General features: G+C 52.8%; 57 protein-coding genes and 2 pseudogenes (2 of these 59 cut by a window edge). 38 read left to right on the top strand and 21 right to left on the bottom strand.

Annotated elements, in window-relative coordinates:
- Positions 1–665: the 5' end (the start) of a GNAT family N-acetyltransferase gene (locus J2Z70_RS02145; RefSeq protein ID WP_209868823.1), read on the bottom strand. It extends 841 nt beyond the left edge of the window; 665 of the gene's 1506 nt are visible here — the first part of the coding sequence; its start codon is at positions 663–665; its stop codon lies off the left edge, out of view.
- 57 nt (positions 666–722) lie between these two features.
- Entirely contained in the window at positions 723–1520 is a 798-nt protein-coding gene (locus tag J2Z70_RS02140) for an AIM24 family protein (protein WP_036722844.1), read from the bottom strand.
- 224 nt (positions 1521–1744) lie between these two features.
- On the opposite strand from J2Z70_RS02140, the gene J2Z70_RS02135 reads away from it, so the two are divergent.
- The 4 genes from J2Z70_RS02135 to J2Z70_RS02120 all read left to right on the top strand — a co-directional run bounded on the left by J2Z70_RS02135 (position 1745) and on the right by J2Z70_RS02120 (position 6251).
- Positions 1745–2983 (top strand): ATP-binding protein, encoded by a 1239-nt coding sequence (locus J2Z70_RS02135; protein WP_209868821.1) that lies wholly within the window; start codon positions 1745–1747, stop codon positions 2981–2983.
- Between the two features lie 86 nt (positions 2984–3069).
- Positions 3070–3537, top strand: coding sequence for a tetratricopeptide repeat protein (locus J2Z70_RS02130; protein WP_209868819.1), 468 nt, complete (start codon positions 3070–3072; stop codon positions 3535–3537).
- 326 nt (positions 3538–3863) lie between these two features.
- A complete protein-coding gene (locus J2Z70_RS02125; protein ID WP_209868817.1) occupies positions 3864–5570 on the top strand; it encodes an ABC transporter ATP-binding protein in 1707 nt (568 codons plus the stop codon).
- Positions 5571–5651: 81 nt separating this feature from the next.
- Complete coding sequence (locus J2Z70_RS02120; protein ID WP_209868815.1) at positions 5652–6251, top strand: GNAT family N-acetyltransferase; 600 nt, start codon at positions 5652–5654, stop codon at positions 6249–6251.
- 428 nt (positions 6252–6679) lie between these two features.
- Here J2Z70_RS02120 and infC read toward each other — a convergent pair whose 3' ends face one another.
- Complete coding sequence (infC, locus tag J2Z70_RS02115) at positions 6680–7198, bottom strand: translation initiation factor IF-3 (protein ID WP_209868814.1); 519 nt, start codon at positions 7196–7198, stop codon at positions 6680–6682.
- A 202-nt stretch (positions 7199–7400) separates the two neighbouring features.
- On the opposite strand from infC, the gene J2Z70_RS02110 reads away from it, so the two are divergent.
- The 4 genes from J2Z70_RS02110 (at position 7401) to J2Z70_RS02095 (ending at position 11881) form a co-directional block, all read left to right on the top strand.
- Positions 7401–7982 (top strand): RNA polymerase sigma factor, encoded by a 582-nt coding sequence (locus J2Z70_RS02110; RefSeq protein WP_036691711.1) that lies wholly within the window; start codon positions 7401–7403, stop codon positions 7980–7982.
- Positions 7975–8823, top strand: coding sequence for an anti-sigma factor domain-containing protein (locus J2Z70_RS02105; protein ID WP_209869326.1), 849 nt, complete (start codon positions 7975–7977; stop codon positions 8821–8823). The genes J2Z70_RS02110 and J2Z70_RS02105 overlap by 8 nt, the downstream gene beginning before the upstream one ends.
- A 268-nt stretch (positions 8824–9091) precedes the next feature.
- On the top strand, positions 9092–10822 hold the full coding sequence (locus J2Z70_RS02100; protein ID WP_209868811.1) for an Imm51 family immunity protein: 1731 nt from the start codon (positions 9092–9094) through the stop codon (positions 10820–10822).
- A 132-nt stretch (positions 10823–10954) separates the two neighbouring features.
- Complete coding sequence (locus J2Z70_RS02095) at positions 10955–11881, top strand: stalk domain-containing protein (RefSeq protein WP_209868809.1); 927 nt, start codon at positions 10955–10957, stop codon at positions 11879–11881.
- Positions 11882–12345: 464 nt separating this feature from the next.
- Here the strand turns inward: J2Z70_RS02095 and J2Z70_RS02090 are convergent.
- The 4 genes and pseudogenes from J2Z70_RS02090 to J2Z70_RS02075 form a co-directional block, all read right to left on the bottom strand.
- A pseudogene (locus tag J2Z70_RS02090) lies at positions 12346–12478 on the bottom strand (helix-turn-helix domain-containing protein); the annotation flags it as partial.
- A 19-nt stretch (positions 12479–12497) separates the two neighbouring features.
- Positions 12498–12845, bottom strand: a complete 348-nt coding sequence (locus J2Z70_RS02085; protein WP_209868807.1) for a helix-turn-helix domain-containing protein — start codon at positions 12843–12845, stop codon at positions 12498–12500.
- A gap of 12 nt (positions 12846–12857) precedes the next feature.
- Positions 12858–13217 (bottom strand): helix-turn-helix domain-containing protein, encoded by a 360-nt coding sequence (locus tag J2Z70_RS02080; protein WP_209868805.1) that lies wholly within the window; start codon positions 13215–13217, stop codon positions 12858–12860.
- Positions 13218–13248: 31 nt separating this feature from the next.
- Positions 13249–13599 carry a helix-turn-helix domain-containing protein gene (locus J2Z70_RS02075; RefSeq protein ID WP_036722837.1) on the bottom strand — a complete coding sequence of 117 codons (351 nt, stop codon included), beginning with the start codon at positions 13597–13599 and terminating at the stop codon, positions 13249–13251.
- Between the two features lie 165 nt (positions 13600–13764).
- Here J2Z70_RS02075 and J2Z70_RS33820 point away from each other — a divergent pair, with 165 nt between their 5' ends.
- The 3 genes from J2Z70_RS33820 to J2Z70_RS02065 all read left to right on the top strand — a co-directional run bounded on the left by J2Z70_RS33820 (position 13765) and on the right by J2Z70_RS02065 (position 15066).
- Entirely contained in the window at positions 13765–14265 is a 501-nt protein-coding gene (locus tag J2Z70_RS33820; RefSeq protein ID WP_342592976.1) for a hypothetical protein, read from the top strand.
- Between the two features lie 10 nt (positions 14266–14275).
- Positions 14276–14614 (top strand): hypothetical protein, encoded by a 339-nt coding sequence (locus J2Z70_RS33815; RefSeq protein ID WP_342592975.1) that lies wholly within the window; start codon positions 14276–14278, stop codon positions 14612–14614.
- Between the two features lie 80 nt (positions 14615–14694).
- Positions 14695–15066: a RidA family protein gene (locus tag J2Z70_RS02065; RefSeq protein WP_209868804.1), complete on the top strand. Its 372-nt coding sequence runs from the start codon at positions 14695–14697 to the stop codon at positions 15064–15066.
- A gap of 122 nt (positions 15067–15188) precedes the next feature.
- On the opposite strand, the gene J2Z70_RS02060 is transcribed toward J2Z70_RS02065, so the two are convergent.
- Positions 15189–15998, bottom strand: a complete 810-nt coding sequence (locus J2Z70_RS02060) for an SDR family NAD(P)-dependent oxidoreductase (RefSeq protein WP_036722833.1) — start codon at positions 15996–15998, stop codon at positions 15189–15191.
- A gap of 316 nt (positions 15999–16314) precedes the next feature.
- On the opposite strand from J2Z70_RS02060, the gene J2Z70_RS02055 reads away from it, so the two are divergent.
- Both J2Z70_RS02055 and J2Z70_RS02050 read left to right on the top strand, forming a co-directional pair.
- Positions 16315–17010, top strand: coding sequence for a TetR/AcrR family transcriptional regulator (locus J2Z70_RS02055; RefSeq protein WP_209868802.1), 696 nt, complete (start codon positions 16315–16317; stop codon positions 17008–17010).
- Positions 17007–17753, top strand: coding sequence for a nucleotidyltransferase family protein (locus J2Z70_RS02050; RefSeq protein WP_209868800.1), 747 nt, complete (start codon positions 17007–17009; stop codon positions 17751–17753). The genes J2Z70_RS02055 and J2Z70_RS02050 overlap by 4 nt, the downstream gene beginning before the upstream one ends.
- Before the next feature lie 111 nt (positions 17754–17864).
- Here J2Z70_RS02050 and J2Z70_RS02045 read toward each other — a convergent pair whose 3' ends face one another.
- Positions 17865–18974, bottom strand: a complete 1110-nt coding sequence (locus tag J2Z70_RS02045) for an NADH:flavin oxidoreductase (protein WP_209868799.1) — start codon at positions 18972–18974, stop codon at positions 17865–17867.
- Between the two features lie 218 nt (positions 18975–19192).
- Here J2Z70_RS02045 and J2Z70_RS02040 point away from each other — a divergent pair, with 218 nt between their 5' ends.
- Positions 19193–19777: a TetR/AcrR family transcriptional regulator gene (locus tag J2Z70_RS02040; protein WP_209868797.1), complete on the top strand. Its 585-nt coding sequence runs from the start codon at positions 19193–19195 to the stop codon at positions 19775–19777.
- A gap of 138 nt (positions 19778–19915) precedes the next feature.
- Here the strand turns inward: J2Z70_RS02040 and J2Z70_RS02035 are convergent, their stop codons facing one another.
- Positions 19916–21541, bottom strand: a complete 1626-nt coding sequence (locus J2Z70_RS02035; RefSeq protein WP_245367902.1) for a cellulase family glycosylhydrolase — start codon at positions 21539–21541, stop codon at positions 19916–19918.
- Between the two features lie 570 nt (positions 21542–22111).
- On the opposite strand from J2Z70_RS02035, the gene J2Z70_RS02030 reads away from it, so the two are divergent.
- The gene (locus tag J2Z70_RS02030) at positions 22112–23179 is read left to right on the top strand and encodes a polysaccharide deacetylase family protein (protein ID WP_209868793.1); all 1068 of its coding nucleotides are present in this window, start codon (positions 22112–22114) and stop codon (positions 23177–23179) included.
- Positions 23180–23247: 68 nt separating this feature from the next.
- Here J2Z70_RS02030 and J2Z70_RS02025 read toward each other — a convergent pair whose 3' ends face one another.
- The 3 genes from J2Z70_RS02025 to J2Z70_RS02015 all read right to left on the bottom strand — a co-directional run bounded on the left by J2Z70_RS02025 (position 23248) and on the right by J2Z70_RS02015 (position 26062).
- Positions 23248–23895 (bottom strand): Vat family streptogramin A O-acetyltransferase, encoded by a 648-nt coding sequence (locus J2Z70_RS02025; protein ID WP_209868791.1) that lies wholly within the window; start codon positions 23893–23895, stop codon positions 23248–23250.
- Positions 23896–24101: 206 nt separating this feature from the next.
- Positions 24102–25385: a sensor histidine kinase gene (locus tag J2Z70_RS02020; protein ID WP_209868789.1), complete on the bottom strand. Its 1284-nt coding sequence runs from the start codon at positions 25383–25385 to the stop codon at positions 24102–24104.
- A complete protein-coding gene (locus J2Z70_RS02015; RefSeq protein ID WP_036722818.1) occupies positions 25385–26062 on the bottom strand; it encodes a response regulator transcription factor in 678 nt (225 codons plus the stop codon). Before J2Z70_RS02015 ends, J2Z70_RS02020 begins: the two co-directional genes overlap by 1 nt.
- A 165-nt stretch (positions 26063–26227) precedes the next feature.
- Here J2Z70_RS02015 and J2Z70_RS02010 point away from each other — a divergent pair, with 165 nt between their 5' ends.
- Genes J2Z70_RS02010 through J2Z70_RS02000 form a run of 3 tightly spaced genes read left to right on the top strand, consistent with a single transcriptional unit; the run spans position 26228 to position 29888 of the window.
- Positions 26228–26971 (top strand): polyphosphate polymerase domain-containing protein, encoded by a 744-nt coding sequence (locus J2Z70_RS02010; protein WP_209868787.1) that lies wholly within the window; start codon positions 26228–26230, stop codon positions 26969–26971.
- On the top strand, positions 26964–27647 hold the full coding sequence (locus J2Z70_RS02005) for a DUF4956 domain-containing protein (RefSeq protein ID WP_209868785.1): 684 nt from the start codon (positions 26964–26966) through the stop codon (positions 27645–27647). Before J2Z70_RS02010 ends, J2Z70_RS02005 begins: the two co-directional genes overlap by 8 nt.
- Before the next feature lie 27 nt (positions 27648–27674).
- Positions 27675–29888 (top strand): carbohydrate-binding domain-containing protein, encoded by a 2214-nt coding sequence (locus tag J2Z70_RS02000; protein WP_209868783.1) that lies wholly within the window; start codon positions 27675–27677, stop codon positions 29886–29888.
- A 408-nt stretch (positions 29889–30296) separates the two neighbouring features.
- Here the strand turns inward: J2Z70_RS02000 and J2Z70_RS01995 are convergent, their stop codons facing one another.
- Positions 30297–31211: a phosphatidate cytidylyltransferase gene (locus J2Z70_RS01995; protein WP_209868781.1), complete on the bottom strand. Its 915-nt coding sequence runs from the start codon at positions 31209–31211 to the stop codon at positions 30297–30299.
- A 119-nt stretch (positions 31212–31330) separates the two neighbouring features.
- Between J2Z70_RS01995 and J2Z70_RS01990 the strand changes: the two genes are divergently transcribed.
- The 3 genes from J2Z70_RS01990 (at position 31331) to J2Z70_RS01980 (ending at position 33625) form a co-directional block, all read left to right on the top strand.
- Entirely contained in the window at positions 31331–31876 is a 546-nt protein-coding gene (locus tag J2Z70_RS01990) for a hypothetical protein (protein WP_209868779.1), read from the top strand.
- A gap of 76 nt (positions 31877–31952) precedes the next feature.
- A complete protein-coding gene (locus tag J2Z70_RS01985; RefSeq protein ID WP_209868777.1) occupies positions 31953–32435 on the top strand; it encodes a DinB family protein in 483 nt (160 codons plus the stop codon).
- 314 nt (positions 32436–32749) lie between these two features.
- Entirely contained in the window at positions 32750–33625 is an 876-nt protein-coding gene (locus J2Z70_RS01980; protein ID WP_036722806.1) for a phosphotransferase family protein, read from the top strand.
- Positions 33626–33688: 63 nt separating this feature from the next.
- Here J2Z70_RS01980 and J2Z70_RS01975 read toward each other — a convergent pair whose 3' ends face one another.
- From J2Z70_RS01975 to J2Z70_RS01965, 3 genes are all read right to left on the bottom strand, one after another.
- On the bottom strand, positions 33689–34576 hold the full coding sequence (locus tag J2Z70_RS01975; protein WP_209868775.1) for a diacylglycerol/lipid kinase family protein: 888 nt from the start codon (positions 34574–34576) through the stop codon (positions 33689–33691).
- A gap of 131 nt (positions 34577–34707) precedes the next feature.
- Positions 34708–35676, bottom strand: a complete 969-nt coding sequence (locus J2Z70_RS01970) for a catalase family peroxidase (RefSeq protein ID WP_209868774.1) — start codon at positions 35674–35676, stop codon at positions 34708–34710.
- A 72-nt stretch (positions 35677–35748) separates the two neighbouring features.
- Positions 35749–36234: a GNAT family N-acetyltransferase gene (locus J2Z70_RS01965; RefSeq protein ID WP_209868772.1), complete on the bottom strand. Its 486-nt coding sequence runs from the start codon at positions 36232–36234 to the stop codon at positions 35749–35751.
- A 136-nt stretch (positions 36235–36370) separates the two neighbouring features.
- On the opposite strand from J2Z70_RS01965, the gene J2Z70_RS01960 reads away from it, so the two are divergent.
- Positions 36371–36712 carry a zinc ribbon domain-containing protein YjdM gene (locus J2Z70_RS01960; RefSeq protein ID WP_209868770.1) on the top strand — a complete coding sequence of 114 codons (342 nt, stop codon included), beginning with the start codon at positions 36371–36373 and terminating at the stop codon, positions 36710–36712.
- 233 nt (positions 36713–36945) lie between these two features.
- Here J2Z70_RS01960 and J2Z70_RS01955 read toward each other — a convergent pair whose 3' ends face one another.
- Positions 36946–37980: a C40 family peptidase gene (locus J2Z70_RS01955; protein WP_209868768.1), complete on the bottom strand. Its 1035-nt coding sequence runs from the start codon at positions 37978–37980 to the stop codon at positions 36946–36948.
- Between the two features lie 178 nt (positions 37981–38158).
- Between J2Z70_RS01955 and J2Z70_RS33960 the strand changes: the two are divergent.
- The 5 genes and pseudogenes from J2Z70_RS33960 to J2Z70_RS01930 form a co-directional block, all read left to right on the top strand.
- Positions 38159–38350: pseudogene (locus tag J2Z70_RS33960) on the top strand (TetR/AcrR family transcriptional regulator); the annotation flags it as partial.
- A gap of 9 nt (positions 38351–38359) precedes the next feature.
- Positions 38360–38830: a hypothetical protein gene (locus tag J2Z70_RS01945; RefSeq protein WP_209868766.1), complete on the top strand. Its 471-nt coding sequence runs from the start codon at positions 38360–38362 to the stop codon at positions 38828–38830.
- Between the two features lie 65 nt (positions 38831–38895).
- Positions 38896–39822: an ABC transporter ATP-binding protein gene (locus tag J2Z70_RS01940; RefSeq protein ID WP_209868764.1), complete on the top strand. Its 927-nt coding sequence runs from the start codon at positions 38896–38898 to the stop codon at positions 39820–39822.
- Positions 39819–40568, top strand: a complete 750-nt coding sequence (locus J2Z70_RS01935) for an ABC transporter permease (RefSeq protein ID WP_209868762.1) — start codon at positions 39819–39821, stop codon at positions 40566–40568. The genes J2Z70_RS01940 and J2Z70_RS01935 overlap by 4 nt, the downstream gene beginning before the upstream one ends.
- A 58-nt stretch (positions 40569–40626) precedes the next feature.
- Positions 40627–42048 carry a DHA2 family efflux MFS transporter permease subunit gene (locus J2Z70_RS01930; RefSeq protein ID WP_209868760.1) on the top strand — a complete coding sequence of 474 codons (1422 nt, stop codon included), beginning with the start codon at positions 40627–40629 and terminating at the stop codon, positions 42046–42048.
- Positions 42049–42077: 29 nt separating this feature from the next.
- On the opposite strand, the gene J2Z70_RS01925 is transcribed toward J2Z70_RS01930, so the two are convergent.
- Positions 42078–42512 (bottom strand): MarR family winged helix-turn-helix transcriptional regulator, encoded by a 435-nt coding sequence (locus J2Z70_RS01925; protein ID WP_209868759.1) that lies wholly within the window; start codon positions 42510–42512, stop codon positions 42078–42080.
- 121 nt (positions 42513–42633) lie between these two features.
- On the opposite strand from J2Z70_RS01925, the gene J2Z70_RS01920 reads away from it, so the two are divergent.
- The 7 genes from J2Z70_RS01920 to J2Z70_RS01890 all read left to right on the top strand — a co-directional run bounded on the left by J2Z70_RS01920 (position 42634) and on the right by J2Z70_RS01890 (position 50345).
- Positions 42634–43218, top strand: coding sequence for an NAD(P)H-dependent oxidoreductase (locus tag J2Z70_RS01920; RefSeq protein ID WP_036722791.1), 585 nt, complete (start codon positions 42634–42636; stop codon positions 43216–43218).
- A gap of 128 nt (positions 43219–43346) precedes the next feature.
- Positions 43347–44201: an SDR family oxidoreductase gene (locus J2Z70_RS01915; RefSeq protein WP_076081391.1), complete on the top strand. Its 855-nt coding sequence runs from the start codon at positions 43347–43349 to the stop codon at positions 44199–44201.
- A gap of 352 nt (positions 44202–44553) precedes the next feature.
- On the top strand, positions 44554–46182 hold the full coding sequence (locus tag J2Z70_RS01910; protein ID WP_209868757.1) for a copper amine oxidase N-terminal domain-containing protein: 1629 nt from the start codon (positions 44554–44556) through the stop codon (positions 46180–46182).
- 206 nt (positions 46183–46388) lie between these two features.
- Complete coding sequence (locus J2Z70_RS01905) at positions 46389–47480, top strand: iron-siderophore ABC transporter substrate-binding protein (protein ID WP_209868755.1); 1092 nt, start codon at positions 46389–46391, stop codon at positions 47478–47480.
- Positions 47477–48517 carry a FecCD family ABC transporter permease gene (locus J2Z70_RS01900; RefSeq protein WP_209868753.1) on the top strand — a complete coding sequence of 347 codons (1041 nt, stop codon included), beginning with the start codon at positions 47477–47479 and terminating at the stop codon, positions 48515–48517. The genes J2Z70_RS01905 and J2Z70_RS01900 overlap by 4 nt, the downstream gene beginning before the upstream one ends.
- Complete coding sequence (locus J2Z70_RS01895) at positions 48514–49545, top strand: FecCD family ABC transporter permease (RefSeq protein WP_209868751.1); 1032 nt, start codon at positions 48514–48516, stop codon at positions 49543–49545. Before J2Z70_RS01900 ends, J2Z70_RS01895 begins: the two co-directional genes overlap by 4 nt.
- A complete protein-coding gene (locus tag J2Z70_RS01890) occupies positions 49545–50345 on the top strand; it encodes an ABC transporter ATP-binding protein (protein WP_209868750.1) in 801 nt (266 codons plus the stop codon). The genes J2Z70_RS01895 and J2Z70_RS01890 overlap by 1 nt, the downstream gene beginning before the upstream one ends.
- Before the next feature lie 779 nt (positions 50346–51124).
- Here J2Z70_RS01890 and J2Z70_RS01885 read toward each other — a convergent pair.
- Positions 51125–51556 carry a hypothetical protein gene (locus J2Z70_RS01885; RefSeq protein ID WP_209868748.1) on the bottom strand — a complete coding sequence of 144 codons (432 nt, stop codon included), beginning with the start codon at positions 51554–51556 and terminating at the stop codon, positions 51125–51127.
- 403 nt (positions 51557–51959) lie between these two features.
- Here J2Z70_RS01885 and J2Z70_RS01880 point away from each other — a divergent pair, with 403 nt between their 5' ends.
- From J2Z70_RS01880 to J2Z70_RS01870, 3 genes are all read left to right on the top strand, one after another.
- Positions 51960–52280, top strand: a complete 321-nt coding sequence (locus J2Z70_RS01880; protein WP_342592974.1) for a LytTR family DNA-binding domain-containing protein — start codon at positions 51960–51962, stop codon at positions 52278–52280.
- Between the two features lie 16 nt (positions 52281–52296).
- A complete protein-coding gene (locus tag J2Z70_RS01875; protein ID WP_209868746.1) occupies positions 52297–52731 on the top strand; it encodes a DUF3021 family protein in 435 nt (144 codons plus the stop codon).
- Positions 52732–52863: 132 nt separating this feature from the next.
- On the top strand, positions 52864–54099 hold the full coding sequence (locus J2Z70_RS01870; RefSeq protein WP_245367901.1) for an alpha/beta hydrolase family protein: 1236 nt from the start codon (positions 52864–52866) through the stop codon (positions 54097–54099).
- A 20-nt stretch (positions 54100–54119) separates the two neighbouring features.
- Here the strand turns inward: J2Z70_RS01870 and J2Z70_RS01865 are convergent, their stop codons facing one another.
- On the bottom strand, positions 54120–55223 hold the full coding sequence (locus J2Z70_RS01865) for a UvrB/UvrC motif-containing protein (protein WP_209868743.1): 1104 nt from the start codon (positions 55221–55223) through the stop codon (positions 54120–54122).
- 205 nt (positions 55224–55428) lie between these two features.
- Here J2Z70_RS01865 and J2Z70_RS01860 point away from each other — a divergent pair, with 205 nt between their 5' ends.
- A protein-coding gene (locus J2Z70_RS01860) for a MerR family transcriptional regulator (RefSeq protein ID WP_209868741.1) crosses the window boundary here: on the top strand, positions 55429–55657 show its beginning. 593 nt of this gene lie beyond the right edge of the window; 229 of the gene's 822 nt are visible here — the first part of the coding sequence; the start codon lies at positions 55429–55431; its stop codon lies off the right edge, out of view.

Genomic DNA, 55657 nt, shown 5'->3' with positions numbered 1-55657 from the left:
TAGGTCATTGGTATAATGTTATTCAATTGGAGAAGCCGCTGGAACTCCGCAACATTCTCCAGAATGCCGTCCGGCGCAAGATCATAAGCCTGACTTTGGAAGGTGGGTAGCCAGCGGACAGCGTAGGTCTTCATTCCGGCAGCCTTGCCTGCGAGAATATCCGCATTGCTGTCCCCTACGAATATGGCCTGGGATGGTTCAATGCCCAGTGTTCGCAATGCCGAATGTATACCTTCGGGATCAGGTTTTGGCTTTGCCACATCATCGCCGGTAATCGAGATATCGAAGAAACGCTCCAGATCCAGCGCTCCGGCCGATATGTGATAGGCCCGTCTGCTTTTACCGGTAATGACTCCAAGCTTCATTCCCTGAGCCTTCAAGGCTTGAAGTAATCCAAGGATGTGCTCATTATTCTGGAATTCTTCGAAATGCCCCTGCTTATATATTGAATAATAATCCTCTATTGCTTGTGGAACCGAAGCCGGATCTGTGAAATTTCCGCCGATGATGCCTTCCTCGGTGGGACCGAACATCGCGACAAGCTCATCGCGGGTGACCTCTCTCTGGTCGTATTGCTTAAATACAGCCTGGAAGGCACGAAAGGATAACGGCAGGGTGTCTGCCAGAGTTCCATCGAAATCAAACAGCACAGCTTGAATGGACATAAAGACAGGGCCTCCTTTCGATTGGGTTCATGCGGGTGGGACGGTACCCCAGCATTATTAAGAAGTAGGCGTGCCCTGAAGCAAACTGTTTCTGTAATTCATGAGCGGGGCCAGCCAGACCATGCCGGTTCCCCGGTACACGTTGACCAGGCCTTCGCCTGAGGCGGCGGAGCCCAGACGGGTCTTGCCTGATTTCTCGACCGTGAAGTCCAGAGAGTTGGACCACATGAGAGCGAAGTTCCCGTCCACCTTCAGCACATCATTCTGCAGCTCGACCACGACAGCTTCCTCGGAAGGAATGGGAGCTTCGAGGGCAAGAATCCCTTTGCCGCGCGCGCTAAGGTTGAACAGCCCTTCACCGCCGAGGACGGCAGAGGAGATGTTTTTGCGTGCCGCAACGGAGATGTCGAGCGTAGTCTCACAAGCCAGGAACATGCCGTCATCGATTACGATATGGTCGTTGTCCACATCAATCAGCCAGAGGTATTTGTAGGTGGTCTCCAGCAGGATGGTTCCGGTTCCCTTGTAGAGCGGTTTGACTGCACTGGTTCCGGTTGCCGCCCCGGACAGCATATTACGCATTAGTCCTCCTACGCCTTTGATGCCGGAGGTCATCTCGATATTGCCGATCATATACTGCATGGCTCCGGCGCTCAGCATCACCTCATTGTTATTCAGCTCAATCATCAGCTGCTTGTTGCGCATATTGCTCTTGCTCATGAAGAAGTTGGTCTCTGCTTCATACCGGGTAGTGGTGCTGAGATCCTCTTTGTATTCGATGATGCTGAAGCCGCCTAGCTGCTCTTTAATGATTACGTTGGAATTGTCCTTCAGATTATTAATGGTAAAAGCCATCGATACCCGCTCCTTCGGTTGCTGTAGTTATGCAATGCTGTGCATCATGCCTTCAAAGCATACGTATTCGACACTTCTCGCGGGGTTCCTTGAATTCCGGGAGAAAAAACGCATACAATAATTCCTTTACTTCTAATATCAGGTTAGCGTAATGTTCTAAGTATAGTGCTCAGAATACAAACGTATCTCTTGACACCAGCATTAGAACCGAAAGGAAGTTAGCCTTGTTTGAGACGCTGCTGCTCAATTTTTTGTTTATGCTGTTTCCGGTGCTGATATTTCTGATTTTCTTCGAGAACAGGCCCCACGCCTACAATCATAAGATTCTTGTACTGCTCATCGCCGCCACCATGATCCTGTGTATCGCCAAGCCGATCCGGCTGGAGACCGGGTTCATCTTTGACTTGCGGTATGTTCCGTTTGTGATTGCGGCCTTGTATGGAGGGTACAAACATACCCTGCCCTTATATGTGATTCTGAATGTGTACCGTTTCTACATAGGCGGTGAGGGAACCGTCCAATCTTTACTTTTTTCGACAGCAGTCCTCATTCTGGTTCCTTCCATAAGCGCCAGATTTCTCCGTTCTAAGCCCAAGGGACGGATCTTGTGGGCTACCTCTATCGCGGTCCTGACGATGGGCTGTTATCTGATCATTCTGGGCCAGATCATGAATAAGCTGGATACCCAGTTCTGGACGCTTGCCTTCTATGCCTTAACTACGCACGCGGTGGTCATGGCGATCCTAATGATCCTGCTGGAGCAGATCCTGGCGAATCTCAGGAACCGTGAGCGGATTATGCAGTCGGAGCGGCTGAATGTGGTCAGTGAGCTGGCGGCCAGTGTCTCCCATGAGATGCGCAATCCGTTAACCGTGACCAGCGGCTTCCTGCAGCTGCTGAATCTCTCCAAGAACCTCTCCCCGGAGGAGAAGGGGTATGTTGAGCTGTCACTGCTGGAGCTGAACCGGGCGGAGAAGATTATCAGCGATTATCTGTCTTTTGCCAAGCCGCAGTCGGAGAGCCGGGTCTACTCCAACCTGATGGCTGAATGTGAATACACCAAGAATGTGATCCTGCCGTATGCCACGATCCACAAGGTTGCGGTTGAATTCAGCTTCAACAACCCGCTTAGCACCCATTATGACAGTAATGAGATGCAGCAATGCCTGATTAATCTGTACAAGAATGCGATTGAAGCGATGGATGGGGTGGACGATGCGGTCCTGTCTATTGCTGTCTTCGCGAGCGGACAGAATATTATCATTACCATCCGCGACACCGGTGTCGGAATGACCAAGGATGAGATCTCGCGGCTGGGCAAGCCGTATTACTCCACCAAGGCAGACGGGACAGGGCTCGGAATGGTCATGGCCTATAACACGATTAACAAGCTCAAGGGGCGTATTGAGGTCACCAGCGAGAAGGGCAAGGGAACTGTCTTCCGGATCATTATCCCGGCCTAGCGCACGGCAACAGTGGGAAACTTGGTGTGAAAATGATAAAGTATCTCTAAGAGAACTTGGAACTATTAACCGGGAGGCTATGGGCAATGAGAGAAGAATTAATCGCGCAATTGAACGCTTGGCATGAGGCGGACGAATATGAAGAAATCGTATCCCGCATCAAAGAGGTGCCGACACCGCTGATCGATGAAGAGCTGGCGGTACATCTGGGCCGGGCGCTCAACAATCTGGGCCGCTACCGGGAAGCGCTTAAATGGTTCAACAAAGCGGCAGATCAGGGTAAAAAAGACCCGCTGTGGCATTTCCGTGTCGGCTACGCCCACTATTATCTGGACGAGTACGATCAGGCGATCAAGGCGTTCAAGAAGGCGAACAAGCTGGACCCTGAGGATCAGGATACCCTCGAATTCCTGGAATGGAGCCGCAGTGAGAAGGCGGCGCTGGCCGCTGCGGACGAGGAGAGCGAGGATGCAGAAGAAGCTGCCGAAGCGGATTCCGCTTCAGATGCCAGTCCCGATGCGGATTCGGATGCGGCAAAAGAAACGAAGCACTAGGGCTTGACGGCCGGTCTGGCCGAGGCATACAATGAAAGTCAATCTTATCAAAGAGGTGAAATGGATGCCATTCCGTACCGTCGCAAGGAACTAGTTATCGGGCTGGGTAGAACGCGTACCAGCCACCAAGGGGGAGGTCTGTCCTCTTGGTCACAGCTAACTGGATTCTTGAACGGTGCCTGGAAGGTCATTCTTTGTGAGCCGGGACACTGAGTTATTCCGCTTGAAGACTACACTGCTGAGGCAGGAGTCTTTGGCGCGGAGTGGCGAGGAGAGTTCCCGGCTTTTTTGCCATACTCTTATGAATAAGATTGGAGATTGTGATCATGTTAAAAAAATGTCTTGTCCACCTCAGAGGGTGGGCCGCTCTGTATATAGGTCTCGGCTTCGCCATTCAGCTCTTAAGCAGTCTGGGCATTGTTGTCTTTCAGCGGATTCTGGATCAGGCGGTGGCGGGAACGGGCTACCGTGAAATCCTATATGGGGTTATCTTCTACGGGATACTGCTCGGCCTGAATGTCCTGCTGAATTATGCGGATGAATATCCCAGCGCCTATCTATCGAACAGCATCACGGAAAGACTGAAGATTATGGCCTTATCCAAAATTTCCAGAATGGATTATTCCGCCTATCAGAACATGGGCACAGGCCAGATGATCAAGGTGATTGAGAACGGCGCGGCGGCCGGGAACAGCATTCTGTTCTCTTTTATCCTGAAGACGCTGCATGAGCTGCTGCCCACCATCCTCTTCAGCCTGCTCTTCATCAGCTACTATGACCTCAGAATTATGCTGGTGATTGCGGGCGGGTACGTGGTCATCTTCCTGTTAACGAATGTTCTGCTCAAAGTTCTCTACCGGATCAAGGAATCGGTGCTTATGCAGCAGGAGGCTATGTCCCGGTATGGGGTCCGCGGCTTCATGGAGCTGGTCGTCTTCCGCACCAACAAGAAGTACGCGCAGGAGATCGGCAGACTGAACAAGGCGGCACAGCAGATTATCAGGCAGAGCGCGAAGCTGCAGATGATTCATGAATCCTTCTTCGCCTTATTCGAATTATTCATTACGGTCATTAAGGTGATTGTGTTGTTGTACGGCGTGAAGAATGTGGTCTCCGGGCAGGCTTCTGTCGGGGTCATGGTCGCGCTGTTCATGTTCATTGAGAAAATCTATACGCCAATCGCCATCTTCAACGTATTATTCGTCGGCTATAAGCTGAACAGGGTGACCTATCAGCGGTTCGAGGCATTCCTGAATGCCCCCGAGGACCGGAATCTGGAGCAGGGCAAGGCGCTTGCGCAGCTACAGGGCAGCATCGAATTCAAGGAGGTATCGTTCAGCTATGGAGAGGTGCAGGTGCTGGACCGGCTGTCTTTCTCAGTCGCGCCCGGAACCTCGGTTGCCCTGGTGGGCTTAAGCGGCAGCGGTAAGTCAACAGTCATTAAGCTGATTACAGGCCTGCTCAAAAAAAGCGGCGGACAGTTGCTGGTAGACGGCACGGATATTGATGAGCTGAGTCTGGACAGCTACTATGATCACATCTCATATCTGTCGCAGGACAGTCCGATCTTCGACACCACTATCCGGGGCAACATGGTGTTTGAGCAGCAGGTCCCGGATGAGGAGCTGTATGCAGTGCTGGACAAGGTTCATCTGAAGGAGAAGGTACTGGAGCTGCCGGAGAAGCTGGAGACGCGGGTTGGGGAGCGCGGGCTGAAGCTGTCGGGCGGAGAGCGGCAGCGGTTGGCTTTTGCCCGGGCGATCCTGCAAAAGCGGAATCTGATCATCCTCGATGAGCCGGTATCGGCCCTGGATAATATTACGGAGCGCAGCCTGATGGAGACGGTGTTCGCGGAGTTCAGGCATAAGACGGTCATTATTATCGCGCACCGGCTGAATTTCATCAGCGGCGTGGACCAGATTCTGGTCATGGAGCAAGGCAGACTGGCGGGGGAAGGGGATTTCGATTCCCTGATCCGGGACTGCCCGTCCTTCCGTACGCTGTGGAATAACGGCAGGGGGCAAACGGATTAAACTATCTTTTACCTTGTGGACGATCCTGTGCCTGAACTATGCTGGGGGCAGATAGAACTTGAAGGTGAGGGTATGCGTATTATGAATCCGGTACTGTCCAGGATGAGGCTCGAAACGGAGCGGTTAATCATCCGTCCCTATATGGAAAGTGATCTTATGGCTTCGTTCGGGCTGATGCAGAACCCGGAGGTGCTGGCCTTCATGCATATGGAGGTCATGTCCATGCATGAGTATGAGGGGATGTTCCGCTGGCTGATGTTCAGCTATCATACGCCGTTCGAGCTGCCGTTCAAATATTCGTTCGCCGTCTGCGATAAGGCTACCGGCCGGCTGATCGGCTGGTGCGGGACCGGCGTGCTGGAGTTCATGGCGCCGGATGCGGAGCTGTATTATCTGATCGGGCGCGAACACTGGGGCCGGGGTTATGCTACCGAAGCTGCTGCGGCGATGGCGGACTACACCTTCGGTGTGATCGGACTGGAGCAATTATATGCCAAGGCAGATCCGCGCAACACCGCGTCGCTCGGGGTGCTCCGGAAGCTGGGCTTCCGGGTGGAGCAGGAGCTGGCCGGATTGACCGGCGATTATGAGGATTGCAATGGGGAACTGCTGCATGTGCTGAGGAAGGAGTGGTTTGTGGAGCGGCTTAAAGGTGACTTGGAGGAACTGGAACAAATTTAGCTGGAACAAATAACGGGTGCCGTCCCTGAGGGGGATGGCACCCGTTTATGCGTGATGGATGCAGCTGTATAGAATGCAGTAGTTTTGATTGATCGGCGGAATCTGGCACGTTCGAATTGAACATTCAGAGATAGTTGTATTCCGTGCATTTAAAAACCCCGATAAGGATGATTTTCCTCTTCTAACTGTAGTTTGTACAACTAAATCTGCTCGAATGGGGGAGATCCGGGTAAATTGGGCGATTTAGTTGTAGGAAATACAGCTAACTGTACATTTGGCGGTACATCTGATGATTTAGCTGTACGAAGTACAATTAAAGCATACCGCTTGCACCTAATCAGGGCATGGCATACGCTTAGCAAGCGGTTGGTTAAAGTAGCTATCACAAATGTTACTCTGGTGCTCTACTATGCTTCTAATGGATGCAGCTAATTCGCCCGTGGATTAACTCTAACCTGTGCGCCTTTGCCGCTGGTCTGCAGCCCGGAGGCCTTGGTTCCGGCCTCCTTCAGATCGGCCACGAGCCGCTCCAGCACAGCCTTCGCAGCGGCGGCCTCCTTGGCGCCGGAGGACTTTACAACGAGCTGCACCGGCTTGCCGGAGCGCAGATGCTTGTCCGCCTGACGCAGCTTCGTGTCGTAGTCATGCTCTTCAATATGGGCGGTGAAGCGCAGCTCCTTCACCTTCTCCCGGCTGCTTCCGCCGCCTTGTTGCGGGCGGCTGGTATCGCTCTTGCGGGCCGCTTGCGCAGCCGCCTTGCCTTTGCCTTTGGCGACCAGGCTGCAGGGCGGCGGGCTGCTCATCAGCGAGGTGCAGACCAGGTCGGCCCCTGCGGCTCTGGCCTTGGACAGCGCCTCGCTTCTGGATACGGTGCCGAGCTTCTCGCCCTTCAGCCCGGTCAGCTCGACCTCGGCTGCCTTAATCTGTTCATTCATCAGTACGGCCACGGTAATGATCCTCCCTTTGTGGATATGATATAGCTATCATATATGGAAGCGGGCAAGGCTTCAATAACGGCTGCCGGATGCTCGCAGCCGTCAGGCCGGCAGGTTGAGACGGTTGTGCAAAGCGGTTATACTCAGTGGACGCAGGTTTGTCAGCATGGAATCACTGGCAGTACTATATTTTCTGTTGAATGGGGGATGGCAATTGAATGATACAGCTGACGATAAGCAGTTAATTCTGCTTATTGCACAGAAAGACTCGAATGCCCTCGAACTGCTCTATGACCGGTATGAACGGGTCATTTATAGCTTTGCTTACCAGATCGTGAAGGATTCGATGGCTGCCGAGGAGGTTATGCAGGAGCTGTTCCTGCGCCTGTGGAAGAATGCGGGGCAGATTGACTTCGGCAAAGGCAAGCTGCTCACCTGGATGTTCGCGGTGACCCGCAATCTGGCGATCGATTATCTCCGTAAGCGGGACGCCAGGCTGCCGCGGCAATCCGCCGATTCCGGGAATTTGGAGCAGGTTCAGGACCACAGCGCGCTCACCGAGGATCTCGTTGAGCTGCAGATGGCGGGGGAACAGATCAGAGAGGCGCTGCTGGGATTAAGCCGCGACCAGCAACAGGTAATGGATATGATCTATTACCAGGGCTACACCCAGCAGGAGGTAGCACAGCTTGCGGCAATCCCGCTGGGCACGGTCAAGGGAAGAGTCCGGCTGGCGATGAAGCAGCTTCACAAATCGTTACGGCACTGGGGAAGGAGGGATCATGCGCATGAGTGAACACAATGAGGAACTCTGTGAATTGGCCGAATTATATACGCTGGGCGCATTGACGGCGGAGGAAATGCAGCAATTCGCTGCTCATGCGGCAGAATGCGCGGAATGCAGAGAGCTGGTAGAGGAATACCGGCAGGTACTGGACCATCTTCCGCTTGCCTCTGAGCCGGTAGACCCGCCCTCCGGCATGAAGGAGCGCATCCTGTCACGGGTGCTGGAGTCCGGGAATGCGGGCGCACCGGCAGCCCGGCCGGAGTCCCGCCTGCTGAATATTCAGCCTGATGCAGAGCGGGCTGCGGAGCAAGAGCCAGCGAGGACTCCTCCAGCAGAGCAGGGCTTGCCCCAATTAAACATCCCGGAGCCCAAGAGAACCCGCTTCTGGGGGTACCTGAGCCTTGGACTGGCTGTGGCTGTACTGCTCCTGGTCGTCTACACCGGCCAGCTGCGCGGAAATGTGTCTGAGCTGAAGCAGCAGCTGGCCTCCGGCACCGGACCGCTCCAGGGGCTTAAGGTGAATGAGGCAGTAGCACTTAGTCCGGCGGGAGAAGGGATTACCGCCAAGGGTACAGCAACAATTGTCGCAGACCCTACCGGCACCCATCTTGTACTTCAGGCAGAAGAGCTACCCGAGCTTACTGGCACGGAGGTCTATCAGGTATGGCTGATCAAGGGGGACAAGCCGGTGAATGCGGGCACCTTCATCTCACAGGACGGAAACGGGGCACTGTATTATTCCTTTGACCCGAAGGCCTATGATACCATAGCCGTTACACTGGAGCCGGATGGTGCGGGCGTTACCCCGCGCGGGAAGATGATTCTCGCAGCGCCGATTAAGCAGGGTTAGCGGGCAGGCGAGCGGAAATGAATAGACTTGAAGCTGAACAGCCGGGAGGATGATTCCCGGCTGTTTGTTCGAAGTTAAGAATTTCTATGCTTTGCGCAATGCTGGGCAGCCTCTTTTTTGAGCTGGGGGGTCAGTCTTCGTAGCCGGAGACCTGTTTAATCTCCTGATTTTCCGGTGAATGGGTAATAGCGAATATACTGACAAGAAGCAGTCCTTCGGAATAGGGGACAGGCTTGTTTTGCAGTGTCCAATTAGGGAGGCTAAAGGCATGGATGAGGCGTTGCTGGAACAGGTGAAGCGTTGGCATGAAGAAGATGAATATCAGCAGATTGTAGACCGTATTCTTGAGATTCCGCCGGATGCAAGAGATTATGAGTGTATCGGCCAATTAGGCAGAGCCTACAATAACCTGGGTGAATATGGGCAGGCGCTGGAGCAGCTGCTCAGCATCTCCAAGGAAGGCGGGGAGGATCCGCTGTGGCAATTCCGCATAGGGTATTCCTACTATCACCTGAAGCAGTATGAGCAGGCTGTGCATGCCTTTGAACGTGCGGAGGAGCTGGAGCCGGGAGACGGGGATACCGCAAGAATGCTGGAGTGGAGCCGGGAAGGCGCCCAGCGTGAGACAAGAGAGCAGGCAAGACGCGCCGAAGCGCTGGAGGCCTTGAAGGTGAATAGAGAGGGTGGCGGTAGAGACCTTGGTGCATTCCTCGACTATTGCGCGGATTTCTGGGAGGACAGTGACTATGCCTTGAAGGAGTATGTGTCCCCGCTGCCCAGTGACGAGCTGATTGCCTCTGTGGAGCAGGAAGTGGGTTATAAGCTGCCGGCCTCTTACATCGCCATGATGAAGCAGCATAACGGCGGGATTCCCCGCAATACGTGTTTTCCGGTGAATGAACCCACTTCCTGGTCAGAAAATCATGTCGCCATTTCGGGAATTGCCGGGATCGGCCGCGACAAACTCTATTCCCTCTGCGGGGAGTTGGGCAGCCGCTTCATGATTGAGGAGTGGGGTTACCCCGATATCGGCGTGGTCTTCGGCGACTGTCCTTCCGCTGGACATGATGTGATCATGCTGGATTACCGTCACTGCGGCCCGGAAGGGGAACCTGAGGTGATTCATGTGGACCAGGAGAGCAACTATGAGATTACGTTCCTGGCCCCGGATTTTGAGACTTTCATTCGCGGGCTGGTGAATGAGGAGGTCTACGATACTTCGGAGGAGGATAAGCAGGAGGATTTAGAGAAGGTAGCGTCCGCTCCATTCTCTCCGCTGCTTCAGGAGCTGTGCGACAAGGTTACGGAAGTGGACGATATAGAGGGCGTTATCCGCAAGATATGCACCCGCATTGTAGAGAAGAAGGGCCATTTCTCACTTCATGTGGACGAAGAATCCACCCTGATGTATGATCTCCAGTTCTGGCTCTATACCAGCGCTTACCCGAATACGGGCCGTGACCAGTATCTTGAGATTTATTCCAAAATGATCGCGTTCGGCGGTGAATTCAGCACAGGCGGATATGCCCCGGGCTTCATCTCGGACTGGCTGGATGACCGGGTTAAGCAGGAAATGATCGTGGAGACTGAGGGGACGCTCCGGTTCACGGATACAGCGAAGGATCAATTGCTTGAGAAGCTGAAGGAAGCAGAAATAGGGGGAGCTGTAGATCTGAAGCCTTTTATAATCGTGGAGCAGGATAACGGCGGCAAGTCGGTCATTCTGAGCGTTGGCAATTATAAGACAGAGGTATTCGCTGCACGTGAGGAGGAGGGCTTCGAGGGCAATGGATATGATTGGGGCTCGCTGGCAGCGGTATTCCTGGAGGAAAAGATGCCCGAGCTGGCCGGTATTATCCACTTCGACCCGGAGGCAGGTATGTACTGCGCCTATTCCTCCGACGGTGAGGCGCTGGTTGCCTTCGCCACTGCCTTCAAGCTGGCTTGCGAGGATGATGTGCTCATCCGCGATCTGTTCTCGCGTGCTGAGCTGGACTAGATTGGATAAGACAATAACGGGACTGCCTGTATTATAGGGCGGTCCCGTATTGTTATAAGGGTATTTTCGAGGAACTTTTTGGATTTTTTTGCGTCTCTCATATATAGAATGTAAAATTCAGGAGGTTGTATGATGAGGAAGTTGATCCTATGTTCATCTATTGTTCTATGTGCTGCGCTTCTGGCACCGGTAGCACATAAGGCGTCTGCAGCAGGCAAGAGTCCCAAAGGAACACAAGTAGTTGTGAATAATAACGATTTAGAGGCCAAAGACATTCTTAACAAGAAGAATCAGGTATTTTTTAGCCTGACTTCACTCCAAAGCTTAGGCGGGTTAACGTTTGCCTGGAATAATGCGACGAAGCAAGTGACCGTGAAGGGGAGCGGCACAAGTCTGCAGTTGACCATAAATAATACAACAGCACTGAAAAATGGAGCCTCCGTTTCCTTAAGCGCTGCTCCATTTATTCATAATGGCAAAACCATGATCCCTTTACGTTTTGTTGCCGAAGCGTTGGACGGTTCAGTAATTTGGAATCCAGACACCCAAACGGCATTTGTGTCAAAACCAAGCGCGAAATTGTTGGCTGATGTGAAGAGCAGCGAGTTAAGCACGGCAAGAAATGCTGCGATTAATCTTCCCAGAGTTTCACAGCTCAAGGAGGACTTTGAACCCTCTCTGGAAACCGCCAGTCTCCAATATTATTTTCCGGCAACTACAAAGGACCGGTTCATCGAGGTCAACAATAATGTAATCCGTTATTATCAGTTGACGAAGAACACAGCTTACCTTAAGTGGCAGGCTTTCACTGGCGACAAGGCCGGCAAGCAAGAGAACCTTTATTTCATAGGCCGCTCTTTTACGCAGCAGGATGGTTCCTTACCGGATTTTACAGCTACGACCTTCGCAAGCTTTCGCTGGATGCCTCATATTACTTCCACGGGGTATGGTTTGATTAATAAGGAGAATTGGAATGAGGTTATTTATAAAGAAGCCGAGGTTCCTCAGCCTAAGCTGAAGGAAAACTATATTATTGTGGATATTCCAGAGGAACAATGATGTGTAACCCTAAGCTGACCTTAACAAAGAATGAACTGACTGGACACGACGTATTTGAACTGATGCAAGGTCGCTTGATTAAGTCTCACTGGTTGGATAGCTCAATATTTATAACAGAAGAATGTTTAGGGGAGACAGGGCTGGTTGAGGTCTTAATTCATTCATTAGGGGATTTTAACTATTATGGCCCAACAGAAGTAAGCAGCTCCGATTGGCAGATCATCAGACAAATTGTGTATTCTTCAAAATCAGCATTGACTCAGCAATTAGTGTCAGAGATTGATAATTGGACTAAGGATTGTTTTGAGAATTCAACTTGTTTCACCATTTGCGGACCTTAAACTAAATACTTGTTAATTAGATTCTATTTAAAAGTTTTCAGTTCTGGGATTGTCGTTACTCCGGAGAATGTAAGATATACACTCTCCGGTTCTTTTACAAGCGTAATTGGGACTCATCTGTTTACGGTCTCCTCGTTCAACCCCACCTAATATAGCTATAGTGAAGTGATGCAGCTTCCGCCAGCTGTTCCTGGGTCCATCCTTTTGCTTTTCTAAGCTCGCGTATCCGAGCTCCTACACTTTCTGGTAGATTCATGGGATCACCTCAGGAATCCTTATGCCTCAAAAGCTCCTTTTACCTCGCCAACAATCCTCTGCAAAGTGCTGATTTGCTTCACGCTCAACCCGCTGACAATAACCGCATATTCATCAAGGGCTTTCCGCTGCGCAGCTTCAGTCTCGTTAAGACCCTGAGAATGGAGAAATAACTCGCCGGGTTGAATTTGTAATGCGGTTACGATCTTCTCCAGTGTATCAATAGAAAAATTACGTTCTCCACGCTCAACTGCTCCTATGTACGCATCGTCCAAGTTGGATAGCTCGGCTAATTGCTGTTGTGTTAATCCTTGGGCCTTCCTTATAGCGCGCATTCGGTCTCCGACCGTATTTCGTAAGTCTGTCATAGCGTAGCGTTCTCAAAGGTCATTTTTCTTCTCTTCCCACTCTAAAACCGATTTTAGTATACTAAGTGCCATTTTATGATCTTCTGAGGGGCGCTCAACCAGCAACTCTATAATCTGACTAAGAGCATCCTTTTGCTCCATGGGTCCAATATAGCGGAACAGTTCCTCTAGCGATATGTTTAACCCAGTAACGACCTTCTCCAAAGTTTCAAGCGTGAGGTTCTTTTCTCCGCGTTCAATTTGACCCACATAATTGGTATGTAGACCTGACCGTTCTGCAAGTTGCTCTTGCGAGAGGTTCATTTCTTTGCGTAATCTTCGAATGCGTTCTCCGATTCTTTTTACAAGCTCTGTTTTGGACTCGTCTGGCATCTTGGCTCACCTCTTAGAAGTAAGGCTTAATTTAGTTAGTATCCTTTCTTCCAGAGATATCTAGTGTAACAATCACTTCCCGATTTATTTTAGTGAGGGCAACTATTTCTTCAATACTCCTATCACTAATCAAAATCATATGTTCATCTAACACCTTGCGGCGGTCACTTTCATCCTCAAAGCGAAAAATTTCTATTGCTGGAACTTGGAAGGCAGCTATTATTTTCTCCAGTGTCTCCAAAGAAATGTTACGGTCTCCCCGTTCAACACCACCTATGTAACTGTAGTGCAGTGACGCTGCCTCAGCTAGTTGCTCTTGTGTCCATCCTTTGGCCTTTCTGAGTTCACGTATCCGATTTCCTACACTTTCTGGTAAATTCATGGTATCACCTCCACTTAAGGTTAGAAGAGGCGCGCTAACCATTACAGATAACTAAACTCAAACTTAATGAATATTAAATTGTACTTAAAAGTACTAATTGTATTGACCAAATGTACATTCAGCTATACAATTAACTTAAAATGGATAATAAAGGAGGCCCCACCCATGCGCCCTTCTATCCTGAAATTACTTCATCCGGACATTATCGTTGAAATGCTGGACATGGCGTATCGCTTAGAGGATTGGGACAAGATGCTGAATACGTCAGGTATTCTGTACAGCTATGCGCAGTGTATCTATGAGGAACGGCAGTATCACAAGGCTAAAGGGCTTCCGGTACCACTTGTGGACACGCAGCGTCCGCTTGTGTATTACTTCGGGTTCAGTCACCTGATGCAGGGCATTGCCTATCAGAAGCAGCGGAAGTATGACGAGGCTAGAGAGACGATATACCGCTATGCCGAGCTTGGCTGGATGGAGGACTTGGGGGTAGAAGGGGAGGCAATTGCCGAGGAGTTCAGAGGTTTGGCATGTGTTAACCTGTATATCGTGGAGATTTTGTCTGGCAGGACGGAGTTTCTGGAGGGGTATACTCAGTTCTTGCAGGATAATCCTGAAGAGTTGTTGCCGGGGTTAGGAACTATTGTGCAGGCTGCGGTGCAGTAATAGGTTAGATGTGGACGATCTGCTGCATACATTCGCGGAGCAGAGCGCCGGATTTGGGGACTACGAGGATGCAGGCAATCTCTCGCATTATTTCAACTATTGTTATTATTTGGCTCTCTATCATAAACGGGCGGTCAGACTCCCCGAGGCGCTGGACTGGACGATGCAATCTTTAAGGCTGGCCCACCAGTCCGGACATGATGGGAATTTCAAGCGCTGTCTTGCACTATTCGAATTGCTGCGTGGGAAAGTGACGGTAGAAGAGGAACGGCGGTACCGTGAGGTACTGGCAGAGTGTCTGGAGCAGGCTGCTTTGGAGCTTCCTGAAACTACGCGTTTTGGAGTCTAAGGTCAAATTATGTCATACAGATGTATATTTTTTCCTGCTATACTGGGTTTATCTCAGGTAAAAAGGAGACAAGAACCAGAATGGGCGAGATCGTTAGACATGATGTGAATGAGGAATATGCATACTCCGGTTTTGTAGAGGCGGGGGACTTCATTTTCCTGAGCTTCTGTGTAGGTAATGTTGGCGGGACAGTGGAGGAGCAGGTGGACGGTGCGCTGAATGATATGAGCGGTCGTCTGGGTCAGGTAGGTCTTACCCTAACTGATGTGGTGAAGGTGGACATTCTGCTGCGGGATGTGTGGGATATTCCGGTTATGGAAGAGGTGTTCAAGCGCAGATTCGAAGGCAAGTACCCTGCCCGCAAAACGATCTCCACCGAGTTCGCGCATGTGGGCGGCCCGGATGGACTGAAGGTCCAGATCGACGGTGTAGCGTACCGTCCACGTACGTAGCGGTAATTCCAACCCCAAGAGCAGCCCTCCTGCCGGGATGAGCTGCTGTTTGGGTTGCCTAAAAGTTGCGGCTGGATACATGACTTAGGGCAGCGGTGATACCATACAATGTTCCTTCAGGATTATGACGGCTGTCCATTATGCTCCTTCGGGGCAGGGCGAAGCATGCTGCCGACCAGCCGCAGGCTTTGTCTGCGGGTCATGAAGCGGGAGATCTGGGCGCCCAGGTAATTGCGGAATCCGGGGACAATGTACTGTTTTCCTCGGGCCATAGCGCGCAGTGTAATTGCCACTACCCGCTCAGGCGAGTCCTTCGCGCCGCCGACGGAAGCATCCTCCGTACCCACTACGTTGAAGAAATCCGTCTCTGTTGAGCCTGGGCACAGGGCGAAGAATTGCACACCGCGATCACGATTCTCCCAGTAGAGGGCATCGGTAAAGGACAAGACAAAAGCTTTGGTCGCCCCATAGACGGCCATATAAGGCAGCGGCTGAAAGCCTGCCGTAGACGAGACATTGATAACGGCGCCTGACCCATTGTGGAGCATTGCGGGAAGGAATAAATGAGTCATATCCACTACAGCGGCGACGTTCAGCATCACCTCATCATGCTGGCGCTCCCCAGAGACCTGCTCGAACAGTCCGTGGGTGGCGAAGCCCGCATTGTTAATTAGGAGATCGATGCTCAGGCCTAGCTGCTGGCAGGTCTGATACAGCTCTCCGGCAGCACCTTGAAGCGATAGATCCTGGGGAATTACCCGACACTGTATTCCATGGCTTCGGGTCAATTCGGCTGCGAGCGCATCCAGTTTGCCTTTGGATCTGGCTACAAGCACCAGATGGCTGCCTTTCTTGGCGAGTTGTCTGGCGAACTGTTCGCCGATTCCCGAAGAGGCTCCGGTGATTAACGACCATTTTCCTTTAATATTCATAGTTTTTGCTCCTTCTACAACGGTGTTTTATAATGGAAACAACGTTACCGAATTGCGAAAAAAATATGACCGATCCTAGAGGGCATAAGTTCGTTCGTAGTGGCATAAGTTCTTTCTCAGCCGTATACGTCCGTGTTCGGCGGCGTTAACACAATTGGTAACACTGTTTCTTATATGAATCATAGTAACCAAAAGAATACTGCTGTGTCAATCTGTTTTTTTCGCATGAGGGTTCAATTGACAACCTATGTTCAAATGTTTAGAATTCCTGTTAGAACCCGGCAACTCTGTTGCTGGTTAATAACATGATAACCGAATGAAGGTGATTCTTATCCGTAGCGAAGACAAACCTGCACCCTCCACGGGGCGGGTATTAAAAACATATCAGGAAGCCCGTCTGCAAAATACGGAGAATCTCCGTAAGCTTGTGGTGGATGCGGCCGCTGCCATTCTCCAGGAAGAGGGGCCGGAGGCCGTTACTGTCCGTAAAGTATCGCAAAGGATGGGCTGTTCCACCAAAATCATCTATAGTTTGTTCGTCAATAAAGAGGGTTTGGCCCAGCAATTATATCTGGAGGGCTGCAAAATACTGGCCCAGCGGTTTGAAGAAGTGCCGGTTTCATCTGATCTCTTGCAGCATTTGCTGGATCTAGGCGAAGCCTTCTGGCAGTTCGGACAAGAGCACAGCAGCTACTACAAGCTGATGTTTGGAGGAGCTTTTGCCGAGTTCAAGCCGGATGCGGAGAGTATGCAGGGAACACTGACCGCCATACGCCAATTACAAGTTCTAATCATTACCGCCCAGCAGCAGGGACTGATTTCGGACCAGGAAGAGACCGGGGCTCTTGTCGCCGCCATATGGTCATCGCTGCACGGTGTAATTCACCTGTATATGGGCGGGTTCCTTGGCGATGCCGATGCCGCCCATACCGTATACAAACAAACCATGGTTCTGCTGTCCAGAGCCTTATTCGCAGCATCTACACCGGACAGAGGAGCGGATCGAAGATGATCGCATTAATCTTAGCTGCGGGGTATGCGACCCGCCTGTATCCGTTAACGCTAGACACGCCCAAGCCGCTGCTGCCGGTGCAAGGGAACAAGACAATTCTGGATCTGCTGGCCGCCCGTCTGGAGGTGCTGGAGGAGATCTCGGAGATTCTCATTGTGACGAATGACCGCTTTTTTCATGCTTTTGAACAGTGGCAGCAGCAGTATCAGGGCTTGAAGCCGGTTCGGGTGCTGAACGATGGCACTTCTTCTCCTGAGGGCCGGTTAGGCGCGATTGGCGATATCCAGTTTGTGCTGGAGCGGGAGCAGCCGCAGGAGGATCTGCTGGTGCTGGCAGGCGATAATGTGCTGGGCTTTGGCCTTGCGGGGTATTTGGATTATTTTCACAAGGTGAATACCGACTGTATTCTGGTGCGGACGGTAGATGATCCGGCAGAGCTGCGCAGTATCGGTGTGGCTGAGCTGGATTCGCAGAATCGGGTCTTGTCGCTTGAGGAAAAGCCGCAGGCGCCGCGTTCGAACATTGGCGTATTCGCGCTGTACATCTACAAACGGTCTACGCTGCCGCTGTTCTCCCGTTATCTGGCTGAGGGGGGCAACCCGGATGCGCCGAGTTATTTTCCCGAATGGCTGCATTCCCGTCAGGAGCTGCGGGCCTACTATACGGAGGGTACGATAGAGGATGTCGGCACCCCGGAGGCCTATGCGGAGATGCGGGCCAGGCTGGGGGAACAGGCAGAGTGACCTGGGTTAAAAATCAAAAAAACGCACGGATACAGAGAGAATTTCTCATTCCCGTGCGTTTTATTTGGCAGAGAAAGGGTAGTAGAGCGGTTCTTGGAGATTATCTATGATTCAGTACAACTGGGCCGCCGCCTCTGGAGTAAAGGCTTGAATTTCCTCCAACCTGCCCTCACGGATTTTCTTCGCCCATGCCGGATCACCCAGAAGTGCGCGTCCAACCGCTACCAGATCGAACTCCTGGTGGTCCAGCCGCTTCAGCAGCTCCTCCATCCCTTGATGGTCTGCATCCCCGCCTTCAGCGGGATCATTGTCCATGCCTACGGAACCAACGGCAATCGTCGGCTTCCCGGTAAGCTTCTTCACCCATCCGGCGAGACCCAGCTTCGAGCCCGCGAATTCCGGGTCCCAGAACCTGCGGGTCGAGATGTGGAAAATATCCACCCCTGCCTGTACCAGCACATCCAGGAATTGCTCCAGCTGCTCCGGTGTATCCACCAGCTTCGCCGTGTAATCCGCCATCTTCCACTGGGACAACCGGATGGAAATCGGATAATCCGGTCCGACTACAGCGCGGACGGCCTGGATAACTTCGGCTGCAAACCGGGTACGCTTCAGGAAATCGCCGCCATAGCGGTCCGTCCGCTGATTGGTTATTTCCCAGAAGAACTGGTCAATCAACAAGCCGTGACCGCCGGAGAGCTCTATTCCGTCGAAGCCAGCTTGCTGTACATTCACTGCCGCATCGGCATAGGCCTGAATGACCCCGGCAATTTCTTCTTCTGTCATCGGCTCGCTTATCTTGTTCCCCTGCATGTCGAGTCCTGATGGTCCGATTGATGGTGCATCCGGGTGAGGCTGGGAACCCATGGGCCGAATCATTCCCATATGTGCCAACTGCGGAAAAATGATACCGCCGGCCTCATGAACCTGTCTAACGACTTCACGCCAGCCGTTCAGAGCGGCCTCACCAAAGAGATTAGCCAGTCCCGGATCACTGCTTGCTGCCGGATGGTCAATCATACCAACGGTGATGATTAGCCCCACCCCATTCTCAGCACGGCGGCGGTAATACGCTGCCATATCCTCACCCGGTACTCCCTCCGGTGAAAAAGCACGCGCCATCGGTGACATTACAATCCGGTTGGGTATAGTTAATTGTTGAACCGTGTACGGTTCAAATAAGGTCTCCAGTGAATGGATTTGCTCCTGTTGTTTAGCCATGGTTAACGCCTCCTGTAGTTGAATGATTATTCTCAAAGCGGGGTATGAATGCAATAGTAACAAGCTCCAATCCTCCCTTCAACCAACAAACTGCCCAAGTTGTTGCTTAAGCTAAAAGCCGGAAAAACTGTGGTATTGGCAGATCCTATTTGTTGTGTACAGAGCACATGTTTATAATTAAGAGGATTATAATCTCTTCTGAAAGGGGCGCTCTTTGGATGGCTGGCATACATCCCCCCAATCCGAACGACCCGCGGGTGATTCGGACCCGTCAATTAATTCTGGATGCCTTCGTCCGGCAATTGAATATCATGGACTTCAACTCGATAACCGTCGGCGACATTACCAAAGCAGCTACGATTAACAGGACCACCTTTTATGCACATTTCCAGGATAAATATGCGCTGTTCGAAGCCTTTTTGTTAGATGCCTTTACGAATATGGTCCTCCATAAAGTCGATGCAAAAGGACCGTTGACTGAGAAAACCCTTCAAGAGCTGATAGTAGCATTATGTAATTATCATGAAAACAGCCACCGCTGTTTCAAAAGATATGATTCTGTAGCTCTCTTGCTTGAGGAGAATATTAAGCTGCATCTCGAGAAACTTATCCTGCAGCTGATCTCCGGATCAGCTGCGGCTACAGATTCGAAGCCGCTTGCAACTGCCGCCACCCTGCTAAGCTGGTCCTTATATGGCGTAACCTACCGCTGGAATCTGGAGGGAAGATCAGAGTCTTCCTCCGAACTGGCGGAGCGGGTAATGCCGCTGATCACGGGCGGGTTTCCCATGAGCCCCCAATGACCAAACACGCAGAGCAGCGATCCTCCGAATGGGGGAATCGCTGCTCTGCTCACTTTTTGTGGTTTTAAGAATGAAGAGAAATGTCTTCCGCCGTAGAAAACCTGCTTTTGGGACAGCCTCGTAGCCGTTTCCGCTTGTTTACGGCTCTACGCCATAGATCAGCGTTCCATTATGGTATACAGTGATCCGGTCATTGGCCGTGAAGCTGGTCAGCAGCGGCCGGAAGGAGTAATCGTTGGCCTGGCTATAATTCGCATAGTTATCCTTGTGAATACGGAACTGGATCTCTCCGGTCGAGCCGGAAGCTGCCAGGCTGCCTGCCCCGTCCTTGAAGGAGATTTCAGCGTAGGCATCAGCGTTCGGGACCGGAACCGTGAGCGGGACGATGGTGGTCTGGATATTATTTTTGCCGACGACGGCATAGTCAATCTCCATGGTATGCGCGGAGCTGCCGTCCTGGGTGAACCAGTAACGGATTGTGAATTGGCTGAGCGGGACAGGGACGGTGGAAGTACTCTTCAGCTGAAGACTTGCCCGGATGGAGCCCACGTTGTTGCCGGTCTCATCACTGCGGTAGAGCGGAGTGGCGGTTACAGGTCCTGTCCCGGGGCCTCCAGGTTGTTCAATAGGAGGGAAGGTGACCGTCTTCATAATCCGGTTCAGCATGAGCTGCTTCGGCCGGTTCCAGGTTGCCCAGTCATCCTGCAGCAGACCGCCGGTATCCCCGCTGTTGGGGTTCAGTGTCCAGTAGGTCCAGTAGAGATCATTCGTGCCGATGTAATCGACTAGTTTATTCTGCCACTTCCCTTCAACCGAGAGGGTGTCCACGCTGCGGCCTCCGAATTCACCCATGATTAGAGGGGCAATGTTCTCTTTGCTGATATAACCCCAGGTCTGATCCCATATAGCAGGCAGGTTCGCCGGAAAAGCCGGATCGCTGAACCACGGTTGCTCCGCCACCCCGGGACCGTAATCATGCGGAGAATACACCACTTGATTCGGCACGGTAAGCGTTACCGGATAATTCCGCACCCCAGTAAGGTTGCCGCCCCACCAGTACTTGCTTGTGTTACCCTGCACATTCTGCTCGATCCCTTCGACGATGATCAGCCAGTGCGGATTCACCGCAAGGATGGCATTCCCAGCCCGCTGGGCCGCGAGCCGCCAGTCTGTGCTGAGATCACCGGTCCCCCAGCTTGCCGGGCCATGAGGCTCATTATGCAGGTCGGCACCGATTACCGTAGGATTATTCGCATACCGTGCAGCCAGCATCACCCAGTCACTGATCCAGCGGGATTCAGGATATGCAGCGGTATACCAGAGCGTCGACTGCCCGCCGGAATCGGGACGGTGCCGGTCCAGGAAGATTTGAATGCCGCGCTGGCCGGCTTTTTCGATTAAGGTATCCATAATTTCGATGGGAGTCAGACCGGCCAGGTCCGGGTTTTTGGCATAATCAATGCTGTTGGCCTGGGAAGCCGGATCGAACATTTGACTGCTGAACGGCAGGCGAATCAAGTTGTACCCTTCTGCGCGGACCTGATCGAGCACATCATCCATGGAACGCGACCATAATCCGTGCGGGGAATAGTTCGGCGTCTCGAATCCAAACCAGTTGAGTCCGTTGAACACGGCCGGGTTCCCCTGCGAATCTACAATCCGGCTGCCCGAGGTGTGATAAAAAAGCTTCGCTGCCCCCTCAGCCTTCACCGGCTGTCCGGCAATAGCGGCTGTACCTGCAAGCAGTGTTAAAGCTAAAAGCATTGTCCCCAGTGTCCTGAAACCAAAGGTCATTCATCTTCCTCCTCGTAATATGATTCATGATAAAGTCGAACTTTATATCATACGGGTAAAATGAAAACCTATTCATCCCGGACGGGTCTAAATTATGGAAATTTTTTTGAATAAAGTAGGATAGACCTGCCGCTGGAGTCACTCTATATGCACCAATGCACTTATGATATAAACTTGGTGGCTATGGGGATCGAGATAGCAGTTGGATTAAGTACACTTGCTGGTCAGCGAATCCCCTCTGTGACAATAGCAGTTGGATAAACAGCACTTAAATCTTCCCGATTAACCCAAAGCAGCAAAAAGAGTAAGCGATAGGTGTTGTAAATCCACTTATTACCGTACATCTCTCCCAAACCGCTAATTTAAGATACATTTTTCCAATTGTTTAGCACAAATTACAAGAATCACATCTAGCTTAAAAAGGGAATAATTGTTATAATTACTAATGTAAGCGTTTGACTTCATCGGAGCGTATACATACAGTTACAGCCTTAACGGGTACAGTCAGGAAAATATTCAAGCCGAGAGGAGATTAAAAGAATGTTTAGAAGCAAAGCAATACAATGGGCAGCTATCGGGTCGCTTGTCGTGTCTTTATTTATGGGGTCTCTTGCAGCGGGCGGGGAGAAGGTGTTTGCCGCCGATTGCACGGCCGGCTATGTAGCTCTAACGTATGATGACGGGCCGAATCCAAGCAACACGACGAACCTGCTGAATGCCTTGCAGCAGAATGGCCTGCGCGCCACGTTCTTCAATGTCGGGCAGAATGCGCAGAACAATCCTTCGCTCGTCCTGGCCCAGAAGAACGCAGGGATGTGGATTGGCAACCATTCCTGGTCGCATGCGAATCTGACCCAGGTGGGTACCTCCCAGATTACATCGGAGATTACGAACACCCAGCAGACGCTGCAATCCATTACCGGCACAGCTCCGAAGCTGTTCCGTCCGCCGTACGGGGCGACTAACGCGACTCTCAAGTCCATCGAGGCCCAGAACGGCCTTACCGAAATACTCTGGAACGTGGACTCCCAAGACTGGAACGGAGCGGGAACCGCCCAGATCGTGGCCGCTGTGGGCACGATGAAGAATGGGGATGTCATCCTGATGCATGACCAATACCAGACCACACTCCAGGCAGTACCGCAGATTGCACAGAATCTCAAGAACCGCGGCCTATGCTCAGGCATGATCTCGCCAAGCACGGGCAGGGCGGTTGCGCCTGACGGCGGCAATGGTCCTGGTCCCGCTGTAACAAAGGTAGAGGCGGAGAACATGACCAAGGCCGGTCAATACACCTCGAATATCAGTTCCCCGTTCACCGGAGTCGCTCTGTATGCAAACAATGATTCCGTGAAGTACACCCAGAATTTCACCAGCGGCACCCATAATTTCTCCCTGCGCGGGGCCTCCAATAACGCCAATATGGCCAGGGTGGACCTCAAGATCGGCGGGGTGACGAAGGGGACCTTCTACTATGGCGGAAGCAGCCCTGCGGTCTATACGATCAGCAATGTCAGCCATGGAACCGGCAATCAGGTGATTGAGCTGGTGGTTACCGCCGATGACGGGACTTGGGATGCTTATCTTGATTATCTGGAAATCAATTAAAGCTACAACATTGAAGGGGGTGCCTCAGCCAGCTATCGCATGGCTGACGGGCACCCCCTTATTCTGGTTCAGCTTCGGCCTGCCAGAGCCCGGATCTGCTCCAGATCACTGCTGCACAGCGCCTCCAGATGGGCGGTGATCTTCTCTGGACTCCAGTCCCACCACTTCAGCTCCAGCAGCAGGGCGATGAGCTCGTCATCGAAGCGCTGCCGCAGAATCCGGGCAGGATTGCCCCCGGCAATATGGTATGCAGGAACATCCTTGGTGACGGTAGCATTGGCGGCGATGATCGCGCCGTCACCAATCGTCACGCCCGGCATAATGGTGGCATTCTGGCCGATCCAGACATCGTTTCCGATGACAGTATCGCCTTTGTAGGGCAGGTCCGCCAGCTCAGGCGTTGCCAGCTCCCAGCCGCCGCCCATAATGTTGAAGGGATAGGTGGTCACCGAGCCCATCCGGTGGTTGGCACCGTTCATAATGAATTCGGTGCCGCGGGCGATGGCGCAGAACTTGCCGATCATCAGCTTGTCCCCGATGAACTCATAGTGATGGGTAACACGGCTCTCGAAGGATACCGACTCGTCAGGATCATCATAGTAGGAGAAGTCTCCGGCGATGATGTTGGAGCGGGTCAGCGTATTTTTGATGAAACGGACTTGCTTGATCTGTGGATTCGGATGGATGTCATTGGGATTTGGTCCTGTAGCATGCAATAGGATCACACCTTTCTCACATGAAGTGGTAGATTGCTGAAGACAGACGACAGTGCCGCTGAAGACCCGGCCCGCACCAGCGGGGCGGAGGCAGAAGAGTGCACAATGCCGGCAGCGGGGTTAACAAGGAACCCCTACCTTTAAGGATAGTCCATAAATCAACACGCTTCCCGTAAGGAAGTGGCTGGTTTATGGACTTATAGACTTTACGCCATTCTGGGCAGTTGTACATAGAACGTCGTGGACGCTCCAACCACACTTTTTACGTAAATCCTTCCTTGATGCTGGTCCACAATGGACCTGGCAATAGCCAGACCCAGCCCGTAGCCGCCCTGCTTGCGTGCTCTGGAGGTATCCGTACGGTAAAAGCGGTCAAAAATCCGCGCCAGATGCTCCGCAGCGATGCCTTCCCCTGTATTCGAGACGGAGAGAAGGACATCGCTGTTCTGCTTATGAAGGGAGATATGGACAGCGCCCTTAGGATTCGTATATTTCACAGCGTTATCCAGCAGAATCATTACCACCTGCTTGATCTGCTCGCTGTTGCCCGGCACGGTAAGCTCCGGCTGGATGTCATAGTCGAAGGAGATATTCTTCTCGAAGAGAACGGCCTCCATGGTCAGAATAATATTCTCTACCGCTTCGCTCATGTTGAACCTGCTGTGGAGCTTCGCGGTCCGGGCGTCATCCATCTCCGTCAGGTACAGCAAATCGCCCACCAGCCGGTTCATCCGCTCGGTTTCGGACTTGATATACTGCAGCCATTTTGCCTGATTGCGGATCGTATCCTCACTGTTCGCCAGCAGTACATCCGCGTTGGTGTTAATAATCGTCAGCGGCGTCTTCAGCTCATGGGAGGCGTCGGCAATGAACTGCTTCTGCTTGTCAAAAGCCTCCCGCACCGGCGCAATCGAGCGCCCCGCAAAGTAGCGGCTGGTGAAGTAGAGGATGACCAGCGTCAGCAGGCCGACAGCCGCGAAGGTATAGATCAGGTTCGTCAGGATCTGCTGCTGGGCCGTGATGTCCATGAAGACAAACTGCTTCCCGCTGCTTGCCGGCTTGACCATGAAGATCCAGCGGCTGCCGTCCATCGTGAACCGGCCGGTGTCCTTGCCCAGGCTAAGAGCCTCCTTCAACGCGGCGCTATAGAGGTCATCGTCCATCGTGAACTTCGATTCTTTGCCGGTCATCGTGCCGCTGGCATCGGTCTGCACCGTGAAGGAGACGGAGCGCTCCGGCTGGTAAGGGTCGATCGGCCCCTTATCCATGGGCATTGTCCCTCTGCCCCCGCCGCCTCCTGCCCCAGGCGGACTTTGTCCATCTCCCGGACCCCGCTGCTGCATGTCCGCAATCCGGTGGAGCGCCATATAGATGTCTCCCTGCACATTGCGGTACGTGAAGATGTAGATGGCGGCGAAGGCCACCAGCATGATGATGGAGATGGTGACCAGATTGACAATCAGGAACCGGGTTCGGAGTTTATTGAACATCAGGCACTCCCCTCCAGCACGTACCCTACGCCCCTAATCGTGCTGATGCGCACCTCCGAGTTCAGGAAGGCCAGCTTTTTACGCAAAAAAGAAATATAGACCTCCACGTTGTTATGCTCCGCATCAGAATCGAACCCCCACAGCTTCTCAATGATCTGCTCCTTCGAGGTGACCGCCTGCTTCCTTAGGATCAGCAGCTCCAGCAGCTCCGTCTCCTTGAGATTTAGCTTCATCTCCCGTCCCTTCACCGTCAGCTTCGGGTTGGCGGTATTCAGCTCCAGATCCCCGAACTTCAGGGCATCGTCAGGAATCACCTCGCCCTTACGCCGCAGCGCAGCCCGGATACGGGCCAGCAGCTCCTCCGAAGCGAACGGCTTGGCGATATAATCGTCTGCACCATGATCGAGTCCGGTCACCATATCGGTGATCTCCCCTTTTGCGGTAAGCATAATGACCGGTGTGGAGACTCCGTCCCTGCGCAGCTCCTTCAGCACGCTGATTCCATCCAGCTCCGGCATCATAATATCCAGCAGCAGCAGGTCATAGATCCCGCTCTGCGCATAATCGAGACCGGCTCTGCCGTCATGCACCGCGTCTACCGAATAATTGTGTTTTTTGAGGATTTGGGTTAGGGCCTCCGCCAGATGGACCTCGTCTTCTACAATTAATATTCTCATGGGATGGCTCATCCTCTTCCTAAGTAATGTACTTGCTGCTGGTGCCATTATATCAAGGGTACCTTTAATCAACCTTAATCCATTTAAGATTCATTAAAGGTTCGGGGGCTAAGATACATTCATAAGCAAGCGCACCCAATACTCACCCGAAAGGATCTGAACCCTATGGCGATCGAGGTCTTCAACCGCTACGAGAACAAGTATCTGTTCGACCACGAATCTTATCTGAAGCTCTATTACGAACTGCTGGAATATATGGAGCCCGATGCTTACAACAAGCAGCACGAATTTTATTCTATCACCAATCTGTACTACGACACCCCTCAGAATTCACTGATCCGCAGCAGCCTGGCGAAGCCGAAATACAAGGAGAAGCTCCGCATCAGAGCCTACGGCATTCCTGAAGGCGACACCAGAGTCTATCTGGAGATCAAGAAGAAGGTGCTGGGTCTGGTCAACAAGAGGAGAACCTCACTGACGCTGAAAGAGGCCTATGCGTTCATCGAGAGCGGCAGACAGCCTGAATTCGAGAGCTATATGAACAAGCAGGTGATCGGGGAGATCAAGTACTTGCTGACCCGCTATGAGCTGGAGCCGAAGCTGTATTTGTCCTATGACCGCAAAGCCATGTTCTGTAAAAATAACAGGGACCTGCGCATCACCTTCGACACCAACATCCGCTGCCGCCGGTATGATCTGAAGATGGAGCACGGCGTCTATGGCGAGGAGCTGCTGGAGCCGGAGCAATGGCTGATGGAAGTGAAGGCCGAGAAGACCATACCGGTCTGGCTGGCCAGGATGCTGTCGGAGCATCAGATGTACCGCACCAGCTTCTCCAAATACGGCAACGAATATAAAAAGATGCTGCGAAACAGCCAATCAGAAAGAGAGAGTGTTCTATATGCTTGATTCGATTTTTGCCGTAGCGGAGTCTACTTCGGAACTAACGTTCACGAATGCTGCCTTAACCATCGTCATCGCCATTATCCTCGGCGGGCTGATCAGCTTCACCTACATGAAGACGAGCCCCGCCGGATACTCGCAGAGCTTCACACTGACCATGGTTCTGCTGCCGGTGATTGTTGCTATCATTATTCTGCTCATTGGCAGCAATGTGGCCCGGGCCTTCAGCCTGGCGGGCGCCTTCTCGATCATCCGGTTCCGCAGCGCCCCCGGCGATCCGAAGGATATCACTTTTGTCCTGTTCACCATGGCCTCCGGGCTGGCCTGCGGGGTAGGGGCCTTTGGTTACGCGGTCTTTTTCACCCTTATCCTCTGCGCTCTGATGGTCGTGCTTAACCGTACAGGCTTTGGACTTAAGAAGTCGATGCACAAGACACTGAAGGTAACGATCCCTGAGAACCTGGGCTATGAGGAGGCCTTCGCGGAGGTCTTCAATACCTTCAATGTCGCCTACGAGCTGAAGAAGATCAGAACCACGGAGCTGGGCAGCCTGTATGAGCTGGTCTACGCAGTAACGATTGATGAGCAGACGAGCCAGAAGGAGCTGCTGGACGCCATCCGCACACGTAACGGGAACCTCGATCTCTCACTAACCATGGCACCTGTCATGAATGAATACTAATCCGCTACAGGAAGGGAATGATGACTGATGAAGAACAGATTAACAGCTGGTAAAATAGGACTGGTGCTGCTATGCGCCGCAGTCATGTCGGCATGCAGTGCAAAAGCTGCTACGCCATCAGATACAAGTAACAACGCGGGTATATCAGTTGCGGCTGTGCAGAACAGTTCCTCTGCCGCTGTGCAGCTGGCAAGTGTGAAGGCGGCGGATCTTGTGACTTGGGAGGAAGAGGATGCTGTAACCGCCTGGACGGCAGCAGATTCGACTGCTATAACTCTGGCTGGCACTGCTGCTGTGGTAGACGGTGCAGGCGCCACAGCGCAAGAAGGCACAGTAACCATTACGGAAGCAGGCACTTATGTGCTTAGCGGCACACTGAGTGACGGCCAGATTATCGTAGATGAGCAGGCCAAAGGGACCGTAAGGCTGGTGCTGAATGGCGCTCATCTGACGGACAGCGATAATGCTCCGGTCTACATCAAGGAAGCCGGCAAAGTGGTCATCACCTTGCAGGAAGGGACGGATAACAGTGTGACGGATGGAGCCGCCTATGTATTCGGAGACGGGGCTGAGGATGAGCCAAGCGCGGCGGTCTTCAGCAAAGCAGACCTGACGGTTAACGGCACCGGCAAGCTGACGGTAACCGGCAACTATAACGACGGCATCACCGGCAAGGATGATCTGAAAATCATGTCCGGCACCATCGAAGTGCAGGCAGCAGATGACGGTATTGTCGGTAAGGACCTGGTAGCTATACAGGACGGTAGTATTACAATTCATGCAGAAGGCGACGGCATCAAATCAACGAATGACAAGGATGCCGCCAAGGGCTTCATCGCTATTGCCGCCGGAACCTTCGACATTACGGCCGGTAATGACGGGATTCAGGCGGAGACCGCTGCTGTCATCGACGGCGGGACGTATACACTGGTGACTGGCGGCGGCTATGCGAATGCCGAAGTGAAGACCGGCGATCAGGGAGGCCCGGGAATGGGCGGCGGCTTCGGCCAGCGTCCGGAGGGTGGAGCCTTCCCTGCTCCCGGGGAAGAAGGGGGTACGCTGCCTGCGATGGATGCTGCGCCGGCTGCTGACCAGCCCCAAGCAGCGGAGAGCGGCACCGCAGCAGCGGCGGAGACGGACACCACAGCAGCGGAGGAGACAGAATCCGTCAGCGCCAAAGGGATTAAGGCAGGCGGCGACCTGACGGTGAACGGCGGAAGCTTCACAGTGGATGCCGCAGATGATGCGCTGCACAGCAACAGCAGCCTCTCTGTAACGGATGGGGAATTCCAGATCGCTACAGGGGATGACGGGATTCACGCCGATGCTCTGGTCTCGATATCGGGCGGCACCGTCAATATTACGCGGAGCTATGAAGGGATAGAAGGGGCGGACATCACCATATCCGGCGGTGAGATCCATGTGACAGCTACAGACGATGGCGTAAATGTGGCCGGAGGTAACGATACTAATACGGCAGCAGGAACGCAGGCTCAGGATTCGTTCAGCAGCACCGGCAGCAACCTGCTGACCATCAGCGGCGGCACCTTGATTGTAGATGCCGCAGGCGATGGCCTGGACTCCAACGGCTCGGTGACTATGACCGGAGGCACCGTTATTGTGAATGGCCCCGAGAACTCGGGCAACGGCGCCTTGGATTATGACGGAGCCTTCAACATCACAGGCGGATTCCTGGTAGCCGCAGGCGCTTCCGGCATGGCACAGGCTCCGGGAGAGGACTCCGGCCAGTATTCGGTAAGCGTGGAGTTCGCAGCTACTCAACAGGCCGGAACGATGGTTCACCTGGAAGACGCTGAAGGGAAGGCCATTCTGACCTTCGCTCCGGCGAAGAGCTTCCAGACCGTAGTGGTCAGCGCTCCAGAGCTTACGGACGGCTCTTATACCGTCTATACCGGAGGCAGCTCAACTGGAACAGCTGCGGATGGACTGTATACCGGCGGGACGTACAGCGGGGGCAGCAAATTCGTTGCTTTTGACATCACCAGTACGGTGACTTGGGTGAATGCATCGGGTGTAACCACAGGCGGAAGCGGGATGGGCGGGCCGGGAGGCGGAGGCTTCGGCGGCGGCAGAGGCAACAGAGCCGGAGGCGGACCAGGCGGAACAGGAGGAACGCCGCCTACGGACGCTGGTACTACGAAGCCAGCCGATGCAGGCACCACGAAGCCAGCCGATGCAGGCACTACAGTTCCAGACAGTGCAGGTACAAGCACGAATTAAGCGGTCCAGCAGAGCAGAGACTATCCATTAGCGGATAGTCTCTGTTTTTGTACTTGTCTAGGATATTATCATTTACTTCTGTTGTGATAAGTGCTCTTTAATTGTGGCCTCAATGTATGCGAAAAACAGCATACATTGGGCTACTACGCAGGTGCATGGACCAAATGTATGTGAAAAACAGCATACATTGGCCTACCACGCAGGCGCATGGACCAAATGTATGTGAAAAACAGCATACATTGGGCTACCACGCAGGTGCATGGGCTCAATGTATGCGAAAAACAGCATACATTTTGGCTACTACGCAGGTGCATGGACCAAATGTATGTGAAAAACAGCATACATTGTGCTGGCGCGCAGGTAATCCCATACTACTTGTCTGGAGGCGATAACGATTGCGATCAGCGGCTACATGAAGTCGAAATAGTAGCGGATGACATGGAAGAATACCGGTGCGGTGTAGGCAAGACTGTCTACGCGGCTCAGATAGCTTTGCTTAAGGGCAGCGAATTTGTCATCGTCCCCGATCAGCAGATCCCGCTTCAGGACGGAGACTGTCAGGCTGCCGAAGAAGCCGCTGAGACTGATCAGCATACCGGAGAGATAGCCAAAGGCCGGATTCAGCGGTGTAAGATGAGAATAGATCAGGTAAGAGACGGCTGTCGTCACCGCGAAAGCGCAGATGAAGCCCTCCCAGGTCAGATGGGGATTCGCGGTCGGGACGATCCGGTGCTTGCCGATGTAGAGCGAGGCCAGATAATGCACGGCATCATTGAGCTGGGTCAGCACCACCAGGAAGAGAACCAGCCCTGCGCCGTATTCCGGCGTGGCGAACTGGAAATAGGCCAGATGGCTAAGCCCGAAGACCATCAGCATCAGTCCCCACTGCACCGCGCTGACACCGCGCAGGAAGCCGAGTGTTCCCTTGTTAATCAGCCGGGGAATCGGCAGCAGCAGGAACACATAGACTGGAATGAAGATAATGAACATCCCGTACCATTCGATGTAGATCCAGTAGAATTGCAGCGGAATGGACAGATAAGCCCAGAGGAACAGCCTGCGGTCTGCTTTTCGGGTGCGGATCATGGAGAAGTATTCCTTGAGGGCGAAGAAGCTCAGGACCATCAGGGACAGCAGGGACACGACAGAATTGGACAGGGTAGCCAGGCAGAAGATGAACAGCATGCCCCACCAAGTTTTGATACGGAAGCCTATTCCGGTATAATCTTTGTCCTTCTGTAATTTGCTGACTACAAGATACAGCACATGGATCACCGATAGAGCTGCAAAGATCAGAACTAGTGTGAATAAAGAACGGTTCATTACAATCACCAACTTGTCTCGGGGTATCATTTCAATATAGGAATTTTATGCTAAAATAGACAGAGCGTCCAGCTTATTATGAAGCAAAACAACCGACTTGATAAGGGGAAATATTGTAAATGTCAGCAGATCCATCGGTGTACATCATGCTCACCAATACGGGAACGCTGTTCACGAAGCTCATTCAGGGCTATACCAAAGCGCCGTATAACCATGCGTCGATCTCGTTTAACCGGGAGCTCTCAGAGCTATATAGCTTTGGAAGGAAGCATCCGGCCAATCCGCTGAACGGCGGGTTCGTGAAGGAGGATATCCGCACAGGCACCTACAGCAAATACCCGGAGACGACCTGCGTCATCTACGAGCTTCAGGTCACGGACCGTGAGGTTGAGAAAATGAAGCGGGTGCTCCAGGTCTTCATCCGCAGCCGCCAGAAGTATCTTTACAACATCCTCGGTGTCATCGGCATTGCACTGAAGGAGCCGGTGGAGTTCAGCAACTCGTATTTCTGCTCGCAGTTCGTTGCCGAGATTCTGGAGCGCTCCGGCATTAAGCTGTGGAACAAGCTGCCTGCGCTCGTCACCCCGGATGACTTCCGGCAGAGCGACCGGCTGCATCTGGTCTATTACGGCAAGCTGAGCGAATACAAGCCCTCCAGCAGGTAGAGAAGTCCTCGTTCCCGGTAGGGAAGGGGACTTCACTTCAAATATAAATGAATGCGAAGAAGAGGAGAGTGAGGCAATGGTTCATGCCAAGGATGTGCTTGCCAATCAATTGCTGGCCGGGGCCAACGACCCCAGCTGGCATCTTCCCTATATGCAGGCTGTGGAGAACGTGACCGAGGAGGAAGCGTTCTGGAAGCCCGGTGAAGGAGTCAGCAGCATAGCTGAGCTTACCCAGCATTTGCTGTACTGGAATGAAGCCTGGCAGAGCCGGTACCGCAAGGGGCATATGGACGCTGTGCCTCCGGTTAAGGATAATAACCTCAGCTTCAGGCTTCCGGCAGATATTGCGTTTAGTGAGCTGAGCGGAAGGCTGCTGCAGGCGCTCTTGAACTGGCAGAGCCTGCTGTCTGAGGAAGGGCTGGAGGAGCAGGTGAACGGGTTCCCGGTACCGGCTGCATGGTGGGAGATCATCAGCAATGCGGCAACTCATAATGCCTATCATATAGGTCAAATGGTGTTGATCCACAAGCTGTACGTCCCGTCCAGGCCACAAGCATAAGCCCCTTCCAGGGCAGGCATTGGCTGTGCAGGAGACCGCTATGAGGCATGGCTCAAGCAGACTGGCCGGGATTCTCCCGCCGGTCTCTTTGTCATACGTACAGTGAGGGCCGCAGCATAGATCTGCTTGTGCAGAATAGCTTAATCTGTAATGAAATGGAGCATGTGATATTCTTGAAATATAAGGATTTATATGTTGCACACGATAACTTATCCTTCTATTTCTCGCTGAAACGGTGCCGTCCCTAAAGGGATGGCAAAGTCGTTTCCACTTGGCATAGGGTCTACTGAAGGGAAAAGAGAGGGATTCATATCATGATTGAGAACATCATCAGAGGTCTGGAAGCAAGATATGCCTGCCGGCTGGAACGGCTGACAGGGGGATATACGAATCTAACCTATCTGATGGCGGGGGCCGAGCCGCCGCTTGTAGCCAAAATAACAAATCTGTCCAATAAAGATACGCTCAATGAGGTTCATGTAATGCGGCTGGTGCAGGGAAGCTGTGATACCCCGGTGGTGCATGAGGTGACAGAGATGGACGGGAAGCGCATCATCATCATGGACTGCATGCAGGGCGGGAACGCCCAGTCCGTTCTGGATGCCAGGGACTGGACAAGAGCCGAGCGGATCTACAGCAGAATGGGGCAGCTGCTGGCTGCCCAGATTCATTCCCGCCCTTATCAGCCGCAAGAGACAGAGATCCGGCTCAGCAACAGGTCTGCACTGAGTCAGGTGGTTCAGAAGCTGGAATTCGTTCCCGCCGCTCTCGGCAGACAGTCGCTTCACTTTCTGTCTGCGGCGGAGGCCGGGGAGCTTCCGTGGGTCCTGACCCATGGCGATTACGGAGTACATAATCTGCTCTGTGAAGCCGATGATCTGCTGCATGTGCTGGACTGGGAATGGGCGGAATGGGGCAGCCCGCTGAATGATGTAGCCTGGGTCTGCTGGTTCACGAAGCACCATTATCCCGTACAATCCGTGCTGCTCAATACTGCCTTCATGCAGGGCTATCTGTCTGTTAACCCGTTATCCTTCACGCCGCAGCAGATGAAGGCGGCGAGTCTGTACAGGGTATGGAATATCCTGCACCGCCTGCAGATCGCGCCCAAGGAGGTGCAGCGTGAATGGGTCAGACGTCTGGAATGGACACTCGGTGAGGACTTCGCAGAGCTGCACGGAATCAGCTAAGGAAGAGGCTTCTCCCGGATGACTGTATTCTGTAGCCTGGAGCACCTGAGGCGCCCGAGCTGCTCAGTCCTCCGGCACCACGACCTGAATGTGGCGCGGAATTGTGCTTAAGCGGATCGGCAGCGGCGGACCTTGCTCGCCGTCCACATTCGTCTGTACCGGCTCGGTGGAGCGGACGGAGACCTCCTTGGCTGTAAAGTAGATGACATCCTTATGATTCCGCAGATTGCCGAGCAGCAGGGAGATGCTGACAGTAACGGAATTCAGCAGGTGCAAGTCCTTGACGATGAAGCAATGGAGCAGGCCGTCATCTACGGCGGCAGCAGGGGCAAGCTTCTCGAAGCCGCCCACGGAATTCGTCAGTGCAGCAATGAACAGCGGGGAGGAGCCTTCCCAGATCTCACCGTCGTGAGTAATCGTCAGGGTATGTGCAGTATTGCTGGCCAGCTCCTTAATGCCCTCTTTTAGATAAGCAAGGAACCCGAGCCGGCTCTTGTCTTCGGAGCTAACCGAGGAGAGGGAGCCTGCCAGAGAGCCTGCGGCCACCACATTGACGAACAGCCGGTCATTCAGCCGGCCCATATCGACTCTTCGGGTCCGGGGCGAAGCCAGGCTCTGAATTGCCTCTTCAGGGACAAGCGGAATCTGTAGCGCGCGGGCAAAATCATTGACGGTGCCCATTGGCACAATGCCAAGTGTAGGGCGGTGCTGCTGATCTGTGAGGCCGTTCATCGTCTCGTGGAGCGTTCCGTCTCCTCCAATGGCAACCACCAGATCATAGCACTCGGCGCAGGCCTGGAGGCAGAAGGCGGTTGCATCTCCTTCCCCTGCGGTCTCCTGGATGGTAACCTGATACCCTGCGCCTTGCAGTACCTCTTCCGCTGCTCTAATATAATCCCGCGCCTCTGCCTTGCCGGACGACGGGTTCATGATGACCATGGCCTGCTGCATACTGCACTCCTCTCTCTTGTAACCGGATTAATATCCATTAACCAACTAAGTATAGCGTTTGAATCAAAAGCGCCAAAGGGCGCAGTGTCCCTTTGGCGCTGGGCCGGTGTATAGCTGCCACAGGGCAGAAGCTATCTTCCTTCGATCCGCCGCCCATAAGATTCGGCGTAGGCCGCACTGCGGAACTTAAGAATCGGATCATCCGAGAGGAGCATACCGGTTGTAAGGATCGTAGGGTCCATGAGCAGATATGTCGGATCGGGGTAGATCTCTGAAATATGCAGCCGCCCGAGATCGATTCTGCGGCGGTCCTCCGGCCAGGCACGGGTAGGATCATCCGTAGCATCGCCTTCCTCTCCAAGAACAGCGACCAGTTGGAAGATAGCTGGTTCATCCTTGAAGCGCAGCTCCAGCTCATCCTCCAGATAGCGGTCCGGCTGCTGCGCAGCCTCTTCCAGCGTCAGTGTGCGCACGCCCGTCTCGGGAACCCATTCGAACCGGACAGGCTGCTGCCTGCCTTCTGCATTGACCAGCACATAAGCATGTATGCAGTGGTAATGACATTCGGCGTAGCTGGCAGGCGGCTTGAGCCGCCGTACCGCGAGCAGAGCGTCTTTGCTCTCGCTGAAGTGGCTGACAATTTCCTTCATCAGCTCAATCGGTCCAAGTGTCCCGGTCCGCAGCCGGTGGGCCGTCTGTATAATGTCGATGAAGGACTCCGGGGTCCGCGCAAAAAAGACAGGTACGGTCACTCCAACCAGATTCGTAACCCCGCCATCCGGGAGGATGAACTGGACAGCCATCCCCTTGGCAGGGGATAGCAGGTCCGCAAGTGCCGGATCAGTCGAGCTGCCCGAGAAGCGGATGATGGCATTCACCTGCTGCTCCTGAAGGTGCTCCGCCTCCGTGAACTCCTTCCCCAGTCCGCTCGGCCGGAAGAAGCCGCGGCAGCAGACTCCCGCCGCATGGGCGCGGCGGTATCCGGGATGGACACCGGACAGGTTCTCGATCGCGTCTACTGCCTCGGCGGCAAGCGCTGGATGCTCCCTGGTGTCTGCGGCAGACTGGCTGCTGCTGTGCTCCGATTCCGATTCATTCATGTCCTCATTCACTCCTCCACGATAATTTATAACATATACAAGCTATTTTCTAATTATTACCACTTTCACTGTTCATCCAAACCGCTTCTCGTAGACATCCACCTGGTTACCATGGTTATCGGTAGCACTTCTGATCCGGCCATATCCGTTCAGAGTCCAGAACATCTCCCCGGCCTTATTCTCGAGCTGGACAGCCAGTCTGACGGCTTGTGTACCCTGTTGCTGGAATTTTCTCTCCAGTTCATGCACAGCAGCATTCCCTAACCCTTGCCGACTATATTGCCGGTGAATCACAAGGAGGCCAATCCAGGGATAGTGATCCGGGCCGTAGTCTGGGAGATAAGTGAGTAGGCCGGCGACGCGATCACGGAACTTGATGTACAGCATTTTCTCACCCATGGCGAGGTTCTTACGGTTCTCTTCTTGCAGCTCCAGCGGTTCGAGGTATGACTTATGCTCCACCATCAGATTGAATTCAGGCTGTGAGTTCAGGATGGAGGCTTGTATCTCAAGACTCTCCTGAGACAGCGGGTCGGTAACAGCTTCTAACTGAATCATAATAATCCCTCCTTATTATTAAATAATAATCTAATTAGATATTAATTTAATAACTGAGTTTAATCAAGTTATATGTTAAACTTAGACAGACTTATCCCTATAACACATGCTTAAGCAGGAATGGAGAAATGAAATCATGAATAAATTGCCTAATTGCCCGCAGTGCAGCTCTGTGTACACCTATGAGGACGGAGCGCTTCTGGTCTGTCCGGAATGCGGACATGAATGGTCTTTGGATGCTGGAAGTGCAGGCGGCGAGGAAGAGAAGGTTATTAAGGATGCTAACGGAAATGTACTGGCTGACGGGGACACTGTAACGGTGATTAAGGATCTCAAGGTCAAAGGCAGCTCGTCCGTTCTGAAGATAGGCACCAAGGTGAAGAACATCCGGTTGGTGGAAGGCGACCATGATATCGATTGCAAAATCGACGGGTTCGGCGCAATGAAGCTGAAATCGGAGTTTGTGCGCAAGGCATAGCATGAAGCAGGACCGGAAGAGATGGAAATAAGGCACTTATTTCTGACGGAATGGGATCACATGAGGGAGTAGTTGGAAAAAGTACACCTAATTCACCGAATCGTACGGAATCAGCTACGTTTGGTAAGATTAAGTGCCTTTTTTCCAACCGTTGCTCTTGAAGGGGGTATCTGCTTATCAGCAAGTGTAGAAAATCCAACTCTTACAGGGGATGGCCGAATTCTCTCTCCCCGTTATAGAATCCGCCGCGCGGTAACAAACCGCTGCTTCCACTTACTGCTGAAATCTTCCATATGTACACCCTGCTCTTTGGAGTAGGTATGCAGGATCCGGTTATTTCCGGCATAGATGGCTACATGTCCGATGTCGAGACCCCTGGCGGTGAAGAACAGCAGATCTCCGGTGCGCAGCTCGCCCACGCCAACCTTCCGGCCTTCCTGTGCCTGATCATAAGAGACGCGGGGAAGCTCAATCCCAAGCGTATCCCCGAATACACGCTTCACAAAAGAAGAACAGTCGAACGTATCTGTCTGGTCAGGAGAAGCGCCGAATTCATAAGGGGTATTCAGGTATTTTTTACCTGAGGCAATCAGGGCTTCCCCTTGCTTCTGCAGCAGGGAGGGGCTTCTGTAATCGGTGAATTTCGGCTTGGAAGATACATATCCTCTCACATGATCTGCGGTCCGCACCTCCAGCCAGAGGGCATCAACCTCACGGATGACATGAACCTTGCTGCCGGCGGGCAGCAGGCCCAGGCTAGTGGTGCTGCTCCCGGCATCCGGGGTGCTGCGCAGGTTGACTCCCCAGGTGACCGAGGTCTCATAGGCGGATGCCGAGGAGATAAGGACGGAGCCCGAAGCCGGCTCCCAGGTTACTTGGCTGCCCAGTGCTTCACTAACGAAGCGCAGAGGAATCATACTGTAGCCTTGCGACAGTTGTCCCGGTACTGCCAGCTGAGCGGTCTTCCCGTTCAGCAGAGCTGTGGACGAGCCTAAGGTATAGGTGAGTGCAGTGCCGCCTTTGACGGCAGTTACCGTCTTGCTTGCATTGTCCCAGGAGAGCTCGGCCCCTTGGGCTTCGAACAGCCCACGCATAGGAACCAGTACAGTCCCGCTGATGTTCAGCGGCTGGGTCTCCGGCTGGAGCTGCTGCCCGTCCAGGTAGATGGAGATGGGCTGGGGTGAGGGGGCTGCATCTGCATGGACGCGGTCTGGTAATAACAGGGCCAGTCCAAGCAGAGACAGCAGCATAGTCGTTCTTGTTGTCATGGATTCATCACCTTATGGATAGATTTAACTCTCTCCAGTTAGACGCGATTGGTGTGAATTGGTTTTGTGCCAATTGTTGGTAACGAGTATCAGACAAGGCTGCAGGAGTTGCGCTTGACGTCCGCCAGAATACAGATTATAATCCAACCAGTTAGTTAGAAATAAGGAGGCGGAAACCATAACCACAACAGGGGGCAAACGCAGCACCAAAATATACGACGCCGCCCGCACCCGGGCGATTATTCTGGATGCAGCGGAGGAGATTTTTGCCGAATCCGGTTACTCCGCAGCACGGATCGATGCCATTGCGAAAGCATCCGGGTATAACAAAAGCCTGATCTATCAGTATTATGGCGATAAGCTAGGGCTATATACGGAAGTGGTTAAGCGGGCGGATCAGATTGGCGAACAGATCACAGGCTCGTTCATCAGCGAATTGCTGAAGGATGAGCAGGTACTACAGGACGCGTCAGCATTCAAGACTTTCTTGGAGTACTGGACCCGTCAGACCGTCTCCTTCCTGCTGGAGCACCGGAGTTACCTGAGAATCCTCTTCTGGGAAGCTGCGGAGGGCTGGAAGACCTGGAATCAGATTACCTATCGTCCGGAAGATGATCCTCAGATGCATGAAATTGCCCTGGCCGCCCAGAGGAACGGTATCCTTCGTCAGGATCTGGACCCCGCGCTCTTTCCGCTGCTGATCATGAACGTGATTGCTATGACACTGCAGTCGTCTTCAAGGTATGAGCACTTGTTCGGCAGCCCGGACTCTCCGCAGATTAGAGAACAGACCACACAGCAGATTGTGCAATTTATTATCCATGGCGTCATGGAGCCGTCTTTATTGTAAGGGCGGCTGTTTTTTGGACTAAATATAAACAACTAGTTAGTTTTAAAAGTATAGGAGTGAGGTTGATGGCCGCAATTATTCAGACAGAAGGATTAACCAAGCATTTCGGCAGTCATCATGCTGTGGATCGGCTGTCGATCGAGGTGAACCCGGGCGAAATCTACGGATTCCTTGGGCTGAACGGAGCAGGCAAGACTACAACCATCCGTATGCTCCTGGGCATGATCCGCCCCAATTCCGGGTCGGCCTACCTGTTCGGACGGCGGGTCGATGCGGGCAGCCATAAGCTGTGGGCGGAGGTAGGGTACATGGTCGAAACTCCCTACTCCTATCCTGAGCTTACGGTCCGTGAGAACCTGGAGATTATCCGCAGGCTGCGGGGTATCCCGGACCGCTCTGCCATTGACAGTATTATCGACAGGCTCCAGCTTACCGCTTACCGGGACCGCAAAGCCGGGACGCTCTCCCTCGGTAACGGGCAGCGGCTGGGCCTCGCCAAGGCCATGCTGCATCATCCGCAGGTGCTGATTCTGGATGAGCCGACGAACGGGCTGGACCCGGCGGGGATTGTGGAGGTGCGGGAACTGCTCCGGGAGCTTGCGGCAGATCAGGGAGTGACGATTTTTATCTCCAGCCATATTCTTGGCGAAGTCTCCAGGCTGACGAGCAGAATTGGCATCGTGCATCAAGGGAAGCTGCTGCAAGAGACGGATGTGAAGGATCTTCATCCCTTGCTCCGCAGGAGTCTGCGGGTGGAGACCCGCGATCCGGCAAGTGCCCGCAGCAGACTTACTCAGGCAGGCTATGTGGTGCAGCAGAATGCAGAGGGCACACTGCGGCTTCAGGAGGAACGTGCCGTAACGAACCCGGATTACATCTCCAAGCTGCTGGTGTATGCGGATATGCCGCCTACGCTGATTCAGGTGGAGGAAGAGGATTTGGAGCATTATTTTCTAAGAGTCATTGGATCTGAAGGAGGAGTAAGACCATGAATCAATGGCTATCGGCCCTGTGGGTGGAGGTCTTGAAGCTTCGCCGTTCCAGGCTGTTCGTGATCTCGCTTGTGGTCAGCCTCCTGGTGCCGGTAATGATCGGGCTGGTGTTCTCCGGGACCATTGGCTCCCAGAGCGCCTTTGAGGGTGAGATCAATGTGGCAGGGTTTCTGAAGGAGCTGGGCATTGTCGTCTCCATGGGAGGCCTGATCGGCTTCGGGTTCGTGTACAGCTGGAGCTTCGGCCGGGAATACTCCGACCGCACGGTGAAGGATCTGCTGGCCCTGCCGCTATCCCGGTATGGGGTGGCCGCTGCGAAGATTGTTGTTTCTACGTTATTATGTGAAGTTCTATCCTTGTTCATGTTCATAGCTGGGTGCATCACGGCATGGCTTACCGGCTTGGACGGATGGAGTCTGGAGGTCATTGTTCAGGGCTTCAGCGGGTACGCACAGATCTGTCTCATGGTGGTTGTTCTGAGCATCCCTGTAGCGTGGATGGCTTGTATCGGGCGCGGTTTCCTGTATCCCCTGGGCATCGTCCTGCTTACCATTGTGATCGCTCAGTTCGGCGGGGCGCTGGGCATTGTAGAGTATATTCCGTGGGCCATTCCCGGATTGCTCAGCGGTGCCTCAGGAGAGGAGAGCGCACATTTGGAGCTGGTTAGCCGTTTGCTTCCGTTTCTCACCGGCACTGTTGGCCTCATAGGCACGCTTGTCTGGTGGAGGTATGCCGACCAGACCTAAGTCGGGTGGAATTGCAGAGTTTTATTATTGCAGATTTTAATTAGTGGAGGGAACAGAAATGGAGAAGGCACCAAAAGGCACTATTCTTATCATGGCTATTCTAATTATCGGGACAATGGCAGGGCTATTGAATCAATCCTCGCTGAATACGGCGCTGCCGAACATTATGGGTGAGTTCCGGTTGTCTGCGAGCACTGTGCAGTGGTTAACGACCGCTTTTGCACTGGTTACGGGAATTGTAGTTCCGATTACAGCTTATCTTATTCAGCGCTTCACCACCAAGCAGGTATTCGTCTTTGCGATGGGGATGCTGACTGCGGGGACGCTTCTGTGTGCGGTCTCCCCCGGCTTCGGTCTGTTGCTTACGGGACGGATCATCCAGGCGGTCGGAGTGGGCATTATGCTTCCCCTGGTGCAGACCCTGACGTTCATTCTGATCCCGGTTGCCCGGCGCGGGTTCACGATGGGGCTGATCGGGCTGGCAATTAACTTCGCTCCGGCGATCGGACCTGTACTGAACGGCTGGCTCGTGGAGAGTCATTCCTGGCGCTTGCTGTTCTATATTCTGGCCCCTTGCTCGCTGCTGCTCACGATGCTTGGACTGTTTCTGGTGAAGAACGTCACCCCGCAGGTGAAAAGCAAGGTGGATGCACTCTCCATGACATTATCCTCGCTCGGCTTCGGCGGTGTGCTGTACGGATTCAGTGTCTCCGGCAGCAAAGGTTGGGGGAGTACGGAGGTGCTGATCTCCCTCGCGGTCGGGTTCATCGCGCTCTGCCTGTTCGTGTGGCGGCAGTTGACGATGGAGAACCCGCTGCTGGAGCTGCGGGTGTTCACCAGTCCCTCTTTTACCCTGGCTACTGTAATCAGTATGATCCTGATGATTATCATGCTGAGCGCACAGCTCCTGCTGCCGCTCTATATGCAGACCATGCTTGGCTATTCCGCGCTGAAGTCAGGTCTGATGCTGCTTCCCGGTGCGATTCTGATCTGTATTATGTCCCCTATCGCGGGGAAGATTTTTGACAAAATAGGTGCCAGAACGATGGTAATCACCGGAATCAGCCTGACGGTCATCTCTGCACTGTTGTTCTCCAATCTGACGGAGCATACGTCCTATACGTTCCTGATGGTGGGCTACTCCCTGCGGATGGTCGGTGTCAGCCTGACCCTGCTGCCCGTCGTCACCAGTGGAATGAATTCCCTGCCGCCGGCTCTGATCCGCCACGGCATTCCCGTGAACACTACGCTGCGGACGGTCGCCGGTTCCATCGGGACAGCGCTGCTTGTGACGATCATGACCTACAGCGGCGGCGGCCTGAAACAGACGGGCGATGTCCATAGCTTAATTCATGGAATGAATGTCGCTTCTATGGTCACCACAGGAGCCGCAGTGGTTGCACTGATTCTGTCCTTCTTCATCCCGCGAAAGGAAGAGATCCCTGCGGAGATTCCCGCGAAGGGCGTTGCTGTGAAATAACCGTTCGTATATGGAGATAGGATGTATCCTCAGCTCAAATAAAATACCTTCTGCTGCAAGAGATCGAGGGCCCGCTCGGTCTCTTTGCGTTCTTCAGCGCTCAGGGCCGCAATACGCTGCTCGAACCGGACAGCGATCTGTCCAAAGGCCTCACTCATCAACGCCTCGCCTGCGGCGGAGAGCGTAATTCCCTGCTTGCGGCGGTCAGCGGGGTCGGTGATGCGGGTACATAGCCCTTTTGCGCTGAGCTTCTTCAGCTCCCGGCTCGTATTGGGCATCGACATGTTCATGCAGTCGCTGATCTCGCTGAGCGTAACGGGCTGGCTGACGGCGATGTATTCAACAATCTTATATTGCAGCGGCGTTAAGCCGTCCGAATTGACATCTTTGGAAATATCGTTCGTTATTTGATGGACGGCGGCAGTGAAGGCTATGAATTTCTGGAATAGATGGTTGTTGTCCATAAGATCACCTCAGAGGTCACGATACCAGAATGATTATCAAAAAACAATTATCATTTGACAAGTAATTTGCGGCTGTGCTATGTTTTTGTTATCAAATGACAACTAAAGGGGAATACCACTGATGAATACACTTGTGATCTACACCCATCCGAACCATAAGAGCCTGAGCTACGCCTTCCTGGAGGAAGTGCTGCGCGGCAGCAAGGAGAATGCGAAGATTACGGAAGTCAAGGTGCTTGATCTGTATGAGGCCGGATTCGATCCGGTCCTGGTGTTCAATGAGAATCGGCGCAGACGGGATATGTACCGGGAACCGGAGCTGGCAGAGTACAGGGAGCAGCTGCTGTGGGCCGATCAGATCGTCCTGGTCTATCCGATCTGGTGGGGACGCCCGCCAGCGATGCTGATGGGCTACATCGACCGGATGTTTGCATCGGGCTTCGCCTACCGGGATAAGGGCGGACTTTTGCCGGAGGGGCTGCTCAAGGGGAAGAGCGTGATCTGCATCTCCAGCATGAAGGGGCCGACCCACTACCCGCTGCTGTGGCTGGGGAACTCGCATAAGATACTGATGCGCAAAGCCCTGTTCAACTACGTGGGCATCCGTAAGGTGAAGTTCTTCGAATTCGGTAACATGGAGAGCAAGAAGGGGAAGCATAGCAAGAAGCTGGAGCAGATCTACCGCTATTTCAAGACGGTGGGGTGAATCTTGAACAATCTATTTGACATCCGGCCAACTTGTAACTACAATGGTTACATGAGTGATGATTACCGATGTCAACGAGAGCTTATAGCTGAGATTGAAATACAAGAACCCAAATGGAGGAATATGAGATGACAATCGCATTAACAGGAGCAACAGGCAAATTTGGTTCCATCGTAGCAGAGACTCTGCTGAAGACCGTACCCGCTGGGAATATTGTAGCCAGTGTCAGAAACCCGGAGAAGGCAGAAGCCCTGAAGGCGCGCGGGGTCGATGTCCGTCATGGTGATTTCGATCAGCCGGAGACGCTGGACACCGCCTTTGCCGGAGTGGAGCGCCTGCTGATCGTCTCGGCTGACGGCGACAATGACACCCGTATCCGCCAGCATAAGGCAGCTGTAGACGCAGCTGTCCGTGCAGGTGTAGGCTTCATCGTCTACACCAGTGTAGGCGATGCCGATAACAGCTCCCTGTTCCTGGCACCGGTACACCGTGCCACAGAAGAGTTCATCCGTGAATCCGGCATTCCGTATGCTTTCCTGCGCAACAACTGGTACCTGGAGAACGAAGTCGGCTCCATTCAGGCCGTGAAGGCCGGCGCTCCATGGCTGACCTCTGCCGAAGATGGCAAGGTAGGCTGGGCTACGCGCAGTGATTATGCTGAAGCGGCGGCTGCTGTTCTGGCTGGAGAGAGCCGTGAGAGTGTCATCTACGAATTGTCCGGTACTCCGCTTACCCAGGCAGAGCTGGCAGCAGTGGTCGGCGAGGTTCTAGGCCAGGAGGTTGCTGTGCAGCAGGTGGATGACACCGCCTATGCGAAGATTATGGCAGGTGCAGGCGTGCCGGAAGCGGCACTGCCGATCGTGGTTGCCATTCAGGCAGCCATCCGTGATGGCGCGCTGAATATCGAGAGCGGCGACCTTGCGAAGCTGCTGAACCGTCCGCTTACCCCGCTGAGCGAAGGCGTACGCGCGTTGCTGGGTTAATCACTGTTGGTTGAACAAGCCCGCCAGTTATACTCTGGCAGGGCCTGCTATGAGAAGAGGCTGTCCTATACCGGTTGTTCGGCAACCGGCAGGCAGCCTTTTTTGCGTTTGCATGATCTGAGCGGGAGACGCGCGGGCCGGATGTAGATCAGAGGGAGCAAAATGCGGTGTAAGCCGCGCCGCGGCTAGAGATACAAGCGGGTTGGGGGACGAAGGTTGGGGGTGGTGTTTATTTTTTTGCCGGGATTGTGATCCAAATCTGAATCCCCTGCGTTTCAGTGTATGTACAGACAAACAGGCAGACAGGCAACGTGAACACCACATATTACCCCAACCTAAGGAGTGAATTGAGATGAAGATGAAGAAATTAGTCGTTCCGATGTTAAGCTTGACCCTGATGATACCTGCGCTGGCAGGTGCGGAGGCAGCCCCGGCAGCCACAATGATAAAGGCTTCGGTGAATACACCGGCAGCCGAGCTGAGAGCGGGCCTGGATTATTTGCTCTCCGAGCATTTCACCCTTGCCGTAACCGCAATGACAAAGGCTTATGACGGTACTAAGGATGCGGCAGCGGCCTACCAGGCGCTTGATCAGAACGCGCTCGATATGCAGCCCGCCATTGCTTCACTGTACGGTGATGCAGGTGCAGCTGAATTTGAACGGATTTTCCGCGCTCATAACAAGTACACCGACGATCTGGTGAAGGCGACGAAGAACAAGGACACCGCAGCCGTCCAATCTGCAGAAGATAAAGTAAGCGGCTTTGTAGACGAGTTCGGGAACTTCCTCGGTACGGCAACAGAGGGCAAGCTTCCGGCAGCGGCAGCTAAGCAGGTTATTCGTAGTCATGAGAACCATGTCCAGGAAGTGTTCGAGGATTATGCAGCCGGTGATTACAAAGGCGCGTATGAAGCTTACCGTAAGGGTTATGCAGAAATGTTCAGTATCAGCAAGGCCTTGTCCAGTGCGATTACTACGCAAATGCCTGCTAAATTCGAGAATACCAAGGCAGATACCAAAGCTGCTGATCTGAGATCCGCACTCAACCAGTTAGCGGGTGAACACTTTGCTCTGTCCGTCCTGCAAATGCAGGAGCAATATGACGGAAGAGCGGCTTCCAGTGCGCTGCTTGCAGCTGAAGCCATGAATACAGCAGACTTCAAGGCAGCAATTGCTTCTATCTATGGTGCAGACGGGGCAGCGGCCTTCGAGAAGATCTGGGTCACGAATCATGTGAATGCCCAGGCTGATTTCACAGCGGCAGTGAAGAACAATGATGCAGCGGCAAAAGCGGCAGTCGAAGCGCGTATCGCAGGCTTCACCACTGAATTCGCAGCCTTCCTTGATTCGGCTACAGCAGGCAACCTGCCGAAGTCAGCGGGACAATCCGCATTGACCACCCACGAGAATCAAGTGCAGCAGGTGCTTACGCAATATGCAGCGGGCAACTATGACGCATCGTACAAGACGAACCGCGAGGGCTACAAGACGATGTTCGGGGTAGGCCAAGCGCTGGGCAATGCAATTGTTACTCAGTTCAACGACAAGTTCCAGGATGCAGCAGCACCAGTACCTTCAACGCCAGCAGATCCTGCTTCCATGGTGAAGGTCTGGATGAAGGTGGGCAGCGGTGTCCTGAACATTAACGGACAAGTAACTCAAATGGATACTAAGCCATTCATCTGGAGCGGAATGACCTATATCCCGCTTCGTTATCTGAGTGAAGGCATCGGGGCAGAGGTGAAATGGGACAAGCAGGCGCAGCAGGTTACCATTACAGCAGGCAGCGACACCCTGGTATTCTGGATGAACAAAGACTTCATGGAAGTCAACGGCATGAGAAAATCCGTCGGCGCCAAGGTCTTTGTGAACGACGACAACAGAACCGTAGTTCCCCTTCGTTTCATCACCGAATTACTGGGCTGGAACGTACAATGGGGCAACGCCGATCAGTCTATTACGTTGACTAAGAGCATGTGATTTTGTGAACGGAAGTTAACCTTCTATATGAGGCCAGGATTAGACCAAGCCCGCAAGCGGCTCACTGTAACTAGTGCCGCTTGCGGGCTTTTGTTGAGCGCGGAATCCAGATTTTACATTGACAACCTGTCCAAACACCTATATATTTATCGATAATGATTCTCATTATCGTAAAAAAACCTATTCAGATAAGGAAGGGTCCACACATGAACCGTACCAAAAAGTTCTCTTTCAAGACATTATTTATTCCATTAGCGCTAACTATAGTGCTGGCAGGCTGTTCCTCCAACCAGTCGAATTCAGCTGCTTCACCTTCCCCGGCACCGACAGCAGCTGCAACTAGCGAAGCGGCAAGCACAGAAGCACCAGCGGCGCAGGATGCTGTGACCTATCCGATTACCATCAAGCATGCGCTTGGTGAAGCTGTAATTAAAAGCAAGCCGGAACGCGTAGTTACTGTGCAGTGGGCTAACCATGATGTGGCTCTGGCTCTGGGCGTTGTCCCTGTAGGCTTCTCGGCTGCGAACTTCGGTGTGCAGGATGGCAGCGGGCTGCTGCCTTGGACCGCTGATAAGCTCAAGGAGCTGAATGTAACCGATCCGAATGTGTTCCAGGATACCGATGGTCTTGATTTCGAGGCAATCTCTGACGCCAACCCGGATGTTATTCTGGCCGCGTACTCGGGCCTAACGAAGGAAGATTATGAGACCCTGAGCCAGATCGCTCCAGTGGTAGCTTACCCGACGGCTGCTTGGGCTACGACATGGCGTGAGCAGGTGCTCCTGAACGCAGAAGGCATGGGTATGAAGCCTGAAGGCGAGCAGCTCATCAAGGACACCGAAGCCCTGGTTAAGGACAAGCTGAGCAAATATCCGCAGATTGCCGGCAAAAAAGTAGTCTGGGTCAATTTCTCCGCTGAGGATTTGTCGAAACTGCATATTTATACACCTGTGGATTCCCGGGTCGCATTTCTGTATGAGCTGGGGATGATATATCCCGAGAGCATTACCAAACAGATTACAGACCCTACCAGCTACTCGCTCAGCTTAAGCTCCGAGAATGTGGAAGCCCTGTATGATGCAGATCTGATCGTAGGTTATGGCAATGACGAATTGCTTAAGACGCTTCAGGCAGATTCACTGATCGGCAAAATCCCGGCCATTGAACGGGGATCGGTAGCTTTTATCGACAGTGATACTCCGCTGGTTGCTGCCGGAACACCGAACCCACTGTCCATTGCGTATACGATTGATGAATACCTTGCCTTAATTGGGGGAGCTATTGATAAAATAAAATGATGAGTTCACCGGTCTCGGACGATAACAAGCTAAAATTGCATATGCCGAAGAATTTCATCCTGGTGCTGGTGAGCTGCATGGTCCTGCTGGTCCTGTGCATCATTGCCTCACTGGTACTGGGAGCCCGTCATGTAGGCTGGAATGAGCTGATGGACGGGCTTTTCCGTCCAGAAGTGGACAGCTATGGGGCAAACGTGGTGCGCAAGCGGATCTCCCGGACGGTGTTCAGCCTGATGTGCGGCGGGGCGCTGGGTGTATCGGGAGCATTGATGCAGGAGGTGACCCGCAACCCGATTGCCGACCCCAGCATCCTCGGGGTGAATACGGGGGCCTCTTTGTTCGTGGTCTGCGGAATTGCCTTCCTGAACATAAGCACTGCGGGCCAATATATATGGTTAGCCTTAGCCGGAGCTGCAATTACAGCGGTGTTCGTATTCGGAATCGGCTCAATGGGGCGTGGCGGAGCCACGCCCATTAAGCTCGTTCTGGCGGGTGCTGCCATCAGCGCGGCTCTGTCCTCTCTGGTCACCGCTATCATGATCCCACGCGCTTACGTCATGGACCAGTTCCGGTTCTGGCAGGTGGGCAGCGTGGGTGCGGGGACCTGGAGCGGCATTACAACCTTCCTTCCGTTCCTGCTGATCGGCATGCTGATTGCCTTCATTACAGCTCCGGCCCTGAATGCGCTGGCCCTGGGCGATGATGTGGCGACCGGACTCGGGGTCCGCACAGGGACACTGCGGCTTATAGCAGCGCTGGCCGGGGTATTATTATGCGGAGCAGTGACGGCACTGGCCGGGCCTATCGGGTTCATTGGCCTCTTGTCCACTCACGTAATCCGGCTGATCCTCGGCTCGGACCTGCGGTTCGTGATCCCGATGTCAGCGGTCACCGGGGCTATTATTCTCACGGTCTCCGATGTAGGCGGCCGGCTGATTGGAAGCCCCGGAGAGCTTGAAGTCGGTGTAGTCACAGCCTTTGTAGGGGCACCGATCCTGATTCTATTAGCGATGAAGTCGAAAGTGCGGTCCTTATGAGAAATGAAACGATTGAATTCATTATGGCGGGCAGACGTCAGAGACAGCGCCGGGGCTTGATTGTTACCAGCCTGCTTGCCGTACTTGCCTGTGTACTGTGCTGCGCGATGCTGCTGCTCGGGAATACCATCTATCCTGCTTCGGAGGTCATCCGCGCACTTTCCGGCGAAGAGCTGAAGGGTGTCTCCTTCGCCGTAAATATTATCCGGCTGCCGCGGATGCTGGCGGGTCTTTTTGCCGGATTCGCCTTCGGGATTGCCGGGTACACCTTCCAGACGATGCTGCGCAATCCGCTGGCGAATCCGAATGTCATTGGCATTACCTCAGGATCGAGTGCGGCTGCGGTATACTGTATCGTTATCCTTCAAGCCAGCGGAGCTGTAGTCTCTGTTGCTTCGGTAATCGCTGGCCTTGCCACAGTGCTGCTGATCTACGTGCTCTCCAGGGGAAGAACCTTCTCCATCGGGCGGTTAATTCTGATCGGTATCGGCCTTCAGGCGATGCTGGATGCCGTGATCTCCTACCTGCTGCTGATCGGCTCCGAGAAGGACATCCCTTCAGCGGTCCGCTGGCTGACCGGCAGTCTCAACGGCTCACAGATGCGCGAGCTTCCGCCGCTGGTGATCATCGTGCTGATCTGTTCGCCAATCATCATCCTGCTGGGTAAGCATCTGAGTATTCTGGAGCTGGGGGAGCAGTCGGCTACCTCGCTTGGAGTCCGCACCGACCGGACCCGAATTGCACTGATTGTCAGCTCTGTCTGCATGGTGGCGATGGCTACGGCTACTACCGGACCTATTGCGTTTGTCTCCTTCCTGTCAGGGCCGATTGCCAAAAGACTAGTGGGTACCGGCGCTTCCAGCATCATCCCCGCAGGTCTGGTCGGCGTGAATCTGGTCCTGGCGTCCGATCTGATTGGACAATTTGCTTTTGAGTACAGATTCCCTGTAGGCATCATTACCGGATTACTCGGAGCGCCTTATCTGATCTTCCTGTTAATCCGCATGAATCGAAAGGGAGAGTTATAATGAACAAGGCACATGTATTTGGAGCTGAACAGGTTGTAGCAGGCTATGAGAATAAGACGATTATTCATGGGGTAGACCTGGTGATCCCCGATCGGCAGATCAGCGTGATTATCGGAGCGAACGGCTGCGGGAAATCCACCCTGCTCAAAACCATGGCCCGGCTGATCAAGCACACCGCAGGCCAGGTGACGCTGGACGGCAAGCCGATCTCGCAGATTCCGGCCAAAGCGCTGGCGCGGGTCATTGGTCTGCTGCCGCAATCCCCGATTGTGCCGGAAGGGATATCGGTTGCCGATCTGGTGGGACGCGGCAGATTCCCCCACCAGTCCCTGCTTGGAGGCTGGTCCCGGAAGGATTACGAGGCCGTGGCCGAAGCTATGGAGATTATGAATATTACCGAATTCGCTAACCGTAATATCGATGAGCTCTCCGGCGGCCAGCAGCAGCGGGTCTGGATTGCGATGGCCCTGGCTCAGCAGACCGACATCCTGTTCCTGGACGAGCCGACCACCTTCCTGGATATCACCTACCAGGTGGAGATTCTGGACCTGCTGACCGATCTGAACCGCAAGCACGGAACCACCATTGTGATGGTCCTGCATGATATCAACCTGTCCGCCCGGTATGCCGACCATATCTTTGCACTGCATTCCGGCAGGCTGGTGGCGGAGGGTTCACCCGCAGAGGTCATCACCAGCGGGCGGGTCAAAGAGATCTTCGGGCTGGATTGCGCGGTCATTCCTGACCCGGTCTCCGGTTCCCCGCTGGTTGTGCCGCGGGGGCGGTATCATAACAACTAAGCGTACACAAGGCTGCCAGCGAGTAACGTTTTTTGAGAAATCCTGCAAGAAGTGCAACAATGCAGCCCAACAGGAGCGGTATATACCGAAATCCTGCACGAAGTGCAACAAAGTCAGCCACTAACTTGCTTTCTGCACCAGAATTTGTGCAAATAATGCAACATTGTACCCGCATTCTGTAACCTTAATAGAGAAATCCTGCAAAATGTGCAACAATGCTTTATGCAAGCGGTCGGTGAGAGAGAAAAAACATAGGGGCTGGATATTTGCCACCAGAATGCGATGAGGCGCCAGCATCCTTCACCTGTTAGGGTGATTTTGTTCTGATAAATACATGCTCCTGAGCATCATTTAAAATTATTTGGCGTTAATGTAATTTCACTCAATTATTTAGTTGATGGAACGATACTTTTATCACAATAATTTTCGGTTTTTTCAATGTTAAATGGGAATTAAACTAATAAAGCATACAAAAAACCGCTCCTAATGGAACGGTTTTTGTATGCTTTATTTCTTTCTCCGTTTACCGAAGAAGATACTGATATTATGAATAAGAATAGCTATGCTGATTAACACCAGTATATATGAATAATCAGTCTTATCTGCCAACAGAAGCGAAACACCGAACAAGGTAAAAGTAATGACAAAGCTCAAAGATGTGTTTTTAGGACTACGGTCTTTTTTGTAGGCCGAGTATACACTATAAAACATAAGCCAGGCAATACCAATTACTATAAATATCTTTAAAAACATAGGTGATCAAACCTTACTCGTGAATTTTAAATTTGGGTGATATAAGTGTACGCCTTCTGCATATCTTTTTTTGCAGTATTGAAATTATTAATAGTTACACCTGCAAGAACTGCCATTCCTCCTCCCGCAAGAATCCATCCTGCAGGACTCCAAAGAAATATAGCTCCTGCAAAACCTGATGAACCAGCTTCAGCCAACATTAAGTATTGCGCCTGTCTAAAACTCGCGTAAGAATGATCGAACAGATCTACGGCATTTTTTGCCATCACAAACCCAGGCTGGGTCCGTGAGATTCCGCTCTTAAAAACATGAGCTCCTTGCGGTTCGCCGTGTGAGTTATTGTCTCCAATCCAATTATAGTTCATAGACTCATAACTTGCTATTGCATAACTTTGAAGATTATTAGTGCTGTAATAATGACAAAGCCAGGGTAAACCGCCCGTATCATTCATTGGCATAATTACTTGATCTGCGGCAGAATAGTCCGCTTCTGTATTTATTACACTATTCGACTTTATACTACAAATAAAGTCATATAAAGCAGCATGTCTTTTGGGGAGGCTTTATTTTCGTTTGTATATATATTGATAAGGGCCCAAATTTATCAAAGTTAAAGATTGTACTCCATTAATTTATATAATGTGTTACTTTAGTACCATGCAAAAATACCCGAATTTCCAGTCCTTGCTTGGTGGCGGTTCCCGTATCATGTACATTAAAATCTGAATTAACGCAGGTGATCCTATCAAAATTTCCATCGAGCATATCAGCAGGGAGCAGCAAGAGGAAATCATCATCAGATGCTATGAAGCAAACGAAGAGATCAGTGAGATTGTACATAAGCTTAAGGCAGAGACCCTTGTGCTCCTGGGAGTCCAGGAAGAGCGGGTCAGCCGCATCAAGCTCAGTGACGTCTATTATTTCGAAGCCGTGGACGGCAAAGTGTTTGTCTACAGCGAGAATCAGGTGCATGAAGTGAAGCAGAAGCTGTATGAGCTGGAGGAGCTGTGCCGGGACAAGAACTGTTTTCGCGCCTCCAAATCCACGATTCTGAATATCTCCAAGATCGAAAGTGTGCGTCCGTCCCTCAGCGGCAGGTTCACAGCACTGCTTGATAATGGGGAACGTGTAGTCATTTCAAGACAGTATGTGCCCGTACTGAAACAAAGACTTGGATTATAAAGGGGGGGATCACAGCATGAAGCGTTCTGAGGTTGTTAAAGATATCATCCGCGATTTTCTGGTTATCTTCGCATCCATCATCATTATCATTACGGTGCTGCGGCAGATTTTTATGCCGGAACTCGCCTTTGATCTGATATCCATCTATACAATTATGGGATTCTCCCTGCTTGGAGCCTTGACAGGCATGATGTTGTACGCTCCTAACGAGGTAAGCGAGCAGGCGATGCGTGTTAGAATTGTGATTCATTTTCTCCTGCTGGAGATTCTGTTGATTGCCCTTGCCAGCCTGATCGGAGTTATAGCCAGTGTGTCCGCTGCACTTCTGTTTGCCCTGCAAATCGCTGTAGTCTATGCCATTGTCCGTCTGCTGTCCTATGAGAAGGATAAGAAGGAAGCGGAGCAGATTAATGAGAGACTGAAGGCTGTGAAGCAGGACATTCGCGGGTGATTCCGTAGGTAATGCCGCGCTTTTATGCATCTTATTGCCCTGTAGCTACAGCTTACCGTAAATGGGTATACACCCTTTTCGCAGTTTTTTATGATGAATTCATCACCTCACGCGAAAAGGAGAATTATCCCTATGTACAGCCGCATCAAGCTCTTAAGCTGGATTAGAATTACCCTGTTTATCGTATTCGTTATTCTGACATTGTCCCCTGTGATCGAGTGGGGTTTTAGTTGGGGATTGCTGGCGGCATTGCTGTTTATTTTTGCGCTGAAAGGCTCGGTTGATCTGCTCCGCAAGAAGACAGGCGTGAGACCGTCCAGACGTTCAACCCGGGTGTGGAAAAGGCTGCTAACCGCTGTGGCGCTGCTAATCTCACTTATCCCGCCTATTCTATTCCCGCAGTACCGTGCACCTGAAGTGACCGGGGAATATGAGGTCAGAACGGCTGTGTACACCTATACGGACCCTAACCGAGTGGAGGAGTTCACAGATACGGGGGAGCGCCGGAGAGTGAATGTGAAATTCTGGTATCCGGTCCATGCTGAGGGGAAGTATCCGCTGATAGTCTTTTCTCATGGTGCTTATGGGGTTAGAGAGAGCAACGCTTCAACCTTCACGGAGCTGGCCAGTCACGGCTATGTTGTGGCATCCGTCGATCATCCTTACCATTCCTTTTATACACAGAGCGTGGACGGGAAGGTCACTATGATTAATGCTGATTATATGCGGGAAGTTAACGATTCCAACAAAGACGGGATTTACACCATGGAGGAGCTGTACGGCCTTACGCAAAAATGGATGAAGCTGCGGACCGGAGACATGAATCTGGTAATCGATCATATCCTGGAGAAAGCCGCCAGTAGCGAGGACCCCGTGTACCAACTGATTGATACGGAGCATATTGGCGTAATCGGCCACTCCATGGGTGGTGCGGCAAGCGTCGCGCTTGGCCGGGAGCGCAGCGATGTGGATGCTGTTGTGAATCTGGATGCCCCGTTCTTCACAGAACTGGTATATGACAGGAAGATCAATGATCTGGCAGCCAAAGATGAGCCTTACCGTGTACCGCTGCTGAACATATACACGGACGATGTGTGGAGACAGCTCGGGAAGAACTCGGCTTACGCAGCGAATAACACTGGCAATCCGAACTTCAAGGATGCGTATACCGTTCATTTTGTGGGAGCCAAGCACTTAAGCCTGACCGATCTGCCGCTGTTCTCCCCGATCCTTGCGAATATGCTGCAGCGCGGGCAGGCGGATATCGATAAGTATTACTGTATTGAGACGATGAATAAGCTGATTCTTGAGTTCTATGACTATACGTTAAAAGGCATCGGCCAGTTTGCACCGCAGGCGGTGTATTAAAGGGGATGCAGAATCAATTGCTACATATCCAAGACAGAAGACTGAACGAGTTCCGCTATCCCTTCCTCTAACCCCGTCACACCCTCATCCTCCAGCCACTCTGGCGGGACGAGCAGATAATGGCTGGAGCTGCTCTTCAGGTAGCTGTAGATGATCTGTGCCTCGTCGATCTTGTGGCGGCTCATCTCTTCCGTAGCGGCGGTCTGGCTGCTGCTGTGGAAGACCTCCCGGGCGGATGCAGCGATCATCCCGGTGAGCTGCCCTTCATTCAGGGCTTTCGTTGCCAGCAGGGTGCGGAAGAGGATGACGCTGCCCTTGATTAGGATCAGCTTATGGGAGTGCTCGTCTACTGGCTCCAGCACGATAATATTCTTGTTGGCTCCGGTGAATTCGATCACTTGCTCCTTCTGCAGCAGCGAGTGAACCGCCCCCAGATAATCGCGGAATTTGGCGGCGGTCTCGAAGTCGAACCGCAGCGCAGCTTCCTCCATGCGGGCTTCCAGTCCGGCTACAATCCGGCTGTCCCTGCCTTCCAGCAGGCAGATGATCTCGTCTATGACTGCTTCATACTGTGCTACAGCTGCCTCCCCGCCTCCGCACATGCCGATGCATAAGCCCAGCGAGTGGTTCAGGCACCGTGAGTTGCGGGAATGGGGGCTGCTGCACAGAATGAGCTGTGATTCTTTGATGCCCAGCACCGCTCTCTCGACCGTACTCCGGCTGGTATAAGGGCCATAGACAAGGCCGCCCGCCTCTGTACTTGGCTCGTAGCCGATCTCAATCTGCCGGTAAGGTGCTTTGTCCACGATGGAAATGTAGCTGTAGGCGAGTGGATTTTTCATTTTGCGGTTATACATCGGCTTGATCTCTTTGATCAGCTGGCATTCCAGCATGAAGGCCTCCAGCTCCGTGTCGGTCAGCCGGTAGTCCAGATCACGGATATGCTTAACCAGCTGCTTCACCTTGGGAGAATGTCCCTTATTATTATAAAAATAAGATTGGACCCGCTTCCTCAGCTGCTTCGCCTTGCCGACATAAATCACATGGCCCAGGCCGTCCTTCATCAGGTATACGCCAGGCGTCAAGGGCAGGCTGGCGACCTTGTCTATTAGCTGTGCGGGCATGGCAGCCGCCTCCGTTCGTCAAATTTTTCCGTATCCTTCAAGTATAGACCATGCCACCGCCACCTGCGACAGGAAAAGCTCCGCTCAGTGCTCAGACAGAATCGGTGTGACATAACCCACAATGTCTCCTGGTCAAACCCTCTATCATTAATGACATGAACGACAGGCATGAGCGTATGCGATCAAGTAAGCTGGGGGGCTGCTGATGAAGTATTCGATCGGTGAATTTGCATCCATTCTTGGAGTGACGGCAGATACACTGCGCTTATATGAGAAACATGATATTGTCCGGCCGATGAAGGATCATCATAATAACTACAGGTATTTCAATGATTTGGATGCGCGGAATCTATTGACGAGCAGATGGTACCGGAGCATGCAGATTCCGCTTCAAGATGTAGCCGGATTGATTAAGGACGCGCCGTGTGAGCAAG

Origin of the sequence: Paenibacillus silagei, from assembly GCF_017874735.1 — a bacterium.
Taxonomy (GTDB): domain Bacteria; phylum Bacillota; class Bacilli; order Paenibacillales; family Paenibacillaceae; genus Paenibacillus_AQ; species Paenibacillus_AQ silagei.
Note: the sequence above shows the minus strand (reverse complement) of the source record. Positions and strands in the feature narration are given on the sequence as shown.

Excerpts from the sequence above, each read along its gene's own strand:
- J2Z70_RS02140 (WP_036722844.1), bottom strand. The coding sequence starts at position 1,520 with ATGGCTTTTACCATTAATAATCTGAAGGACAATTCCAACGTAATCATT.
- J2Z70_RS02130 (WP_209868819.1), top strand. The coding sequence starts at position 3,070 with ATGAGAGAAGAATTAATCGCGCAATTGAACGCTTGGCATGAGGCGGAC.
- J2Z70_RS02125 (WP_209868817.1), top strand. The coding sequence starts at position 3,864 with ATGTTAAAAAAATGTCTTGTCCACCTCAGAGGGTGGGCCGCTCTGTAT.
- J2Z70_RS02120 (WP_209868815.1), top strand. The coding sequence starts at position 5,652 with ATGAATCCGGTACTGTCCAGGATGAGGCTCGAAACGGAGCGGTTAATC.
- J2Z70_RS02105 (WP_209869326.1), top strand. The coding sequence starts at position 7,975 with ATGAGTGAACACAATGAGGAACTCTGTGAATTGGCCGAATTATATACG.
- J2Z70_RS02100 (WP_209868811.1), top strand. The coding sequence starts at position 9,092 with ATGGATGAGGCGTTGCTGGAACAGGTGAAGCGTTGGCATGAAGAAGAT.
- J2Z70_RS02095 (WP_209868809.1), top strand. The coding sequence starts at position 10,955 with ATGAGGAAGTTGATCCTATGTTCATCTATTGTTCTATGTGCTGCGCTT.
- J2Z70_RS02085 (WP_209868807.1), bottom strand. The coding sequence starts at position 12,845 with ATGACAGACTTACGAAATACGGTCGGAGACCGAATGCGCGCTATAAGG.
- J2Z70_RS02080 (WP_209868805.1), bottom strand. The coding sequence starts at position 13,217 with ATGCCAGACGAGTCCAAAACAGAGCTTGTAAAAAGAATCGGAGAACGC.
- J2Z70_RS02075 (WP_036722837.1), bottom strand. The coding sequence starts at position 13,599 with ATGAATTTACCAGAAAGTGTAGGAAATCGGATACGTGAACTCAGAAAG.
- J2Z70_RS33820 (WP_342592976.1), top strand. The coding sequence starts at position 13,765 with ATGCGCCCTTCTATCCTGAAATTACTTCATCCGGACATTATCGTTGAA.
- J2Z70_RS02065 (WP_209868804.1), top strand. The coding sequence starts at position 14,695 with ATGGGCGAGATCGTTAGACATGATGTGAATGAGGAATATGCATACTCC.
- J2Z70_RS02060 (WP_036722833.1), bottom strand. The coding sequence starts at position 15,998 with ATGAATATTAAAGGAAAATGGTCGTTAATCACCGGAGCCTCTTCGGGA.
- J2Z70_RS02055 (WP_209868802.1), top strand. The coding sequence starts at position 16,315 with ATGAAGGTGATTCTTATCCGTAGCGAAGACAAACCTGCACCCTCCACG.
- J2Z70_RS02050 (WP_209868800.1), top strand. The coding sequence starts at position 17,007 with ATGATCGCATTAATCTTAGCTGCGGGGTATGCGACCCGCCTGTATCCG.
- J2Z70_RS02045 (WP_209868799.1), bottom strand. The coding sequence starts at position 18,974 with ATGGCTAAACAACAGGAGCAAATCCATTCACTGGAGACCTTATTTGAA.
- J2Z70_RS02040 (WP_209868797.1), top strand. The coding sequence starts at position 19,193 with ATGGCTGGCATACATCCCCCCAATCCGAACGACCCGCGGGTGATTCGG.
- J2Z70_RS02035 (WP_245367902.1), bottom strand. The coding sequence starts at position 21,541 with ATGCTTTTAGCTTTAACACTGCTTGCAGGTACAGCCGCTATTGCCGGA.
- J2Z70_RS02030 (WP_209868793.1), top strand. The coding sequence starts at position 22,112 with ATGTTTAGAAGCAAAGCAATACAATGGGCAGCTATCGGGTCGCTTGTC.
- J2Z70_RS02020 (WP_209868789.1), bottom strand. The coding sequence starts at position 25,385 with ATGTTCAATAAACTCCGAACCCGGTTCCTGATTGTCAATCTGGTCACC.
- J2Z70_RS02015 (WP_036722818.1), bottom strand. The coding sequence starts at position 26,062 with ATGAGAATATTAATTGTAGAAGACGAGGTCCATCTGGCGGAGGCCCTA.
- J2Z70_RS02010 (WP_209868787.1), top strand. The coding sequence starts at position 26,228 with ATGGCGATCGAGGTCTTCAACCGCTACGAGAACAAGTATCTGTTCGAC.
- J2Z70_RS02005 (WP_209868785.1), top strand. The coding sequence starts at position 26,964 with ATGCTTGATTCGATTTTTGCCGTAGCGGAGTCTACTTCGGAACTAACG.
- J2Z70_RS02000 (WP_209868783.1), top strand. The coding sequence starts at position 27,675 with ATGAAGAACAGATTAACAGCTGGTAAAATAGGACTGGTGCTGCTATGC.
- J2Z70_RS01995 (WP_209868781.1), bottom strand. The coding sequence starts at position 31,211 with ATGAACCGTTCTTTATTCACACTAGTTCTGATCTTTGCAGCTCTATCG.
- J2Z70_RS01990 (WP_209868779.1), top strand. The coding sequence starts at position 31,331 with ATGTCAGCAGATCCATCGGTGTACATCATGCTCACCAATACGGGAACG.
- J2Z70_RS01985 (WP_209868777.1), top strand. The coding sequence starts at position 31,953 with ATGGTTCATGCCAAGGATGTGCTTGCCAATCAATTGCTGGCCGGGGCC.
- J2Z70_RS01980 (WP_036722806.1), top strand. The coding sequence starts at position 32,750 with ATGATTGAGAACATCATCAGAGGTCTGGAAGCAAGATATGCCTGCCGG.
- J2Z70_RS01975 (WP_209868775.1), bottom strand. The coding sequence starts at position 34,576 with ATGCAGCAGGCCATGGTCATCATGAACCCGTCGTCCGGCAAGGCAGAG.
- J2Z70_RS01970 (WP_209868774.1), bottom strand. The coding sequence starts at position 35,676 with ATGAATGAATCGGAATCGGAGCACAGCAGCAGCCAGTCTGCCGCAGAC.
- J2Z70_RS01965 (WP_209868772.1), bottom strand. The coding sequence starts at position 36,234 with ATGATTCAGTTAGAAGCTGTTACCGACCCGCTGTCTCAGGAGAGTCTT.
- J2Z70_RS01960 (WP_209868770.1), top strand. The coding sequence starts at position 36,371 with ATGAATAAATTGCCTAATTGCCCGCAGTGCAGCTCTGTGTACACCTAT.
- J2Z70_RS01955 (WP_209868768.1), bottom strand. The coding sequence starts at position 37,980 with ATGACAACAAGAACGACTATGCTGCTGTCTCTGCTTGGACTGGCCCTG.
- J2Z70_RS01940 (WP_209868764.1), top strand. The coding sequence starts at position 38,896 with ATGGCCGCAATTATTCAGACAGAAGGATTAACCAAGCATTTCGGCAGT.
- J2Z70_RS01935 (WP_209868762.1), top strand. The coding sequence starts at position 39,819 with ATGAATCAATGGCTATCGGCCCTGTGGGTGGAGGTCTTGAAGCTTCGC.
- J2Z70_RS01930 (WP_209868760.1), top strand. The coding sequence starts at position 40,627 with ATGGAGAAGGCACCAAAAGGCACTATTCTTATCATGGCTATTCTAATT.
- J2Z70_RS01925 (WP_209868759.1), bottom strand. The coding sequence starts at position 42,512 with ATGGACAACAACCATCTATTCCAGAAATTCATAGCCTTCACTGCCGCC.
- J2Z70_RS01920 (WP_036722791.1), top strand. The coding sequence starts at position 42,634 with ATGAATACACTTGTGATCTACACCCATCCGAACCATAAGAGCCTGAGC.
- J2Z70_RS01915 (WP_076081391.1), top strand. The coding sequence starts at position 43,347 with ATGACAATCGCATTAACAGGAGCAACAGGCAAATTTGGTTCCATCGTA.
- J2Z70_RS01910 (WP_209868757.1), top strand. The coding sequence starts at position 44,554 with ATGAAGATGAAGAAATTAGTCGTTCCGATGTTAAGCTTGACCCTGATG.
- J2Z70_RS01905 (WP_209868755.1), top strand. The coding sequence starts at position 46,389 with ATGAACCGTACCAAAAAGTTCTCTTTCAAGACATTATTTATTCCATTA.
- J2Z70_RS01900 (WP_209868753.1), top strand. The coding sequence starts at position 47,477 with ATGATGAGTTCACCGGTCTCGGACGATAACAAGCTAAAATTGCATATG.
- J2Z70_RS01895 (WP_209868751.1), top strand. The coding sequence starts at position 48,514 with ATGAGAAATGAAACGATTGAATTCATTATGGCGGGCAGACGTCAGAGA.
- J2Z70_RS01890 (WP_209868750.1), top strand. The coding sequence starts at position 49,545 with ATGAACAAGGCACATGTATTTGGAGCTGAACAGGTTGTAGCAGGCTAT.
- J2Z70_RS01885 (WP_209868748.1), bottom strand. The coding sequence starts at position 51,556 with ATGCCAATGAATGATACGGGCGGTTTACCCTGGCTTTGTCATTATTAC.
- J2Z70_RS01875 (WP_209868746.1), top strand. The coding sequence starts at position 52,297 with ATGAAGCGTTCTGAGGTTGTTAAAGATATCATCCGCGATTTTCTGGTT.
- J2Z70_RS01870 (WP_245367901.1), top strand. The coding sequence starts at position 52,864 with ATGTACAGCCGCATCAAGCTCTTAAGCTGGATTAGAATTACCCTGTTT.
- J2Z70_RS01865 (WP_209868743.1), bottom strand. The coding sequence starts at position 55,223 with ATGCCCGCACAGCTAATAGACAAGGTCGCCAGCCTGCCCTTGACGCCT.